Below are 54,879 nucleotides of genomic sequence, written 5' to 3' on the forward strand. Positions count from 1 at the left end.
CAAAGGCCATGCCTTTTGGGAATATGGAGAAGCTTAGCGTATTGTTTAAGCCGTTGTAAGGCAAGAATTCATACAGATTCGGCGTTTGCGGAGGCCTGACATGTATTTGCAGGCTTGCCTGCGTTACGGAACTATTCGAAATATCCATTATGTGGCCAGGATCAGCTATGACGGAAAAGTTGTATGTGCCGTTTGCACCATAAATGTAGCTCTGGTTTATGTATGCGTGCTGATGCGGAGGTATGGACACGTTGTAATACTTTATGCCTTGCGCGTCCATGTAGAACCCGACCTGCATGCCCTTTACGTAAGTGCTTCCAGTGTTATTTATGAGTATTTGGAATGTGGTAAAATTGAATGGGTATGTCGCGTTTGGATTATAGTTCAGCGGCAGCATTGAAACTTTTATTTCGTATGCGCCGTTTGGCGGAATTATGAGCAATATAGCTATGAAAACCGCTATGGTCACGACTATTGCTATGGCACCGTATACCAGCACATTTTTGTTGATTGGCATAACCAGATCACTGTGGCCTTTTTGTTTAAGTTTTTTAGCTTTTTATCCGTTTCCGTTTATTTTACCTTTTCCTTATCTCCTTTATTACCGTTATGACCTTGTCCTTTATCGGGTCTATTTCCTTGGAGAAATACTCGTTTATCCATGCCTCAGGGTCATATTTGCCTGCAACGCCCTGCAACGACATGTAATACCTGCTTTTCGCATGCGCTATTATGCTTGCGTTTTGGAGCTGCAGTAGATGGTATCTCAGGGTCTTTTCATTTATTGGAGCCCATGTCTTGCTTATGTATTCCGACAGCTCCGCAACTGTGGGGTCTTTGCGCTCCTGGAACTGGAAGTACAGCATGGCATCAAGCACATAGACTGCGCTTAGCCTGCTTTCACCAGGATTTATTACTCCCAGTGCCAGCGCAAGCCAGCGTACCATTGCACGGCGTGTTTCCACAACTTCGCCAGTTATCGAGAGGTTCCTTAGTATTATCTCCCTTTCTATAAGCTTCGATTCGTTAAGCTGTGCCATTTTATCTCATTGCAGTTTTATTAATTAAAGCTATAAATTACTTAACATTTGAATTATGTAAGGTGTTTTATATGGGCGACATGCAGTTGGAAGCAAGTTTCGAGCCTGAATCGTTAAAGGCGTTTTCAAAGAACGAAGTCACGATGGAGGTAAGCGTAGAGAACACGGAAGATTCTAATTTGTACTGGGGCGAATGCGAGATTTCCACAAAACCGCCTTTGTCGCTTGCACACGACATGCAGCTTGATACTGGGCGCATGCGCATTGGCATACTAAGGCCGAACTCAAAAATCAAAAAGCCAGTCAAGCTGTACACACTGCCGAACAATTTTCCTGAAGAATACCCGATAAAGATAATCGTGTACCTGTACGACGTTGACGGCGCCATACACAAGAGGCTTGAGCTTAACAAGTCTATAAGCTGCATACAGGCAGGCAAGGAAGACGCAAAGGCCCATGTTTAAGCGATTATTTCGAAAGACGAGTATTGCCTTGTTTCTTTTATCTTTCTCGTTTCGATGTTTTTTACTTCCATTCCGCCAGGCACGCTAATGCTTATCGCATTTTTGAACATCTCAAACTTTTCCGGAGTGCATGCAGCAACAACTTCAACGCTGCCGTCTGGCATGTTCCTCGCATAACCTTTCACGGACATCTCTGATGCGATTCCTTTTATAAAAGCCCTATAGCCAACCCCCTGCACGAACCCGTGGATTTTCAGCAGATAATGCATGGATATATTTGGGCATCACTATTTAAAATTTGTAAGGCATAACAAATTATGCATAAAAGCCTTAAAGCGCAGAGTGCCATTGAATTTATAACGACGTATGGCACTGTGCTGCTGATAATAGCAATAGTAATATCTGTGCTTTTTCTATTCATTTCTCTCCCGAAATCGCTGCTGCCTACGGAATGCAATTTCTACAACACGTTTGGCTGCTACGACTCGCTGTATGGGGATAACAGCTCTGGCACAATTCTTCTCGTTGTTGCAAATTTCCAGGAGCCAGGCATAGTCAATATAAGCAATTTCAGTGCAAACATAAACAGCGTAAGCAGCACATCCGGCTATTGCGCGCCGCGGGTTGCACTGCAGGGGCAGAAGGTTTACTGCCTGGCGTACTTTGCCGGAAAGAAGTTGGCACCAGGGGCAGTATATTCAGGCACGTTCAGCATGTTTGCGGATTACTGCGCAGTTGCGCCTAGCGAGATATCTACAGCTTATTGCCCTCCGCCCAACGCGACTAGCCATGCCAGCTTCGGCGGCTATATCAGGACCAACGGCGTAAACGAGGAAATAGGCGGAATTTATGCAGTGCCTGTCAACATAAACGTAAGCAATTTCAACTTCTTCGATTATATATTGATGAATTTCATAGAGCCTGGATACCAGGTCAGGATAGATTTTAATCCGGAAAACGTATCGTATAAGCCCCATGAGGTGCCAAACCTGGGAAACATTAGGTTCTTTTACAAGAACGAAGAGCTTTATGACTGGTGCGAAAATTGCAACGAAAGCATGACCAGCAACGCAATATTCTGGGTTAAGCTGCCGCCTGGCACATTTAATACGCTGAACTGCTTCTTTGGCACGTGCCCGTCAAATGTGACCATTTTCATGTATTTCACGCCCTTGAGCACGCAGTTCACTGGTGTGCATTCAGGGCTTGCGCCGCAGCTGACGCCAGTGTACGGGCAATATGACAACGGAGAAGCGGTCTTCAATTATTACACCGATTTTGCAGGCACTGGCGTGCCTGCCAACTGGGTTGATGAACTAGGGGACAATTACACGATAGACAACGGGGCGTTCTTTTCAGGAACCACACTGCTTCAGAAGGTTAACGATTTCCCATTGGACCTGTATAACCTTACAGAGGCACGCATAACCCTTTTTAGTGCAGGCGCAGGTGGCATAATAAGCGGCATTAACGGAACCGGGAAGGACAATGACAGATGCGGCTTCGGGCCTTACAACGACACATGGATTTACGTAGGCCATGGCACTGGGCAGCTGTGCTATGGCGAAACCTTCGGCCTTGAAACCGGCAATTCCACTATAGCTTATTTTGGCACTCCTTCCGGAGTAAGCAGCGCTGTGCCAAGCACAGGCACTTTTACAATAGGCCTTGGCAATAGCTTTTCGTCAGCTTATTACTTCTACAACAGCTCACTGCAGACTGACGGCAGCCTGCCTGGGGGCATCTTCGGCTATTTTGGCATAGAAAACAAGAATGCCGATTTCAAGGTTAGCTGGGTAAGGTCCATTACAATGCTAAGCGGAGGCGCAATGCCAACCATAACATTCGGGCCGATACAAAAAGAGCCATACACTTGATTGCCCTCAGACCATTTTTGATGCAATCTCCTGGGCGGCTATGTCTATCGGGTTTATTATGTGGCTTACACCAACGCTCTTGAGATGCTTTTCCATGTCTGGCGTTTCGGCTATCACTGATATGGGCTTGCTAGGCGCAAGGTTCTTGGCTATTATCGCTGCGTAAAGGGAGCGCGCGCTGTCGCTTGTGTCAACGACTATGTACTTTGACTTGTCAAGCTCGAACTGCTTCATGTCGTCTTCGAGCGTTTCGTCGGCTATGAACGCCTTGTATCCGTAGCTTTTTATCCTGTCAAGCGTTACCTTGTCCGAAACTATCACTATGAACCTTGATGCCTTCTTCTGCAGCATTTTGGCCAATGCGGCATTCGTCGATCCATAGCCTATGAGGATTATATGGTTCTTTAACGCCCTGCGCTCAAGCGCAGACACTCTTCCAGTCATATTTTCTATTCTCGAATTCACAAAACCACTTGATATTATGGTTACGGCGCTAAGAAACACGCTTAGGCCCACCAGTATCAGTATTATGACAAACGCCCTTGCTATGGGCGCAACTGGCACTATGTCGCCATATCCGACGGTCCCTAGCGTAACCACTGTAAAGTATAATGCAGTTAGAAGCGAATGTATTGGCACGTTGAAGTCTCCCCTGCTGCCCAGCTCGTAAGTTATTATTGTCCCTGAAAACAGCACTGCAAGGATTATTAGTCCGTAAACTAAAACCTGCGCTTCTATTTTCATTTTATGCCAGCCCCACGCAAATCTTTTTATAACAAAAGCTTAATTTATTTATGTGACTTGGCTTAAATATCTTTTTGCTGGGATCGCAGCAGCGCTCATAATCGCAATAATTGCAGCGTTTGTTGTCGCATCGCAAAGCAGCGGCCATGGGGAAAAGGCTGCAAGCCCTGTTCCAGTACTGCTTTATACTGTTGGATTCCCTGAAGAGTTTGGCTCGGTCTATGTGGGCAGTGCTGATCTTAGCGCCAAGTACTTAAATCACAGCGCGTACGGGCCTAAGCTTAGCTTCGAACCGCTGCACGATAGTATTTCTTTTGTTGCAAATATTAACAAGAGTGAAACGCCATACGAGCTGGAATATAATTTTTCTAGCGTGAATTTTTCAGTAAGAGGCGAGCCAGTATCGGCCAGGCCAAGCTCTTTTTACTTTAATTACTCTTTGCCTAGGCATGCGCAATACAACGCAATCGCGATAAAATTGGCTTTCTTGCCGCTTGAAATTTACGGTAAGAACACAAGCTTTTACCTAGTGCCTGCTACTTATTTCAGGCAGTATATGGGAAACGTATCTGACGCATACATAAGCATGCAGAATGCAAGTTTTATTCCGCTGCAGAACTATTCGAAATTTTTAAGGGCTAATCTCAGCCTTGCAGATAACGGCTCTGCAATGCGCATAAGCATAAGCAACAATGGCAGCGCGCCGTTCAACTTGAAATATGTGCTTATATCCGGGCCGTTCTTAATGCAAGGCAATGCTGCTGCACTACCTGCTGCAAACTACTCCAAGTCCCAGGAAAGCTTCCTTTATTTGATAGATGGAATAAGCAGGCTCGGAATAAACATGAGCTCCAACACCACTTTGTCTTATATACAGACCAATGGTTCCAGGATTGGCAGATTAGAAGACTATGTGAAAAGCGCACCTTATATGCAGGATAATATTTCAGCAATGTTCAACGCCACGCTTAATGTGTCTAGGCTTGCATACCTTGAGCAGATAATGGAAAACAGCGGCTATTACTATGCAATGCATGCGCTGAACGACTTTGACCCGTATAATTATACCGTAAGGGTTTATGCATCAGGGCTGAATGCCTGGTTTGATTCCTACCATGGCATTCTGGCTTTATACGCAGCTAAAAACACGACTTTGCAGACGCCAATATCAGAAAGCGAGCTTGAAGGCCAGGCATTCGCCATTCAGCCTTCAGGGAGCAGGGACCTTACAGTAGCGCTTGGAAATTTAAGCGGCATAGGAAAGCTGAAAGCCCTGCAAGGCAGCTATTATTCGACGCTTGTTTTCGGGTCTGGCGGGCAGTATGCAATAGAGACTAACGCAAGCGCATAATCAACTTCGCAGCAATGGGTTTTTGCCTTGGTGCAGTATTTTGCTTGCTGAATACCTTATTTCCTTGTATTTGCTGTTTTTTGAAAGCCACTGTATTGCCTCCATATCATGCCAGTGGTAGAGCCCAGTGGCCTGCGTGACAATATCCTGCTCTTCGAATATGCGTATTAGGGTTCCGTGTCTTGGCTCCGAAGTCACGGCGCCCATATATATCACTATGCTGTATTTTCTCTTATAGCCAGAGCCAAAAAGCATATCGTCCAGCACAGCGTCGACTTCCGGCGTTTTCGTGTCTATGTTCCTGTTGAGCAGCGCAAGGGCTACCGCATACGGATTGTCCCAGTTGGCAATGGCATGCAGTATGAAATCCTTGTTATTCGCAACTAGTGCCATGTACTCGATTATCTCGCTATAATTGGAGTACTGTATGCTCACGGACTGCAGTTCACGTTCATCTTCAGAATACAGCCTTGGCAGCACCCTTTGGAATTGCTCGTAGGTTGCAACATTTTTTCGCATCATGAAGATGCTTGACCTGTCATCTGTGTTGTGCTGGTCTATCCTCTGGTATATTATCTGCTCGAATGGGTGTTCCGAACGCATGCCCCGCCCGTATAGGTTTTGCGCTTTGTAGTCGTACCTTACTTTTGACTCTGCCATGCGGTAAAATGAGCGCGACACGTCTTCGAAGACCTGCTCTTTTGTGTATGGCTTTGGATCGATGCGTGAAAAATCCTTAAACACTTCGTTGAACATACTATACCAATACGCAAATCAATTATTTATTATTAGCTTTCCGGCTTTTTGACAATTAAGTTGACAGCATTTGACTGGCGGCAGGCTGCAAAACCTTCAATCAGCAAGGCACCTAAAGCATTTTTGAATGCTTGCAAAAAGCGGCAAAGCCATAATTGCAGTTCCTGCGGCTATCCAATCATAGGCAATTTGGGAAAATGCTGTGGAAACTGGCACAGGCCTGTGCCTGCGCGTATTGCCGCATGGCAAAGAGGCATTATTTGTACAAAAGTAATAAATAATTGAAATAGTCCTTCTTAAAGCTAAAAGTTAGAATAGCTTGGGTGAAAAAAGATGCCAGTAGAATTGAAGAACAGGGAAACTGCAAGGAAGGAAACGAAAAACACAATATCTGACAGGAGCGAGATAGAAAACGCACAAAGACTCGCAGACAGAATCATATACCTTAAAAATCATAATATCAAAAAATATGAGGATGGCGCAAGCGAAGCGGTGCTCGACAACGTTAAGATTTGGCTCAGTTGGATAGCTAAGGTGAACAAAGGCAGCCTGCATGAGCTTGAAATGCTTAAAGCTGCTGCGAGCTCTTCAAACTTCCTAAACATGAAAGAAGAACACGTCAGGGATTACGGAGTGCTGGACCACATTATAAGGCTCGAAGAAAGGAAGATTGACCTGCGTGACCCAGCAGCGAACTTTATGGTTGCAATACGCGACCAGGACGATCTCATCAGAACGCTTGCACTGATGAAAGAGGAGTACAAAGGCACAACGATAGGCAAGCTCGCTGCACATGCGATTGATGTGGAGACAAAGATAAAGAACACCATATCAAACAAGCTAGACGACCTGATGGAGCACTCCATGAGGTGAGCCTGTGCAATGCGTATTCTGTACGCTTGCGGCTGAGCATGAAAAACACCTGTTCGACGGACGACATTGTTATGCCGTCCTGGACATAAATCCTGCTTCGAGAGGGCATATGCTTGTCATAACGGACGAGCATTATGAGACCCTGCTTGAAGTTCCGGATGACGTTGTAGCTGAGCTTTTTATAGTGGCAAAGGCCCTTGGGGCCAAAGCTGTCGAAAGGCTTGGCGCGTCAGGCCTGAACATAGGCACCAACATAGGCAGGATTGCCGGCCAGGAGATAATGCATACGCACGTCCATATAATACCAAGATATACAAATTCGTGGCCGCATGGAAGGAAGCGCCTTTCCGATGCAGAAGGGGGCGAGCTTTTTAATCTTTTGAAAATTGATAGCATTTAAATGGCTTTCTGGAAGCTTGGAAATGTTTAAATAGGCTGAAAGCCGTATAATAGAGTGGTGATACAATGGCCAAAAAAACTTTTGCGTGCAAGGACATAGGGATGCAGTGCGGATTCACAGCTGAAGCGCAGAACGAGAAGGATCTGATGCAGAAGATTGCAAAGCATGCCAAAGAAGCACATGGCATGAACAAGATTGACGATGCAACCATGAAGAAGGTGCAGGCTGCTATAAAGACTGTTTAAAGCTGTTTCTCTGTTTTTAATTTTTCTTGTTTTTATATTTTTCTGATTGATATAGTATTGTTTTAGGTTTAGAGGTGTCAATTTGGCCAAAATGCCCAAGCAACTGCAGGACCATATGGAAAAGCAAGGCTACCATTTTGTAGGGCAGCATTCTGCAGTGAAGATATGCGAATACACCGCTAACGGCCTTCGCGGGGAAACGCTGTGCTACAAATACGCTTTTTACGGGATAAAGAGCTGGCAGTGCATACAGGGCACCCCTGCAATAGGCTGCGACATAGGCTGCAGGTTCTGCTGGAGGCTTATCCCTGAGGAGGAGGGTTTCAAGTGGAACGAGCTCAATGCAGTGAGCGAATGGGACGACCCGGAATTCATAGTGGAGAACATGATAAAGGAGCAGCGCAGGATTGTAAGCGGTTTCAAGTCCATAGCAAACAACGATTTGAGGATGAAAAGGTGGAATGAGGCAAACGACCCAAAGCACGTTGCAATAAGCCTTACAGGCGAGCCGACGTTCTATCCAAAGCTCAGCGCCCTTCTTAGGGCCTTCCACAAGCGCGGCATAAGCACGTTCTTGGTCAGCAATGGCACGCTGCCCGAAGCGATTGCAAGGCTTGACCCGCTCCCTACACAGCTCTACATATCTCTGCAGGCCCCTGACGAAGAAAGCTACATTTATGTGACTAGGCCAAAGATAGCGAATACGTGGGAGAGGTTCCTGAAATCCCTTGAAATGCTCTCAAAGCTTAATACGCGCACTGTGCTAAGGATGACGCTCATAAAAGGGCTCAACATGACAAATCCTGAAGGCTATGCAAAGCTCATATCGCTTGCAAGGGCCAATTACGTAGAGGTAAAGGGCTTTTCATACGTTGGAGGGGCCAGATCGCCTGAAAGGGGCCTGAGCCTGGCAAGCATGCCAAAGCATGATGAGATAAAGGCGTTTGCAGGCGAGCTTGCTAAGCTGACAGGCTATATGTACACAGCGGAGCACGCTCCAAGCAGAGTAGTGCTTCTGTCAAGGGATGAGCCCTCCGCAAAGAGCAGGATAATAGATTTCAGCAAAATACACTGATTGCTTGCTCAGCTCTTTTTTGCAGTATTCTCCTGGCCCTGCAGGTATATCTCGGTTGACAGCTTGAACCTGGATACCGAATGTGCAACAACTTTGCCGTTGCCGTTGAATTTTGCAAGGAAAAGGCCTACGCCCCCGAACATCGCGGTCTTTATGTTGTCCACGAACGTTATTTTGTATTTTAAGGAGGCGTCAAAGCCCGCTATGTGCCCAGGGTCTATTTCAAGGGGGTCTGCGTCAGATACGTTGTATTCTATCACATCACCAGCGACGTGCAGGAATACCATGCCAGGGCCGACAAACCTTTGCAATATCAGGCCAGCTCCGCCAAAGAATGCCGAGCCGACGTTTACGAGCTCTATGCTGAACTTGACGCTCTCTTCGCAGGCTATGAACGCGTAATGCTCGGCTATGAACTGCTCCCCGTCCCCGAGGTTCACAGCGTATATCTTCCCGGGTATTATGCCTGCCATATTGATTATGCCGCCGAAATCGCCTGCGCGGAATTCTGTAAGAAAGCCTGACGCGCCCGTAAATTTGCGCTCTATGGCGCCGACGACGCCCCCTGCTAGCCTCGGGGTCATCTTTATGTCGGAAGACTTGCTTATTAGCTTTCCCGAATCCGAGTAGACTGCCTCGTTCTTGTCAAGCTTTATGTTTATCGACTGCATGCTGTTTCCGATTATTTTATACTCCATTTCATTCACCCTTTTTGCACTCCTATAGCATTGCCTGCGTAGAATATATGCCTTTCAGAGCCGCAGCTTGTGCACTTGACTACAATAAAATCTGATGTGCTTGAAAGCCTGATGCTTGAGCTTACGCCAGGGACCATTGGCAGCAGGCATCTTTTGCAGAATTCCTTTTTCCTTTCCTTTATGCGTATGTTGTAATGCCTGGTTATGCGCATTGCGATTGATACGTACCTGCGCGAGAGATTTTCGTTGCCTCCAAGCAATGCGGCTTTTGCGTACGACAAAAGGAGCGCTATGCGCTCGATAGCTACGCTGGATATGACTTCCTTGCTTTTTTGGCTTTTTCTCATTGGATCATTATTTTACGTTAAGCTCCCTAAGCACAGAATGTATGCTGGTCTCCAGGTCGGCTGCTGCTTTTATCGATACGATGTTCCTATCGATTTCGAAATCTGCATTTGACGGCTCCCCGTGAAACAGCGATACAAGCCTGAGCGTTTCGGCATTCTTGTCCACTGCAAGCTTTCTCCCCTTTACCACGTTGGCCCTTGCAACGACCTTGATGCCATTGCCTATGGCCCATATCTGCTTCGCATTTTTGTCAAAAAGCAGCAGCATATCTAACAGCGGCCTGAATTCGTAGAGCTTGTATTCGTCTATGCCATCGCCATTTACGATTATTATGCCATCGTATTCCGAAGAATCAGCAGTGGATGCATGCAAATCCGGCTTTACTACTGCGCCGTGCTTTCCTACGCACTCGCCTTTTGCATAGCTAGTTAAAGCATATTCTATGCCCCACTTGTCAAAAAATAGCTTTAGCATCGAAAGCGTTTCGTCCTGGAAGTCTTTTGGGGGTATGAATATAAGCATGCGCATTGCAATCATAACAATATCTATCAAAAACTTTATATTGCTTGCCACTGCCGCATTGCATTCAGCGGTTCAGCGGTTTTCAGAAAGAGCGGGATACCCTTGCAAGCCTGTGGCCCTTTGCCTTCAATTCTATTTCGTAGAATACGCCGAACGCCATCTTGTGCACTGTGAAGTTCCTGTCAAGCAGCGACTTGTTTAGCATGGAAAGCATTATTGCAGCTTCCTGCAATGGCGCTGGCTCGGAGAAGAGGTGCGCAAACGGATTCAGCACCAATTGGCCCACTTTTACTTCTGCTGCTATTTTCTGTATCTCTGCAGTGGCCTTGTCTATGACGTCCTCCTTCCTCAGCTCGTCGCCCTTGTCGAAGCTTATGAACAGGAGCAGCGATTCCCCGACGCTTAAAGGCTCGCCCTGCTCTATGACGCTTGACCTGCCATGCTCCTTTGGCACTGCATTGAAATAATCAACGTGCCAGCACAGGAATCGCATTATTTCATCTTTTCTATTGCTGAAAGTGCTGCCTCCTTAACCATTTCCTTTGAATGGTCCAATGAAGTGGTGCCTGCTTCGGCAGATATGTTTACTCCGTAATAGCCGTTGTTTATGTCTGCTATGCCTATTGAAAGGTTGCGCACTGCGGCCTTGCCCTTGCCTGCATGGGAAGCGAATTCCTTCATGAAGGCCTTCTTGAAAGACGCAAAGTCCTTAGCAATGGGCAGCTCTACGCGTTGCTTGAATGCAACATATTCGCTGCGGTTGTGGTTGAGTATGGCTGCTTGGAGCAGTATGCTGTTTGGTATGTATACCTTTGAACCGTCTTCCGAAAGCAGGTATGAATAAACTACGCCTATCTTTTCTACAACCCCGGTAAATCCAGGTATTATCAGCTCGTGCGGGAACGTTGGGGGCATGTTTGAGTACTGCCATGTTGTTATTGTAACTCGCTCGCCGAGCCTGAAGGGCCTTGCAGCTATGATCTCCAGCCCGGCAAGTATGTTTCCAAGGGTGTTTTGCGCGGCAAGCCCCACCACTATGCCTAGGAAGCCTGCGCCGATCAGCAGGCCAGTTACATTTATCTTAAATGCGTAAAGAACACTTATCGCTATTACCGAATACGCAACTACCCTGAACAGATCTGCAATCATGTTGCCCTCTTCGGCTATGAAATGCTTTCCCGCTATCCTGATGCCGTGCGCTACTATCTCTATTACTATTATGCCGAATATTACAATTAGCGCTATGTGCATGTATTGCAGGTATTGCGGCGGCACTACGTGCAAAGCGTCTACAGCCTCTGAGAGCAATACCCCTATTATTATGGCTATTATGCCTATTGCAAGGTTTCGCTTAAATCCGCCCAAAAGAAACATCGCTTAGCTTTCCATGTACGGAGCCAGGTAGTAAGCAACGCTGGCATCGCCTATCTTGTACTCGACCTTTATCGGCTCGTCCGATTTTATTGACATCTTTATTGAGGAGTTAGACGGGCATGCGCTCACTATGCGCTCCAAATATTCAAGGTTGAACGTCGCAGAAGAGGGCTTGCTCACTTCTATCTTCCTTATTGCGTCGGTAGAATTCAGGTGCTCTTCTTCGAGCTCGCCGGCATCGCCCTTTGCAGAGACTATGAATGAGTCCTTCTCTGCCTTGAAGCCTATGTACGTGGAAAGCAGGTTTGCGTCCTTGAGGATGTCCTTGAAGGAGTCGCTTTTGACTTCTACCTGCGATTCGAATTCCACCTTTGGCTCTTTCTCCACATCCTTCTTTACATCGATCATCGGCAGCTTATAGCGCCTGCGGCTGTGCTCGCCTATGAACTCTATCGAAAACTTGTTGTTTGAATCCTTCATTTCAAGCTGCTCCCCGCTCCTGGCGCTTGCCAGTATCTTGCTCAGGTTGTCAAGGTTGAGGCCTATGCTTGCTGCTTTTTCTATATCGTATTTCGAAAAGGCCTTGTTTGGCATTGAGAAGGAAACCATGCTTATCCCGCTTGGATCCATGGCCTTCAATGATATGCCATCTTTTGATATGTTGAATGTACCCTCGTCTATCAAGCTGACTATCGAATCAACGCAATTTTTCCAATATCTTGCATCGTCTATTTTTATCTCAAACATGGCATCACCAAGCACTGAAAAGCACAGAAAAATCAAAGCAAATACTCTCTTAAATGGCATACAAAAATATTTAAGAGTTCCTTTATCGGAAGTTGCCATTGTTTTGGCCATGCGCTGTGCTGCGCACGCATGCTGTTTACACCATTAAAAGCACAGAAACAGAAACGTATTTAAACATATCAGCCCCATTCTGCATGGTGATAACAATGGGAGGAAACACTGAGCATCCATAGTTCCATTTTGATGTGAAATATGAATATTTGGTGATAACAATGGGAGGTCCAGGATCAAGCGGAGACTGAATTGATTTGTATATTAAAAATAATTTCTAATTTTACCTAATTTTATTCCTTTGTGTGATAATGCAAGGGCTTGCCTAGAATATTGCTTCGCTTCCAGATGTCTTGGAAGTATATGCAACAGAGGGCCCGATAGGCTTCATGGTAAAGGCGCGTTTTGACGGAGAGAAAGAGCCTGAGGAAGTCGCTAATTACATAAAGAAGAACGTTTCAAAGGATTACGGCACTCTTGTGAGTTACATAAACTTCAAAAGGTGCAGCAAATGAAGATAGCGCATTGGTACTACAAGCACTTCAACAACGAAAAGCTCATTGAAGAGCTTTCAAAGCCTGTTGAAGGCGAATACGTGGTATTGAAAGAGGGCAACATGCTAACGCGGGTAAAAAAGGACGACCTCCCGGCTTATATAATGAACCTGAAAGAGATGAGCGAATACTACAGGCAAAGGTACGAGAAGTGCGTAAATGAATATGGGCACCTATGCAAATTCGAAGCAAAAGAGCGCAAATAGCTCATTGTGATCCTTGCCTGTTTCATTGCGCATGCGAATAGGTAATGCGCCTTCAGGGCAAATCTTTATTATTTGCTCTGCAATATTATTGCTGGTGCATGATGCTGTTCGGCGCTGATATCCTTGATTGCAAAATGAACATGCGCAGGCGTGCCAGGACTTGTTGCCGAAGGCCGGTGCAACTTATTTAGGTATTAGCATGAGACCCTTTGTTAAGGTTGCAGGCCTTACGAAACGCTTCGGCAAGGGCATTGCCCTTGAAAAGCTGAGCTTGGACGTGAAAGCTGGCATAACTGTGGTCCTTGGGCCTAACGGAGCAGGAAAGAGCACGCTGCTCAGGTGCATGGCAGGCCTTTACAAGCCTGATTCCGGAAGCGTAGAAGTCCTTGGAAAAGACCCTTATTACGACAGTGCAGTCAGGGGCCGCATAGCTTTTATGCCTGACAACTACGGGCTCTATGATTTCCTTAGCGTAAGGGACAACATAAGGTTCTTCGCAAGGCTTTACGGAATAAGCTATGGAGATGCGGACAAAAGGCTGAAGGAAACGCTAAGCATGCTTGACGCCAGCGAATATTTCAACTACAAGGTGGGAGCCCTTAGCCGAGGGACCAAGCAGAAGATACTCCTTTGCAAAGCAGTGCTCAACGATCCGGAAGTCATACTGCTGGACGAGCCAACTGCTTTCCTTGATGCAAGCAGCTCTGACAAGGTAAGGAGTTATCTTTCCGGGCAGGCAAAGGCAGGCAAGGCCATAGTGTTCGTTACGCAGAGGATAGACGAGGCGACGAGGTTTGGCTCAAGGATATTCATGATACGCAACGGCAGGAAGGTTGTCGATACCGGCATTGACAAACTGTTCTCTTACATATTGAAAAACAGCAGCATAAACGTGCGCTTCGCAAGACCAATAGATAGCAAGCTTGTTGAGCGCAGCGGCCTGGCCGGTTCCTGCGTATTGAAAAGCCCGATAATGGCCAATATAAGGATAAAAGGCTACAGAGACATAAGCACTGCAATAAGCAGGCTTATCGAGGCTGGCGCTTTCATTGCAAGCGTTGACTACGCAGAGCCGTTGCTTGAGGACCTTTACACAGGTGGTTCGAATAATGAATAAGGCATTGGTCATAGCAATAAAGGACATGAAGGAGGTGTTCAGCAGCCCTTCGATATACGGGCCGATGCTTGGAGTGCCTATATTCTTCTCGATAGCTCTGCCGTTCCTTACGGTTTATGTGGCGCTTCACGCTGCCCCAAGCATAGCAGCAAAAATCGCGATAACACCAATTGTTGCAAGCGCCGCAAGCATAAAGAGCCTTTCATTCATGTACTTTTTTGCAATAAATGTCCTGGGACCCATATTCCTTACCATACCGATATTTACTGCTTCTGTCATAGCAGCTGACAGCTTTGCCGGCGAGAAGGAGCGCAAAACCTCAGAGAACCTTCTGGCTTCACCCATAAGCAATGGCGAGCTGCTCCTGGGCAAGGTTTCCGCCTCGTTCATACCAACTATATTGCTTACTTTGGCGGTTTTTGGCATATACGGAGGCACGGTCAACATGCTTTCAATGAGCGAATTCGGGGAGTACATACTGCCAACGCCTACGTGGCTCATGATGCTTGCAAGCGCGCCCTTCCTTGCGCTTGCTGCGATAGCGATAGTGGTTTTCGTATCCGCGCACGTAAAAGGCATAAAGGAATCCCAGCAGATAAGCACGCTGCTTGTGCTCCCTATATTGCTTATACCGTTCATATCCATACTCGGCATAGCAAACCTTGACGTCGCGTTCTTCGCCTATGTCATAATTGCATTGGCTGTGGTGGACGCCCTTATATTATACATAAGCGTTAGGAGCTTTAGGAAGGAAAAGATACTTTATTAGCGGTTATAATGGACGTCAAATGCGGAATCTGCGGAAAGCCATTCGAATGCATGGGTATAGGATTCAGGCGCTGCTGGTGTGCAGGCGTGAAGCTTGACAAACACGCATTGAAGCTTTTGAAAAGGAGCGCCAAGGGCTGCGTCTGCAGGAGCTGCCTCGAAAGGCTTACATTAAAGACTGATGACAAAGCTATAAATATATGAAAAAAGAAATGCAGGCTCTATAGTGATAATTTATGGTTATGCGCAAAGAGACCCTTGCGAAAGCGATATTTGCTGCCTATGATTACAAAGATTTGGGGCTAAGCAAAAACGACGCAGATGCGCTTGCAGACTATTTGGTATGCTTTTTCGGCTATAACGATTACGTGGTGGATAATGTTTTGTTCCCTTACGACAGGACGGTATTTTACGAACTGGAAGACAAGGATATCCTAAAATCCATACAGACTTTTGAACTGATCAGATCAAGGAACAAATTTAACAATAATGAATGGCGGTTGAACTATTGGACGTATAATATTGATAGTATAGAAAAATGCTTAAAAATCTGCAAGGAGGAGCGAAGCCCTGAGAAAATTTATAACGAGCTGTTTGATTCGGAAGCTTTCAAGGCTTCAAGGGTTGCAGAAAATGAAACTGCAGCTTATGGCTCGCTGCTTCGCTTAGAAAATAGGGAAAGGACTGAAAAGCACGCTCGTGCAAAGCCGATGCGCACTGGCACGCAGTCTTAGCACTAGTATTTCCGCCTGGACAGCAGAAGAGGCATTATGATGGACATTGCTATTGTGCCTGCCACTACTATAGTATAAAGGTCGCTGCTTATTATCCCTGCCTGGAACGCTACAGATGCTATTATTATGCCTACTGCACCGCGGCTTCCGAGGATTCCTACAGCATCCCTTGCCTTGAGCTTTGACATCCTTCTTTTGGCAACATATGCGTTGAGCGCACCTCCGACCACTATGCTTATTGCAACCATTATTAGCAGTATCTGCAGGTATTTGTCTGTAGGTACAGACACCTCTATGCCAGCAATGCTGAAGAATACAGGTATGAAAAAGCTGTCGTTGAGGCGCCTGAACGTATTCTGCAATATCCTTGTTGTGCGGCTTCCGAACGTTGTCTTGTGTATCAGCATTCCGGCAAAAAGCGCTCCGAGAACATAAGTTATGCCTATGAACTGCAGTATTGCAGAGATCAGCAGGCTTGCAAGTATCACTATCGCAAATATCAGGTCCTCGGCCTTCCTGTCAAGCAACTTTTTGAAGAACTCCCTGGCTTTTTCACCCCTCAGCTTTAACTCCCTGTCAAAATACAGGAATATCGCTATGAATACGGCAAGGCCTATGAGGGTGAGCACTATGTGGGATAGCCTTACCATTGCAGCAAGTATGACAAATGCGAGTATGTCAGTAAATATGACCCCGGAAAGGAGCCTTATCCCGTCTTCAGTGTGTATCAGGGAATACCTGTATACCAGCACGGATATTATGGATATGGAAGGGACGCCTATCCCGATTGCGGTTATTATAGAAGGCGCATAGCTTATGTGGAAAAAGTAAATGGCTATTGCAGACATTACTGCTATGGGGACTACAAAAGACGAAAGCGTGAAATAGATAGCGCTCCTGAAGTGCCCTGTTAATGTTTCTGTAGTTATTTGTATGCCTATGAAAAGCAGCACGAAGAATATCGCAACTTCTGCTATGCTTGACAATACCGAAGACGGGCTTATCAGGTTTAGGACTGCGGGGCCGAGTATCACCCCGGCTATTATCTGGCCAACTATGTCAGTGACTCCGAAGCGCTCGCAAAGCTTGCCAAGAAGTATGGACAGCGCAAGCAGCGCCAAAAGCGATATCAGTATCTCCATTGATTATTGTTCTTGATGAAAGCCTTATAAAACTTATAAGAAGGCGTGTGCCTGCAGGCTAAACACTATCCATAGCCTTCAATGTTGTTCCTGGATTCAAAACGCTCCTTGAATGCAGTTACAACTTCGTCGGTCAGGGTTGCAAACATTTCCTTCTCCGATTTTGGAATCCGTATATGCGGCATGTTCCTTAGAAACTGCGCCATTTCGCTTTGGTCGTTTTGCTCGTCGGCTTTTCTGCGCAGCATTTCCATCGTTGATACTTTTGCGATTGCAGACTCGTATTGCATTTTAAATATTTCTTCGCCGCGCACATTTGCATCCTTCAGGCTTGACAGCACCCATTCCATTGACTGTGTGGGGGTCCTTGGATAATTGTATATATAATCTGCCATCGAAAATCCGAGTATGGTAAAAAAGGATTTGATTGAAATGCTTTTGTCTGCATTCTTTGAGATTTCTATTGCATCTTTCGACGTGCCTGCTTCAAAATAAGGAATGACGCTAAGAAGGCTGGAAAACTTTTCTATGTTGCTGTCGGCTATGTCCTTAAATGCGGACTTTATCTCGTTCGGCCCGATGCCAAGTGATGATATTTCAAATAGTGCTTTGGAGCTATTTTTTGAGTTTGCCAGCATGGACAGTATTTGAAATGCTTCGTAATCGCCTTTTGAAACCTGCTTCACAAGATCAAAAACGGCTTGCTTAGTTTCCATGTAAGCATTTTTCAGCAATGATATATTTATGCTTTGCATGGCTTATCTTATAAAGTTTATTAAGCGTTTAGATTAACATATTTAAATCTTGCCTTTTATAAAATAGCAGTGCAGATAGATGGATGGGAACAAAATTGTTGCTGCAGTCCTGATACTGATACCTTTCATTGCTTATCTTGCTCTTCCCTTATATAATGTTCAATACCCAGAGGCATTAGGGCTTCCGTTCTTTTACTGGTACCAGATAATATGGCTGCCTATATCCGGTTTGCTGTTCTACATAGCAGCTGTGCTTATAGACAAGAACCATGGCAAGGCAGGCAGGAGAAAAAAGTGATAACAAATGCTTAGCGCTATTGGCATTGGAGTTTTCATTGCGTTGTTCATAGTGTTCATCGCAATAGGCATTCTTGGCAAGCGCTTCAGGAAAGGCGACCTTACAAAGATTGAAGAATGGTCGCTTGGAGGAAGGAACATGGGGACTGCTTTGGTGTGGTTCCTTGTAGGCGCCGACCTTTTCACAGCTTATACGTTTATTGCTGTGCCTTCAAGCATGTTTGCAAAAGGCTCCATATTCTATTTTGCAGTGCCATACGTTTCAATAACCTTTGCTATAGCTATGCTTACAATGCCGAGGCTGTGGAGATATTCTAAAAAAAGGGGTTATATAACTGCTGCAGACTTCGTGAAAGACAAGTTCAACAGCAGGACCCTTGCAGTAATAATAGCGATTACTGGCATTGTTGCTGAACTGCCTTACATTGCGCTGCAGGTTGTCGGCATACAGGCTGTGCTTACTTCCATGCTGCTGGGAATAAGCAACGTGGCTTTGATAAGCAGTGCTGCGATAGTCATTGCATTCATAGCCCTCGCAGGCTTTACATTCATAGCTGGCCTCAGGGGTGTGACGCTTACTGCCATATTCAAGGATGCGCTCATATTCATAACGGTCATAGCCGTAATACTTGCAGTCACTTTCTCAATAGGCGGCTTTGGAAAGGCTTTTAACGGGCTTTCCGCAAATTACGTGACGCTGCCAAAGGCGTTTTCCAGCGATTACATAAGTTTGTTCCTGATGAGCGCATTTGCTCTATATCTTTACCCGCATGCCATAAACGGCAGCCTGAGCGCCAAGGACGACAAGAAGCTAAGAAGGAGCCAGTCCCTGCTGCCGATTTACGCGCTAGGGCTTGCATTCATAGTGCTTTTCGGAATCCTCGTATATGCAGTGCCAGGGGCAATGGCAGTGCTTAAGACAATACCTGCATCTTCAAGAGGCGTTCTGGTAGTGCCTACGCTAATAGCGTCAACAATGCCAGCATGGTTTACCGGCTTCGCATTCCTTGGCATTTTCATAGGCGGGTTGGTGCCTGCGGCGCTGATGGCCATTGCCGTAGCAAACCTGCTTACGAGGAACATAATCAAGGAGTTCAAGCCAAAGCTGGCAGGCAAGATAGAAACAACAACGACAAAGTGGATAGCCGTGATCTTCGAGTTCATAGCCCTTGGATTCGTGTTTGTTGTTCCTGCTACTTATTCGATACAGCTTCAGCTTCTCGGTGGCATAATAATACTCCAGACGCTGCCTGCAGTATTCATAGCGCTATTCACGAATAAGCTAAACAAGTATGCAGTAGGTCTGGGCTGGGCTGCAGGAATAATTTCTGGCATATACCTTGTAGAGTTGGTAAATAATTTTGGGCTCCTGTCAAACTCTTCAATAAAGGCAGGCCCCTTCGGCCTTTTATTTATAGGAGCTATAGCGCTTGCAATAAACTTGGTAATAGTAGCGATAGGCAGCGCTGCTTCGCCGGGAAAGGCCTCCAAGGAGTTTATTGCAGCCACTAAAGGATTATAGTAATTGCTTGTGTGAAATTTGCGCAGGTATGGGTTTTATGGAATCTAAAAGAATTGCCAAACCAAAGCCATTTTCGGTTTATCCCGGTGCATTGGCTGGATGGGTGCTTGATGCTTTTGACCTGAGCATGATGTTCCTTCTCGTCCCGGTGTTAGCAGGCATATTTTTCCCGGCAAATTTTGGATTAGCAATAATAGGCACCTGGAGCATTTACACCACCACATTCATATTTAGGCCTGTTGGCGGAGCCATATTCGGAAGGGTGGGTGACAGGATAGGAAGGAAGCGCGCTATGGTGATTACGCTTGCAGGCCTTGGAGCCATAATATTCCTTACCGGATTCCTGCCGACTTATGCTGCCATAGGCATAGCAGCGCCTTTGCTGCTTTTTCTATTTAGAATAATAACAGGCATATTTGCAGGAGGTGAGTATGGAAACAGCGCTACAATAATGATGGAGACTGTAAAAAACAATAAAAGGGGCTTGTGGGGAGCGGCCATACAAAGCGGCTATCCCATAGGTTATACGCTTGCTGCAATAGTTTTCTTGCTGCTTCATTATGCTTTCCCAGGCACTGCATTTGCGGTCACCGGATGGCGCTGGATGTTCTGGATAGGCATAATACCGGTCATAATAGGCTTGATATTGAGGTACTACATGCCTGAATCTGCAATGTGGTCCGAACTTAGCCAAAAGAGGAAAGTCGCAAGGGCGCCGTTGTCTGCCTTGTTCAAGAACAGCAAAACTACAATGGGAGTTGTAACCGGCATACTGGCCATGACTGGAATTGCCTGGGTGTACGGGCTTACATTGGGCTTTTACCCGACAATTCTTTCAGTAGGCAACTTCATGACATTCCCATCCTACATATACGTAGTCATAATAGCAATATTGCTTTCGCTCATCGGCTATTTCGCGGCAGGCTACTTCAGTGATTTTATAGGGAGAAGGAACGTAATGATAATATACTCCATAATAGGCATAATACTGGCAGTACCTCTGACGTACCTTATAATTACACATTCCCTTGGCTTTTACGGAGCCCTGCTGTTCGCCAGCGCACTTGCATTCATAACAACAGGCGTGTATGGGGTAATGCCTTCGTTCCTGGCTGAGAAATTCCCAACGCAAGTCAGAAGCTCAGGAACCGGAATTGGCTTCAACGGCGGCTTCATACTTGGAAATTGGAGCACTGTGTTCCTGCTTCTCATAGTGGGGTTCGCTGCTGCAAGCTTCTTTGAGTGGTGGGGCGTGTTCGTCGTAATAGGCGAGCTTTTCATATTGGCTTCGGCATTGCTCTCAAAAGAAACGAAAGGAACAGACCTGAAGTCGATAAGCTGAACGATATGGCTCTAAAGCAAGAGGCGGTTTCAATGCCCTTTCGGCTCTGGCTTTTGTTTCTATGCTCTTAGCCTTTGACATTAGCGCCCTACTTGTTTAGCAATATTATGGGGCATTGGGTGCCTGCCAGTTTTTTGCCAACGTCAGTAATGGAATATTTCACGCGTATAGGATGCGAATCGATTACTGCCCTTGTCAGCATCTTTTCTGACTCGAGGGATTTGAGCACCGACGAAAGCGTTCTTGGCGTAAGCCCTGATTTGGACAATATCTCATTGAAGAACAGGCCTTCTTTTTCTGCGTTGAGTATAAAGATCACAGTTATCTGCCAGTTTGATTTTACTATCTTCTCGAGCGATCCGCTTTGCAGCTCATGCAAATCCAGCATGCGCTGCAGCTGGCAAAAATTTCTTGAATTGGCGCTTTTGTGCGCTTTGATAGTGCTTGCCATATGTGTCATCATATTTAGTATACTATTTGTAACTTAGCCTATTAATAATTTGTTTTACGGTTTACATATTCCGCATTCTGCTAAGCAATTAGGTATCTGGATATTAAGATTATTAATGGTTGCATTCTACATATTTTAAGTGATTAAATGTCAGTATTTGTAGATTCGTTGGCTGTGATGCTGCTTGCGCTGGGCTCCAGCGCTGCGCTTCTGGCAATGTATTTTCTTTATGCAGTTAGGCAAAAGAAAACGATAAGCAATCTTGCCGTGCCGATAATTGGCTTTGGTCTGTTTGATGCAGCAAGCGGCTTCCTTATGTCATTCACATGGCCCCTTCCACCAGCATACAACATGCTTTTCGGAGATCCGCTGCTGATTCTGGGCATGCTTATGGTAATGGGCGGCTACATGCTTTATAGGAACATGAACCTGAAAGTGCTTTCCATATTTGGGTTCTTCCTAGGCATATACATTTTAATAGAGGCTGTTGCCATATCCAACCTAAAGCTGGAAACAGGCGCAGACCTGATAAGCTCTATGGGGCTTTATCTGTCTTCAGGGCTTGCAGCGATACTGTCTCCGTTGATATATCTGGACCCAAAGAGCAATAACGGAAAATGGGCCTACTATCTGTTGGCAGTACTACTTATATTGGCAACGTTTGCCGCATTGTTCATAGGTTATGCTGCAATATATGGGCATCTTGCCTCGCCCCCATAACAGTTTTTTATTTTGCTGCCGCGTATTTTCGCGGCATAATTTTAATTTCTTTATTTCGGTGCTAAAGGCAACTATCTATAAATCTTAATCAGGTGGCAAAACGCACAACATGTCAAACAGGGATTTGGCCATACTTACTATAATGTCAATAATAGGGCTTATTGCTTCTGGGGTAGTGATATACGAGCTCTATGTCCTACACCATCCGCCGCCATTTTGCGTACTGAATACTACGCTGGTGTCTACACCATTCAACTGCATGAAAGTCCTTACAAGCAGTTATGCAAATGTCTTCGGGGTTTCTCTGGATTTCGTCGCTTCGCTTTGGTTTATCATAAACATTACCCTTGTTTTCATGCTTTTGTACTTCGCTAAGCCAATGGCTAAGCGCGTTTTCTATGCTCTTTTCGTATGGCGCTTCTTAGGCCTGGCAATAGTTCCATATCTGATCTACTTGGAATTCTTCGTAGTGCACTCTATATGCCTGTACTGCACAATAATGCACGGTGCCATAATCATCGATTTCATAATAGTATCATATTTCCTTTTTTCCAAGCATTCAAGGATACGTGCCGCGCTATTCCAAAGTGCGCCAAAAATTAGCCTGCACCAATAGTAGTTATGCAGGTTTATTTTTCAGGAATTTGTTTATTAGTTTAACGTCGTTCTTATCCTTTTCCCTGCCAAAAACTTTCTTCCAAGCGAGCGCCTCTTCAAGCCTTACCACTGGAATTCCTTCAATAATGTCTGCTTCCTTTATGAGTCTAGCCGGATTCGGATTGTATACGCCGTAATCCCAGTTCTCTCCAACTTCAAAGCAACCCTTTTTGAGCATCTCTCTGCCATTGGGAAATACCTCTACTTCCCACCCCTGACTCTTTAGCCTCTGGTAAACTTCATGCGTGACTAGCACGTCTATGTCTTGCGATTCCCTAATTCCATGGGCTGCAAGCGGCACTGAACCGAAAAGAGCGTATTCTCCGATATGAAAACCAAGTGCCTTGGTCCTTTTTGCTATTTCTTCGAATTTCATGAAAGCAACGCTAAAAACCTAAGCATGGGGCTGCCGAGATTTGAACTCGGATATCCAGCGCCCGAGGCTGGAAGTCTGCCAGGTTAGCGTACAGCCCCGTGATTTTTATAATTTGCAGGCAGATGGTCTTATCTTTGCTTGCTTTTAATCTTTTCCAAGACGTAGCCTGCCTGCTTAATGCGCAGTAAAGATTATAATGCCTTTTCAGTTAGTTTCCTGATCGCCAGCAAAATCTTCGTACAATTCCCTTCTATACTCCGGGTCTGCATCAGACATGGAGAAATAATCAAAAATATCTAGTGCATATTTGCCCCTGAATTTGGCAATTTGTATAAAGCTGCTGTAAAGCATATTTATGGTGTATTCGTATGTTGCGTCGCCAAGATCTGCCGTATAGTCGTCAAAGCTGCGTACAATTGCACTGAAAAGCCTGCTTTTTATTTTGTTTATTTCGCTTTCTTCTGCCTTGGCTTCCCTGGCACTGTCTATGGCATCTAGTGCTTCGGTGTATTCTCTTTTGTATTCGTTGAGCTGCATCGTTATTTGCTTCATTTCCGGTTCTGCGCCTTCAAGCTCCAATGACCGCTTGAGCAGCGCATCAGGATCGAGCCTATGCGCTAATTCCGAAGAAAGAGCGTCGCTTTTTGTGAAGATTGCGACGTTGCGAAGCATTTCCTTGAAATCTTTAAATGCGTTTTCGAATGCAGCGTATAAAATAGGGATTTCGGAATCATCTTCGTCGTAGTATTTTGATTGGGATTCTTGCGCATAGTCGCTTTTGCGCGGCTGCGCATAGTCGCTTGCATCCTGGCCGTCAAACCTAAGGAGCTGTGTGCTTTTGCCATGCAAATTTGGCTTATGAATCGTTTTCCCCATAGCAATATTATTTAATTATGAAAAGCTTATATTTATTGTGCAATACGTGGTCTATCATGGCAACGCAGCAGGAAATAGATATTGCCTATAAATACCCGTTTTCAGAGGAAGCTAAAAGGCTTATTGCAGAGAAAGGGCAGAAACAGATAGAATATAGGTATGTAGAGCTTGGAAAGAGCAGGCTGCAGGCAGATATCGAAGGCAAAGTGGGATACTTCAGCATAGCCATAGACAACGTAAAGCTTGGGTACGTTATAAGCTATATTTACGCCAGGATGCTTGCCAGCGCAATCGGGCTGCCGCAGGTAGTTGACAGCTTTGCGGAAGGGGAGGCTGCAAGGTCGGCTAAAGCAGCCGGCTATGAAAGCGCGTTAGGCATTGAAAGGCTTGCTTCTGGGCTGGGCATGCACATAAATGCAAGCGGCGAGAGCGAGTTTACTGTAAGCGTGTTTGATTATCTCAAAAAGATGCCTGATGGCAATGAGTACAAGCTCGTGAACAGCAGGCTTGAGGGCGGTTTCATAGTCCTTTCAAGAACCGAGGCCGTAGGGTTGCTCAGGGGCGCGATGAAATTAAGGATTCTAGAAGGGATGCCGATACCCAAGGATACACTGCCAAAAGACATCATTGAAGCGGCAAAGGGCATAAGTTTGGCAAAAAAGCGCCAGTATGCCAGGCCGAGCGCTGGCACTTCGTGGATAGAAAAGCTTCTTGCTACGCCCATACCTGATGTGAGGCACAGGGTGGTGAATCTCATACTGGCGCCGTACTTCGTAAATGTAAAGGGCTTGGACGTAGAGGAAGCGGAAAAGTTGATAATCGATTATATAGAGCAGTGCAAGAAGCTTGACCCGAATACAAATATAAGCGACACATATATCGCTTACCAGTGCAATTATTCGAAGAAGAAGGGGACAAAGCCATTATCGTTCTCAAAGGCAAAGGAGCTGCTTGGAGGAATGGTTGACTTCAGCTCTGAATGACAGTGCAATGAAGTGATTTAATGGAATTCAAGGTGCTGTGCGATATATGTGGCAAACGTTTTGCCAAGCACGTATGCAAGCTTTGCGGAAGGCGCGTATGCGATGAGCATTTCGACAGCAAGCTCGGCATATGCACTGCTTGCAAAGCAGGCAGGAAGTAGCAGCTTGGCTAACGCTTCATGATTGCAAAAAGCGTAAGGGTGTTAAGTGGGGGTGCCGGTGGGGGAATAATTAGCACCAGCTTAACACCGAAATTATTATGCCATGATAGGTTTAAATAGTTTTTTAGATTGGCTGCAAGGCATTTTGCAGCCCTTTGACTTTTGCAACAGGGTTACAGCCTCTTGTGCATGTACAGCCGAGCGCTAACAATGAACAGTAGTAAGTTGAATATGAGGAACAGCACAAATGCAAACGACGTGCCAAACGATGACAATGGAGTATAGCCGAAGCCGAAGAGGTATGAAAATCCGTTTGAGCCGGCAAATTTGCTTCCCGGAAGGCCAAGCGAAGCATCGGCAAGCTGGGCTATGAACATGAGGATGCCGAACGCGCCCAAAAGCAGGCCGAAAAGCCTTTTTTTTGAAAGCAGGTATGCTGAATACACTGCTGCCATTACAATTAGGTAGGCAAGAAGTATAAGCCAATGGAACATTCCATACTCCCTAAGGAGAGTATCGAACAAAAGCAGGTATAAGCCTGAAGCGTACACTACTACAAAAGACAATGCCATGCCTTTGCTGAACAAAAGCTATCACTTCTTGGCCCTACGCAAAGCGTATGCAGCGCCGATTATGATTATTATGACTATTATGGCTATTACTATGTATATTCCTGTATTGCTGTATGCAGTTTTTGGCGGAGGAGTGGTTGTAGGTGTTGTTGTGACAGCAGTCGGGGCTGTAGTTGGTGCAGATGTCACTGCGCTAGGTATTTTAAGCAGGAATACCCACATAACTGGCTTGTAGAATTGGGTATTGACTATCTCATTTGATGTTGCGTTGTACTTCCAGACATTTGCAAAGGAATAATTGCCTCCAACGTAGCTTGTCCCTACCTGCTTGCCGCCCAGGAATGTCCATGAAGTCCATGTTGAATTGTATTGTGCGGTTGTGACAAGCGGCCTTGGCGAGCCTGTAGAGTTTACGAATTCTATGGTTGGGGTTATAAGACCGTTTACCAAGTACGCAAACCCGTATGCTGGCACATAGCCAGTAAGCGAGGATGGCGTAGATACGTTTTTAATCGAGTATATTGCAAGGGTGAAATTATATGTAGAGAGCGTCTTGTTTGCCTCCTTGACGTATGTGCCTGCGGGTATTGCTACAGTTATGTACTTGCCATCTGAAGCTTTCAGCGAAAGTGATGCTCCTTTAGAGGCGTTTATTGTTGAGCTTGTTGAATTGTAAAGCGCGAATGTGGGCACAGAAGGCTGCGGCTGTATTGATGTGGTTGTGCTTGCTGAAGGCGACTTCACATATACAGTTAATACTGCATCGCTCACAGAGGGGTCGTCTCCAGTTGCATTGAACAGCACCACATACCTTCCAGGCTTTGCTGATGCTGCTGCGGATATTGCGGCTGTGCCGCTGAACGGAGGATCGCCATATGCACTGCTGAATGATACGCTCAGCCCTGCAGCAGATACATTTGGCTTGTTAGCCACATTTATGCTTGTGCCCCAATAATTGCCGCTGGCAAGCGTTACGTTGTAACTTACCGACGCTGACGACCCAGGAACCAGCGTTATGTTTGCGCTTGACAGCACAATCTTTGAAGTGCCATACCCTGTTCCGGCTGCAAATGAAGTTCCCATCGCTATAGAAACAAACGCTAGAAGAAGAAACAAGCTTATGCGACCCTTAGACATAGAACCACCACTTAATGCCAAACAGCAATATGCTTTCCCGTCCGCAGACAGTACACACATATCGTGAGCAGGCTTAGCTTCCGAGTTCGGGATGGGATCGGGCGTTTCCCTGCTCCTATTACCGTTTGACATTTTATTTTGGGCTTTAAGGTTTAAAAGCGTTGCGCTTGCGCTTATGGATCGCCCAAACAAGACGCTTTGGCTCCTGCGCGAATGCCCGCGCTACTTGTCCCTTTTGTAAAGCTTCTGCATTGCGGATATTATTATATCGGTATACTCATTTCTCGGTATCGTATCTGAATATTGGTCTACGAGCTCTTGGGCTTTTGCGCCGTATTTCTCTGCAACGCTTTTTGCATAGCCGATGCCGTCATATCTCTCTATTATTGATTTTAGGTACTCGATCTCTTCAGGCGTTTTGTCCTGGCGCTTCTTTCTGTATATTGCGTCTATCTTGCGCCTTTCCTCAGGAGTTGCACTCTTATAAGAATGCAACATTATCAGAGTGAGCTTTCCTTCATAAAGGTCGCCGAAGTTTTTCTTGCCGAATTTCTTCTCATCAGCAGTCATATCGAGTATGTCGTCGGTTATCTGAAACGCGATTCCTGCGTTCTCGCCTACCTTTTTAAGCAGGTCCAGTGTCTTCTCGTCCTGGCCCGCGGCTATGGCACCAAGCTGCATCGGGCCGTATACTGTGTAGTAGCACGTCTTGCTGTCAACTATCCTGAAATAAAGGCTTTCGTCTGCTTTGCTCAGGTCCTTTGTATCCTGTATGAAAGTGTTTTCTACATATTGGCCTTCTACAGTATATGACATCATGTCGTAAAATTTTTCGTACAGCCTGTTGCCCTTTTCCGTGCCTACCTGCAGTATGTAATCTTTAAGCATTCGCCACATAGCTATCTGGCCGGTGTCGCTGGCATCTATCGCATGCACGATACCGTATTTCTTATGAAGGGCAGGCTGCCCGCGCCTGAGCTCAGAGTCATCTTCTATGTCGTCCTGTATAAGTATCCAGTCTTCCGAAAGCTGCTGTGCTGCAGCTGGAAGAAGCACGTCTTCAGGATCCGCCCCATACAGCTGGGCTGTTAGCATCACAAGGCCAGGCCTCCTGTAGCTGCCTTGGCGGTCTATATAGTCCCTTGTTATCTTGTAATGCTCGGTAGGTTCCTTTATTGGTATGTATTCGCATATCTTTTCGTATACCTGCTTTCTGTGCTGCTCTATATAATCCAAAAAATCCATAGGTATCGTAGTTTTTAATATAGTTAAAGATAAAAGGGTTATTGTAAGCATGACATAAAGACGAAGTGATTATTCTGTCAATAAGGGACGACATAAAGATCATAGAGTGCCATGAAGTCTACAGGCCTATGGAAGATTCAGATCTTTTGGCAAATGCTGTAGAAAAGTTTGCATCTGGCAAAACGCTTGACATGGGCACAGGCACTGGCATACAGGGCATAATAGCTGCGAAGAAGGGCTGTGAAGTGACTTTCGCTGACATAAGCTCGCATGCAATAAGGTGTGCCAGGCAGAATGCTGCGCTGAACGGCGTTTCAGGCAAATTCGTAGTAAGCGATCTGTTCAGGAATGTGCACGGCAGGTTCGATACTGTTATATTCAACCCTCCATATTTGGAATCGGCCAAACTAGGCTACAAATCAAACGATCCAATAAAGGCAGCAACGGACGGTGGGATAAAGGGAAGGGAACTGATAGACCGCTTTATAAGGGATTCTGTAAAGCATATTTCCAAAAACGGGGCCGTAATTATGGTGGAAAGTTCTGTGAACGGTTATGAAGCCGATGCCGAGCGGCTGAAGGCGAAGATTGTAGGCAAGAAGCACATGTTTTACGAGGATATGGTTGTATTATACTATAGGAGGTGAGGCAATTGGAGATAGAATCTTGCAAAATAGAGAAGGATGATTCCTGGCAGTGCGTGATAGGGCATGCAGGATTCATAAAGACAGTCGATGACCTGTATCAGGCGATGGCTTCGGCTGCTCCAGGTATAAAGTTTGGGATAGGCTTTGATGAAGCCAGCGGAGACTGCCTGGTAAGGTTTGAAGGGAACGACGATGAGCTTACCGATGCTGCGAAACAAGCAGCATACAAGATAGGGGCAGGGCACACATTTGTCATATTTTTCACAGGTGCATTTCCAATAAATGTAGTTGGGGCGCTGAGAAACGTCCCAGAGGTTGCAGAGGTATACTGCGCCACGGCAAATCCTGTAGAAGTGCTTACAGCAAAGGGCAGCATTGGAAAAGCAGTTATAGGCGTTGTAGACGGTTACGCGCCGAAAGGCTTCGAAGACGAGGAGCACGTAAAGAGCAGGCGCGAGCTTCTGAAAAAGTTTGGCTATGTGCCGTGATGCCTGCGGCTTTTCGGAACGCCTTTATGGGCATTGATTAAGCTATACAGCCCTGCGATTATCAGGCATAAGAATATGAATATTATGATGAAGTAGACAATTTTTGAGTAGATACCGACTGCGAAGTTGGGGTGAACCGCCTGCGGCGCAGATGTTGTGGCTTGCTGTGCAGTTGTTGAATTGCTAGGCTGTGTCGCAACGTAGTTCGATACACTCAGAACCGAATTGTTTATCGTAGGGCCGCTGGAATAGCCATAGAGTTTTGTACCGTATAGTTTCACTACTGAATCGTATAATGCAAAGTCGGTGCTTGAAGCATTGGAAGCGATAATATTGCTCCCGTATATTGTTATATTTTTAGAGTTTGCAGCGTATACAGCGCTGCCGTAGATATTGCAATTTTCTATTTCCGTGGAGCTTGAATTTGATATTGAAACAGAGAACTTCGATGGGCCTATGGAGCCGTTGGAGCAGTTGAAGCTGATACTGCCAGCATCTATATCTAGGCTGCGTATGCAGGGTTGCGGCGAAGTGCCTGCATTTTGCCCTGAAGAAAGCACATAGTTCCCAGAGGATAATATAGTCAATTGTTCTTGGCACGATGTAGAATTTATGCTATAAATAGTGCTTGCATTGGCTGCAGCCCCTATTTGAACAGATTGGTATGCCTGTGGCATGATGTACGCTGCCTGCGTAACCAAAAGCAGAAAAAGCAATGGTATGAGAGAATATGTTATGACACTGCGCACAGTCATTTGCACACCGCTTATTGGTATTCGTATGATTTGTTTTTAAGCCTTATGCTTTTCCAGTCAAAAGCAGCATGGGAATAGGCTGCAGCATATGGCGCATGCGATATCTATGCCGTATATTTATAAGCACTTCAAGCCAATACTTATTATGGAATATACAACGCTTGGAAAAACAACTGTTAGGATTTCGGCAATAGGCATAGGAACATGGAAAATACCCAACGGCTCAGAGCAAGCTGTACGCGTGCTCAGGCACGCATTCGAGAATGGAATAAATTTCGTAGATACTGCAGAGATGTACGCAAACGAGGAAACAGTCGGTAAAGCGATAGAAGGACAGGACGGCATATTTATGGCAACTAAGGTCTCACCTGCACATTTCCACTATGACGATGTAATAGAAGCCTGCAAGCGAAGCATAAGCAGGCTAGGGGTGAAAAGCATAGGCTTATACCAATTGCATTGGCCCAATAACCGCATACCAATAGCAGAGACAATGAAAGCAATGGAATGGCTTAGAGACGAAAATCTGATAGATAACATAGGGGTGAGCAACTTTTCAGTAGACGAGATGGTCGCTGCACAAGAAGCGCTGGACCATAGCAAAATCGTTTCGAACCAGGTAGAATACAGTTTTATGGTCCGCGATGCTGAAAACGGGCTGCTCGATTTCTGCAACAAAGAATCCATAACGCTGATAGCCTACAGCCCGCTTGGGAGGGGCGCAATAAGGAAAGGCACGAAAGAGTATGAAACGCTCTCGGAAATAGGAAACAAGTATGGAAAATCTGCGGCGCAGGTGGCTCTGAACTACCTGATTAGCGGTGGTGCCGTTGTGCCAATACCCAAATCGTTGCAGATAGATCATCTTGATGAAAACTTGGGTGCAGTGGGATGGAGGCTGTCAAAACAGGATTACGAAAAGCTAAGGATTGCAGATGGCGCACAAAAAAAGCCGCTTGCTGGGCGCATGCTTAAAGCATTTCTGAAAAACACCACGGCTTGGTCTGTATTGATGGAAAAGGTGGAAAAGCGCAGGAAAAAATGACTTCAGCCCTGCGAATAAACTGATCCAAGCGTTTTTACGTATGGAGTCGTCTGCCCAACTACTGTATCGTATTCTATTGTTAAGTTGCCGTCCAAGGCCTTGCTTCCAACATATATGCTGATGTTTGCCAACTGCAAAGATTGCAGTGTCCCTACGTAATATGACGGATCGGAAGAGCTGAATGATGTCCCATTCGGAACGTAGAAGACCCTTGCATTAAGCATTTTGGCGGTTATGGCTTGCCCTATGCCTGCGCGAAACACGCCGTTAGAATAGCTGGTCTGGGTGCAGAGAAATCCAGAATTTTGTATGCATGTGGGTGAAACGCTGTATAATGTTGGGGTTGCTGCATAAAGCAGCGCAAAATCTATTACAAATATTATTATGGCAAGCACTACTCCTGAAACAAGGATGCCGCCGAATGCGCGCCATCCGCTGATTCCCTGCTGCCTCGCCAGCGATATTATAAGGATTATGAATTCCCAGACTGCCAAAGCCATTATGACGATTAGGCCAATTACCGGTATGAAGCTTAGCCAAAAGAATAATGCTATTGGCAATGCAGAGTACATTATTGCAGTTAGCGTGCGCGAGATGTCCTTCTTCCATATTTTAAACAGGATTTTTGCAAAAAATTGGTATACTGCTGCGTTTATGACGATGCCTATGGGAATGAATATTAAGACATATGCGAGCCCATAAACTGCTGCCATTAATGCAAGGACCGGAGCTGCAAGATGCAGCAGTGCAATGCCCTTGGAAAGCGTTGCCAGGCCGCTAAACGCCAGCGAGCCAAAGGCATATCCCAATAATCCGCCGACTATGGCAGCGAGTATTGCGGGAAGTATGCTTGCCTTGTAATAGAATATTAGGGCGTCGCCAACGCCGTATGTATCGCTTACGCTCCCAGGGTGCATTATTATGTAAAATGCCGACTTTGTGTAATCGAGAAAAGATTTTGGGGCCTTTGTGCCTCTAGTGGATTTCGATGCATTCATTCGTATCACTTTCACGCATTGCGCCAATATGCGTTTGGAGCGCATAGCATAGTATGTGGTACCGCCAACACGTTGATAATCTGTTGGTGATAAAATATAAAAGGCTATTGCTGATAGACATGCCAAATGCAGTGAACATGCGCGGTGCGCAGCTTCATCGGGTTTACTGCTTTAGCGATTCGTATATTTCTGCTGCGCCGCGCAGGAGTATATACGCGGTCAGCAGGCCTATCAAGACGTAACCTATCCATATTGGATATGAGACTACGTATACCAGTACCAGGTATGCAAACGTTACAAACTTTGTTATCTGTATCCCGGCCCTGCTCGCGTTTGACGCATATAGGGCCCTTGCAATCCTCGAATGCATTTTCGATGAGGTGCCTTTTGCACCGAGCAGTGCATCCGCAAAAGAGTGCCTTATTATTATTATAAACAAGACGAACAGGGGCACTATGTGAAGAAACGCGAATGTGACCCATAGCGCGTATTCTGTTACGCGGTCTCCAGCTATGTCAATCCTGGGTCCGTAGGGGGCTATGCTTGATGCATGCTGCTTTATTTCGTGCACCCTTTCCCATTCCTTCTTGCTGCCAGTAGCTGCACGTATATACGTGATGAAGCCGACACGGCCTGAGCTAGCCTCCCTTACTGCAAAATAGCCGTCTATAGCATCTGAAAGAAGCGCTACTGCCAGCAGCAGTATTATCGCTATTGCGTTGAATTTTATTATGACAAGGTATGCAACCAGTATTATCATTGCAGTCCTTATGTATGTAACCATATCCGCGCTCCTGATTTTCACTTCTGCACCTTTTCGTATTTTATGCATTAATCTTTCATTTGAAAAGTGTTATATAGGTTCATTTCAGCGTTGATGCATAATTTTTAATGTGGCTGTGCTGAGTGGGAGCCTTTCAAAACGCCTGTGATTATTGCTGCAAAAATCTTAGTGCTTGTATGGTCATCCGATAATCTTTTCTATGGTGCCTATGCCTGCGAAGCCCTTGCCTGAGTAGATCAGGAACCTGCTAAGGCCCTTGAAGTCGGTGAATTCCTCCGCTGCGACCTTTTCAGAAAGCTTCAGGATGCACTCCATTGCGTTGAGTGCTCTTGCAGTTTTTGATTCTATGGGCTTGCCAGTTGCAGTATTTATGAATTTATCAGTTTGCAGGCTTGCCTTTACCGAAATCCCGTTTAGCCTGAGCTCCAGGCTCTTGCCGAAATTTTTCACAAAAAACACCTTAGCGCTTATTATGGAGGCTGATCTTGTGCGCTTTGTGGAGCTGAGTATGCATCCCCTAGGAAGGGCAATGCGCGGTTCTGCGTAGAGGACTATGCTTTCTCCGGCTTTGGCAAGGCTTGCATCGCGCCCCTTGACTACCAGCCTTTTTACAGTTACGCTTTTGCCTGCAGGGACAACATTCAGCTTTGCACCTGGGCCTACGCTGCCGCTTAGCATCTTTCCAGCATAGGCTTCAATGCTGTCCTTGCCCATCGGCCCCTGTATCAGTATTCTTGCCGGAGCTTTCCTTGCGCCCTCATTGTTTTTGAAAAGCAGCTGCAATAGCGGCATGCCTTTATACCATGGCATGCTGCTAGACGGCTTAGTTATGTTTTCCATATTGTAAGCTGATATCGGGACGTAGTGCACATTTGCGTTCCTTATGCCTATGCTGGCGAAATAGTCTTCCAGCCCTGATCTTATATTTTCAAATGTGCGCTCAGAGTACTTTGCCATGTCCATTTTGTTTACTGCGACTATGAAGGAGCTTATGCCAAGCATGTTCGCAAGGAAGACATGCCTTTTTGTCTGCGATTTTATGCCCTCTTTTGGCGCTGCGGAAACCACAAGTATTGCAGTATCGGCATAAGATGCCCCGCTTATCATATTCTTTATGAGCTCCTCGTGGCCTGGCACGTCTATAAGCTCGAAAGCTCTGCCCATGTATTCGAACTGCGCCCTTGTTGTATCTATAGTCAGCCCGCCCTCGCGCTCTTCAGCGAATGAGTCAAGCATGTATGCTGGTTCAAACTTGCGCTTTAGCCTTGCGCTTGCGGTTTTTGCTTCTTCAACCCTTTCAGGGCTCGCAGAGCCAGTGGCTATGAGTATGGAGCCGATGAGCGTTGATTTGCCGTGGTCCTTGTGGCCAAGTATGGTTATGTGCCTCATTGACATCAATACACCTCACATGTAGCCGAGGGCGCGGAGCTTCTCCATTATATAGGCTGTCTCTTTGTCCTGCTGCCTGCCGCTGCGCTCCTCGACTTTTGTGTTGCGCAGCTCGCTTATTATTTTGTCTATAGTATCAGCATTTGAGTCTACGGGCACTGTGCAGTGCGTGCAGCCGAGGCTCCTGTACCTTTTGCCATTTTTTGCAAAATACAGCGGGTTGACAGGTATCGCTTCCTTTTTTATATAATTCCAGACGTCTATTTCGTTCCAGTCAAGCAATGGGTGTATCCTGACATGGCCCTCCTTGCCTGCCTTTGATGAATAATTGTCCCAGAGTTCCGCAGGCTGGTTCTTATAGTCCCATTTGAAATCCTTGTTTCTGGGTGACATGTAGCGCTCTTTGGCCCTGATGCCGTGCTCGTCCCTGCGTATAGACACTATTAGCGCATCGAAGCCGTATTCCTTCATCACTTCCTTTAAAGCGGTGGTTTTGTTTGCGCCGCAGCAGGCATATCCAGATATCTCTGGCTTTATCTTGCTCTCCTTGACTATTAGATCCAGATTCCATTCCTTTGCAAGCCTGTCCCTAAACTCGTATGTCTCTGGGAAATCTATCCCGTTGTCTATGTGTATTACTGGAAACGGTATCTTTCCTAGAAAGGCCTTCCTTGCTATGGCGAGCATTGTTGTGCTGTCTTTTCCCATGCTCCATAAGGCAGCGACATTGCCGAATTTCTGCTGCGCTTCCCTCAATATAAAAATGCTTTTTTCTTCCAAGTCTTCAACATTTTGCTCTATCATTTTAAGACCCCGCTTATTTACTATTTACTGCCAGTTATTTATTATGCTTGCCCCTGCCGCGCTTTCAGCTTATGTAGCCGAGGGCGCGGAGCTTCTCTGTTATAGATGCGTCTTCGCTGCTCTTCTTTTTCCTGCCGTTCATTTCTGCAACCGTTTCTCTCAGTATGTATGTTGCATAGTCAGATACCGATGAAAAACCTGTGGTTTCTATGCTTTTCTTTATGCTTTCGAATAACGGTGTTGGTATGGTTATAGTTGTGTACTTGCGCCTTGGGGCGACTTTTTGCTTTGCCATTGCATCACTTGCCTTTGCATTTTGCTGCTTGTTTTATATTTTAATGTTATAACATTAATATATAAATAGGTTCCCATTCATCGCAGCTTAGAGAATTTATAAGAATTTGCACATTGTTGTAATTAAGGATTTGCTTGGCGGAAATCAACAGCGGCGCGAACCAAAGCAGCAGCTTCGACATAAACCAGAAGCTTGATGAGCTTCCTGTTGAGTTTAAGCTTAGGGCCATAGACAGGCTGCGAGTCGCAAGGCTGAGGCACAGGCACAATACTGTTTCGCGCATCATGCTGATGCTTGCCCTGCTGGGCCCTGGGATACTGGTAATGGTTGCGGACAACGATGCCGGAGGGGTAATAACGTATGCCCAGACGGGCTCGATATTCGGAATAGGCTTTTTCATACCTTTGCTGGTTCTTTTAATACCTACTACCTACTTAGTGCAGGAAATGACAATACGGTTGGCTGCCGTTACAAGAAGAGGGCATGCTGAAATGATTTGGCGCAGGTATGGCAGCTTCTGGGGGGCTTTTTCGCTTGCGGACCTCTTGATAGCAAATGCATTGACGCTCGTAACCGAATTCATAGGCATAACATTTGGCATGAGCGTATTTGGAGTAAACCCAGTGGCCGCTACGCTAATCGGAGTTGCCTTCATATCTGTAATAACCATGGGGCTTAGGTACCACAAATGGGAAAGGGCAAGCCTTGTTATAGCGTTTTTCAACTTGATATTCATACCATTGGTTATCTTCGCCCATCCCGACTGGTCACTGGTAGCAAGCTCTTTCCTAAACTGGCACATCAACGGCGGCATAAGCTCCTTTTTCATATACGTGCTGCTGGCGAATATAGGCACTACAATAGCGCCATGGATGCTGTTTTTCCAGCAGAGTTCAGAAGTAGATAAAGGCACAGTGCCAGAGGACATAAAGGCGGCAAAGCGCGATACCTTCATAGGTGCTTGCATAATGGGCATTGTTGCAATAGCAATAATCATATTCACTGGTAGCTTGGTATTCGCGCCTTCGAACGTACACAGCACTTCGAGCTATGATATAGCTTATATATTGAGCACAGTTTCAAAAAAAATAGGCATGCTGCCAACTAAGCTTTTTGCCCTGGGGCTTATAGATGCAGGGCTCATTGCCGCAATAGCCCTTACGGCAAGCACATCATGGGCTGTGGGCGAAGCCTTCAGGTGGCCTAAGAGCATGAATCTTCCGTTCTTGAAAGGGAGGAAATTTTATGCGCCTGGCATTGTTAGCATGCTTGTCGCAGCTGCGATCGTGCTTATACCAAACGTGCCTTTGGGCCTGCTCAACATAACAGTCCAGGTAATTGCCTCGATATTCATGCCTGCGGCTTTGCTCTTCCTGCTGCTCTTGGTGAATGACAAAGAGGTCATGGGAAAGCGTGTAAACAGCAAGATTGAAAATGCAGCGATAGTAACAATAATGATAGTGCTGGTCAGCATGAGCGCTTTGTACGGAGTTTCGGTTGTGCTTCCAGGATTGCTTTAGGCGATGCTATGACACTTAATCCAAAGGATTATGATTTTATAAAGGACGAAAAGGACTGGGACAATTTTCTAAAAAGGGAAAAGATAAAGGATTATTCAAAGATCCCTGTAAGCAGGGCAAAGATGTCGGGGTGGGTGAAGATTGCATTCATTTTCATAAGGATATACATTATCGCAATGCTAATTGTAATAGTTTTGGGGTTCCTTCACATAATATAGCTGCGAGCTAAACACAATGATGTTACCTTTTTGAAAGTTGTCAGCGTAGAATTTTGCGCAGCTGCTTTCAGCAAACACAACAACCAGGTCAAAATCTTCTGAACGCCTTTTTAGCATTGAGGCGGTATCCGCATAGCTCTTTTTCCCTGTTTCGTACTCTATTGCGGTTTTAAGCCCATAGATGTATGCAACAATGTCCGGCCCTGTGCTGTTGTCCAGTATGTAGCACATGACTCCGTTTGACGAAAGCCATTCGTAGATGAGCTTGACGTTGACTTCGTGGCTTATGCTAACGCTTTTGGAATGCTTCATCAACCACATGTCATTGCCGTCTTCCAAGATGTCTACGCTCGGGTCACTGCGCATAGGATTTACATCTTTCGCTGTAAAGCCTGGCAATTCCGATAGCCTGACTGGCTTTATTGGGGCTTGGTACTGCTGCTTCTCAGCGCTGAATGTAGCATTAAGGTGCTGTGACAGCTCCCTGTAGCTTTTTGATTTTACTAAGACAGGGGCTTTTAGCCCATCAAGCCTGGCCATGCATTCGTTAGTCCCTATTTGGCCTAGCTTCTCCATTACTGCGCTTGCTGCATCGTTCTGCCCGCGAAGCAGCACAGAAGATGCATACCTTAGTTCTCCGGGCTCTTCGGACCTGAACGTGATAAATGTGGCCGAATTTTCTATCACGTCTTTCGGAAGGCTTGAGGCGCTATGCGTTGCTATTATTAGACCAAGCCCATACTTTCTGCCTTCACGTATAATGCGCTTTATTATGCTGGAATTGCTTGCATAATCCCCTATTATAAATTCTACCTCGTCCATTACGACATAGCTCTTAAGCTTGTGCGAGATTCCATTAAGCCTCATAGCATAGTATAGCCTTGAAAGGGCTTCGTATGTAAATATGTACCTTGACTCCTGGCTTTTGAGCTCCGATACCTTGAAGCTGCGTATGCCGCTGCCTATTGAATAGCTGGAGTTTTTATAATTCTGTGAGAAGAGCCTGCTGTCTAACGATTCTATGCGGTTCAGGATATGGTATAGCCTGTGCTTTTCAGACTGGCTTTTCGAATTTTTTATAAAAATATTAATTTCTCTGGCAAGGTCATTTGGGCCTGGCAGCCTTTCTACAGATGTCTGCTGCAGCGACATTGCCCCTGCTTTCCTGTACATGTAGCCCATGCATCTTGCAAGTTCATTTGCCTGTATGTAGCCTAAGGAGTATACGCTTTGCAGCAAAGAGACCAGCTCGCTTATTCTTTCTTTTATGCTAAGGCCGTCAGGTGCAAATATGTTTATGGCTGATGTCTGGTCGGCGTTTGGCTTTATTGAATTGACTACGTCTGAATGCTCGCTGTTCGAATCGAAAAGCAGTATGCCAACTCCCATGCGCTTTATGTCGATTATCATTGACTTTATTAATGTGCTCTTGCCTAGACCGCTTGAGCCTGCTATTGTTATATGCGGGTTATGCAGCCAGTCTGGGTATACCCTGACCTCGCCTTTCGCTTGCTTCCACACATAAGAGATGCTTGGAGTCATTTGCGATAGTCCGTGCGTCATGGCGAATTTGTTTACCTTTTTTAAGGAGCATACTGCATCGCCTATTGATATGTAGCTTTGCCGCGTGTCATGGCCATTCTTATTCTTATCAGATTTGAAAATATAATCTAGGATCATTTTTACCACGCTTTTAAAATATAAGAAAGAGAGCAGTTGGCTTATAGTTATAAATCTTAGCGAATAAAATATCAGAATGTGCCAGGGTGGCAGAATCTGGTAACGCGCCGGTCTTGAGTTTTCAAAACGTCAAGAGCTGATATAGTGATGTTTGGCGCGACAGGCAAACCGGTGCCCTCACGGGCTTTAGGGTTCAAATCCCTACCCTGGCGCATAATTCTTTATACTGCCTTAAAAGTGCACCTGCCTTATACGTAAAAGCTTACGCTTCGTCTACAAGCTGGTCTATAGTGCGGCGTGCCTTAAAGTCGTCTTCTTGCGCATTGTCCTTGCTGTAAACAAGGCAGATGCCAATATCGCTATATGCTCTCATCAATATCTTCGGTTTTAGATAAAGACCTTTCTCTTTTATTGAATCTATTATGCGCACTGCAAATGCTGATATCTCTGAGAAATCATTTTTATCGAATTTTACCTCCTTGAAATAGCTTGTCTTGCTACCGAAGCGTATGGTAAAATACGTGCTGTTGCGCCAATCATGCCCTATTTTTACTTCTGGCAATGATGGTACTGCATCATAACTGATATGCGAAATGAGCATTTCTCTAAGAACGCGCTCTATGGCCTCGTCGTTTATGGAAAGGCTTTTCAGGTACCTGCTTGACATTACGCTGATTGCGGACTTTCCGGATTCATGCTCTCCGCGCAACAGATCTGCAATAGAGGCATCTGCTGCTAGCTTTCCCATGGGCTTTAATGATAACGCAAGGTAGTCTATCGCCTTTTCGGCCCTATAGTATATCTCGTCGAAATATTTCACCAGAGCGTTTGAATCTGCACTAAGCTCGATGAGCTTTTCCTTGAAATCGCCGTTTAGCAGTTTTTTGTAATCAGTTTTTACTGATTTTGACAACATATAGCTTAATGCATTGCTGACGTCGCGGAAATCTGCATTTAAATCATTAAGAAGCATGGAAAAATTGGCTTTTACAGGGCCGTTGCCCTCATTCGCATCGGAGAACCAGTCTTTTATCTTTTGTATCTCCTTGTCTGAGCTTTCAGCTAACAAATTTGCATTCACTGCTGCTGTGTGCGCTTTGTTGTAAGCGTTCCTTAAACGTTTTGATTCCCGAAGCGCCGAAGTTAAAAGTATGGAGCTGTCTCTTTCCAAAAATAGGTATTGCTGCATGTCAAAAAGCTTTTCGATGCGCTCGTTGAGCTCTGTCATTTCAGCAGTAGATGTACTGCTGATACTCTGTAGGCTTTGTGCATTACGGCTTTTCATATAAAAGAGCATAGAATAGCTTATATTTAGATTTTTCGTAATTTTAAGAATATTAGCAGCGGTTTAGACCGTTAATGGATGGGGATTTGCATGGAAAAAGGAATAGTTTTTGCCGGACTCGGATGGGTCGCCTCGGGAATCACTGCTGTTGCAGTTTTCTTTATAATTAATGGGCAGGGCAGGCCTGATTATGGCATGCTTATAATAGGAACCTTACTTTTTGCCGTAGGTATTGGGATAATAGGGGAACGCAAAAAAATAGGAAGCATAAGGCAAAGGCTGATTGCCAAGAAACAGTCATTTACGGATTAGTTGCACTGGTTCTTTGCTGGCATTTTCTAGATACTGGCCTATCTCCGTTATCTGTTTTTCAAGCTCCTCCTTTTTTCTGTTCGATGGATACAGAAATGTGCTTCGTATTGTTAATATGCCCGTACCCTCTCCGAATATTTTCTCGATGTCTTCGCCTTTTTCAAATTCGCACTTGGGCGTTGCAGCAGTATTCGCACCGTTGAGCTTCTCTTCGTACATCCTCGTGAGGAACTGTAGCTTTTCTTCGTCTATTGAAATCTTGTATTCGATTTTCTGGTATCCATTTTTATCCCTTCCAGAAACAAAGCCTAGCTGGAGTTTTTTTATGGATTCCTCAAATATACTGACTCCCATTTTACATTCCTTTTTGCTATGAAATTAATAGAGGATTATTTGCCTTTCCATATATTTATATTTTTCCGTGCAGGCTGACAACTTGGCAATTAAAAAGAAAAAGGGGTCTTTACGACCCAAAGAGCCAATCCGTACTATGCCATTTTCTATGCTTACGCCAAGGCGGTATGCTGAATTCTTTCCCGTATCCATGCTTGATTTCTTTGACACTGCAGCGGCCTCTATTATCTGCTTGTCCGCCTCTAGGAGCCTACTTGCCAAATTAAAAGACTCCTCAGTGCCGTTTCCGATCCCCATGGATTTGTAGCTGCATTCCACTAGGCGAAGCAATGCCCTCCTCACTCTTTCCTCATGAAGAAACCCTTCATGAAATCTCTTTTTCAGGAGCTTACGCTCGCTTTTGTCGTTCAGATCCATTCAAAACCCCTTAAGACGCGCCTGCTATGTACAGCTTTACCCCAGAATCAGATTTGCCATATTTATATAGTGCATGGCTTGCGCGATGTCCTAAAGGTATATGCCTATGCGAACATATTTATACTTTACTAAAAATCTTGTATAAAAGTATTTATTATTGTATTTTTAGTAAAATTTAAATACTTTTATATGCATAATAATAGTGCCAAGGCAACTTGGCAACCCCAGAGGACGCGCCTGCACTATGTGCAGGCGTTGTCTAATTAGTCTACTGCCCTTTCCTGCATTTCAATTGTGCTTTCATCTGCATTTATCTCTACTTTTATGCCAAGCGGTATGGTTGTTATATACTTTCCATGGCAGCAAGCGTATTCTATAAATGACGGCTTTTTAGGTATCTTGCTGTTTAATGTATCCTGTATTGTGCTGTGCATGTTCGCGTTTATGTAGTCTTCTATAAATAGGTTCTTGAATAAGTACGAAGTTGGCCCTGACGTTTGTACTATCTGCTGCACTGCATTGTTTGGGAATTCCCCAAAAACAAAGCCGTTGGCTTTTTGCAATATTCCTTTCAGCACAAGGGACGAGAGTATATTGTCCAGCATCCATGGCTCCATATTGACGTCTTCAAAAAACAATATTTTGTTTTCAGTACTTGGTATGTAATCGGTCCCTACAAGCAGGGAAAACATCGTAAGATTGCCGCCCATGAGCCTGCCTGAGGCGGTGCCTGGAGTTATGACTTTGCTCCAGCCGCTTTCAATTGGGTTTTTGAGCGAGAGCGTCTTGCCTTCGCTAACCATGCCCATAAGTGTTGACCAGTTGTGCCGCTTTGCGACCTCGTCTTCCTCAGCCAGATCAAATAGCATTGGCCCTTGGAATGTTGGCAGATGCGCCTTCTTCATAAATGCAAGCTGAAGCAGGGTTATGTCGCTATACCCTATGAAGACTTTTGGGTGGTCCATTATGACATCGTAATCTATCGCATTTAGTATGTCTATTGCGCCTGCGCCGCCCTGCAGCACCATTATTCCGTCAACCTTGTCGCTTTTGAATGCGTTTTCTATTTCAGTGGTTCTTGTATTGTCTCCTGCAGTAAGGTACCTTGTCGGAGACTCTCTTATTATGCTGTATGACAGGCTTACCCTGAAGCCATTCTGCTCTATAAATTTTATGGCGTTGGGCAATCCGGTTGTGGATGTTGCTGCGCTTGAAGGTGCAATTATCTTTATTGTGCCACCGCGTCTAAGCCTCGGGGGTTTGAGTATATCTTCATGCATAATTAATATTAAATCCGAAAGGATTTATAGCTTGGTTTTATACAAACCGTTTTGCCTCTTAAAATCGAATGCCGCCAAAAATGCCGCAGCAACTTTTTAATCTGGCCTGGGTAGTACGATGATATTGTGGTCTTGCAGTGCAAGCGATTCGCATTTATGCAAAATCCCATTTGACTTCGCCGTTGCTATGATAACGGTTTTGCTGTCGTGCTGAATTTGGCCCAGGTCTTCTGCGGATTCAAGCGCCTTTAGCCTTTTTACCCCAAGCCAATCAGACAGAATGCGTGCCCATAAAAGCGAATCGGTGGTATAAGCAATTGTGCCTTGTGCTTGCTCCCCGAACCTATTGGCGTCCATAGCAGCGGCTTTGTGCATTTTCCAAAAGCCTGAATTTTTGGTTGTGCTGTCGAAATGCTCCTTTATTATATCAGTGAGCACAGGGTTGCTGTTTTTGAATGTCGCTTTTGCCTCATTTTCCTCATAATCAAATACCACCCATGCCTCTTTTGGCAATTCCTCCAAGAACACATCTGGCTCAAATGATGAATGCACTTTTTTTATCAATGCGCACGTGACTACTTTCGCGCCTTTTGCATGCTTTTTTACCTCTTCTGCCACTTTAGACATGGTTTTGCCGCTGTCAACAAGTTCATCCACTATGAGGATGTAGGAGCTTTGTTTCGGCAACTTTTTCGGGACGCCGTATAATTCCACATTTGCCTTTGCGTTTCCGCTGTCATCGTAATAGCTAGCCCTTATTCCGAGCATCTTGGCCGACTTTAATTTTCTACCCAGCAATTCGGTAATCGCCATCCCACCACGCTCTATGTATATTATGGTTGACGGGCTGCCATATTTTTCTATTATTGTGTCGGCAAGCCTAGCTGCTGACTGTTCCAGTTTTTCATACGTATAAAATTCGATTTTATTCTTGCTTTTTATGAAGCTGAAAAATTCAAGCCATTCCTTTGCGCTTATTAGTGGCTCGCTGAGAACTCCCTTATTCATCATGCTCTTTGATATCCTTGCTGATTGGGGCATTTCAAGCGATGACAGTTCCAAGATCGAATCGTCCATGAATAGCTTTTCAGGTGTACCGTCGAATATTATCCTGCCTTTGCGCATCACCATTACGTGCCTGCAGTATTCCGCAACTATGCGCATGTCGTGCGTGATGAGTATTATTGTTGTGCCGGATGCATTCAATTCTGCTAGTATGTCCATGATTTCCTTGGACATTTTGTAGTCTTGCCCGGTTGTTGGCTCATCTACTATGAGTATGTCTGGGTGCATGGCTATGCTGCTGGCTACAGCAAGCCTCCGCTTTTGACCTCTCCCCAAAAACAATGGATCCTCATCTATTTTGTCGTACAGGCCTACCCTTTTTAATACTTCTTCCGTCCTGCGCTCTGCCTCTGGACCCGTCACGCCTATGTTCTTAAGCCCGTACAGTATTTCTTCCCTGACGCTGCGCGTGAATATCTGGTGGTCTGGATTCTGGAATACATACCCCACATGGTTGGGCATGCTGCGCCTTGCCTTGTTGCTGTGCACGCTTATTCCTGCAACATCAAGCGTTCCAGAACTGTGCTTCAGTATTCCTGCAATTATTTTTGATATTGTTGATTTTCCCGAACCATTCTGCCCGATTAGTGCAACCATTTCGCCTGCATTTATTTCCATGTTGAGATTTGAAATGGCAACGGTGCCGTCTTCATATGCGAACCCGAGATTTGCGGCTTTTATAATTGGCTTCTCCTGCTTCGGCATCTTCCTATCCACATGAAATCCTGCACTACTCGTTCCAAAAGCGTATTTTGGTTTTTCATTAATTGAAAAATACTCTGACAGCTCCGAAACTTCTGGGGTATAAATGTTATACGAAGCCGTCAGCTGCTTGTTCGAATATATATTTTCCGGAATATCCACTGCGACTATCTCGCCGTTTGACATTATGGCCATCCTGTCGGCGAACTTCAACATCACTTCCGGATTATGCTCGACAAGTATTACGGTTATATCGAGCCTTTTCTTAAGCGAAGCGATGGTATTTATTACTTCGAGTTTGCCTGCCGGATCTAGGTCTGATGTTGGCTCGTCCAGTATTAACAGCTTTGGCTGCATGGCCAGGAAGCTTGCTATAATCAGCCTCTGCTTCTGTCCGCCGGACAGCTCTGAGGGATGGACGCTTGCCGCATTCGGATACAGTTCCGAAAGCCCTACAAGCGAAAGCGCCTCTTTCATCCTGTCTTTTATCTCGTTTTCTTCAAGGCCCATGAATTGAAGCCCCATTGATATCTCGTTGGCAACGCTCATGCTCAAAAATTGGCTTTCTGGATCCTGCATTACTATTCCGATTGTGGGCACCATTGGGCCTTTGCCGAATATCTTGTATTCGTCGCCTGTTTTTTTGACTTCGGTTACTTTCTCGCCAAATACCTCGACGCTCCCTGTGATATTCTCTTCGACGTTTGACCTGAGCCGCATTTGATGCGGTATGAGCCCTGCAATCGTATAGCACAGGGTGGTTTTGCCTGCACCGCTTGAGCCTGCTATTCCGAAGAATTCGCCTGCCTCTATCTCCAAGTTGATGTTCTTTAGTGCATAGTCGCCCTTTATGCCTGTGAAATTGGGGTATCTCCAGCTCAAATTGCTTATCTTTACAGCTTGCATTGCAGCCACTTTTTTGTATGTAATTGCCTATGCGTATGCCATGTATAGCGGTGCCAACGCTATTGCAATGCCTACGCCAAGCATTATGTAATCCCTTGCGATCAGGCGCTTCTGCTCCACTAACAATGAAAGGTGCTTTGAAGTTGAGAAGCCCCTTGCTTCAAGGGCGTTGCCCACGTCTACGGATCTTTTTATTATAAGCGTTGTTACAGGGATTGACAGCATTGCGAATTCCTTTGCCTTTTTCAGCAGGTTGGAATTTGTCGCAGATGCGCCTCTGGCGAATTGTGCCTGCCGCACTAGCGCCAGGTCTTCAGCCATTATGTTGAAGCTCCTTGAAATCAGCGAGACAAAGAATACTGCCTTGAACGGCACCTTAAGCCTGTTCAAAGTGGCTATTATGTCTGAGTCCCTTATGCTCATTAACGTCAATAGCGTGAGCAGCACCATTGCCGCATATCCTGTAATCTTTCCTATCCCAACATACAAAGAGAGGGTAGTAACCTTTAGTGTCATTCCCAGTAGAGAGACCGATAATAGTACGGTAGTGCCGATTTGGTTGAATACAATCCACCACAGGAACATTACAAAAAGCGCTATTATTATGACCCCTAGGTAGCTTTTTACAAGGAACTTTATCGTGTGCGTCTCTGCCAAGAATGCCAATGCAAAGGCAAGAACCACAATGTTGTACGCCAGGAATGGCACCTGCCTGTCTATCGATACCACTACTCCGATAGATACTAGGATGAGCAGCAGCAGCTTTATTAGCGGGTTCAGGTTTACGTATATGGAATCGGCTTTTGCTGAAAACAGTATGGTTTTTATGTACTTCTTTCCAGACCTGTTGCTGCCCTCTTCGTTCATGATACCCAACCCGTATTTATCAGGCCAAAGCGCTCTACTACAGGAGTGACGTACTTTGCCAGAAACGGCGCTATCAGCAGCACTATCGCGTCTCCCAGTATCCATAGGCCGGCACCAAGCAGATATGCGCCAGCAGGCACAAATCCAAGCGCGACAAGCACCCAGACGCCCCATAATCCGCCGATTATGTTGGTTATACCCATTACCCATATCGCAAACCATGCTGCGGATTTTTTGCTGCGAAGTATGTCCCTGCCAAGAGGGTCAACGCCATGCTTGTTTAGATAGCCCCTGTAAAGAAGGAATATGAGCAACGCAGGCACGAGATCGCCTATGCTGAATGCCAGGGCAGGGATTATAGGCAAGCCAGTAAGCAGGCCGGAGCCAACAACCGAGCCTATCCAGGCGCCTGCTATCCCCCAGATGCCCCACCAAAGCGTAAATACGACGAAAAACGGGTATGCCCAGTATAGGAAACCTATACCTGGACCGACCACAGGGGTTGCTGCTGCTCCAAGCCAAGAAAGAAGGATTACCACAGCGATTTGTATGGCAAAAAGCGCATATTGCGTTGTAGTAAGCTTCGGTCCTTTCCATTTTAGTGTGTACTGGGAATAGTTCACACTAGGGTTTGAATTTACCATAGACACCCACCAACCAGTTCATAGCAGATATGGGAGCTTCATTTTAAATATTTTGCGCTTGTGTCGCATCTTGCAAAAGCTGCAGCGCTTTGGCTATCTGCCGTATATCTTTGCTGCTTCCTCAAGAACCTTTGCTGAAAACAATTCTTTCCAGTCTTCGCCGCTTTCGATTTTTGCTTCGCATCCCGCAGCTTGCGGATGACCGCCGCCGCCAAGCGCGACTGCAAGCTTTGAGCAGTCGATCGCTTTGCCTGACCTCAGACTCACTTTTCCCGAGTCAGTATTTACAAATATTGCAATGTCTGCCTTTAGCTCGTCTGCTATTATAGTACATGCCTGCGTGCTGCCAAGATGCTTGCTATAGCCTATGCCTAATATCAAGTTGCCAACACTGTGCTTTTCAAGGCTTTCCTCAAGCGCTTTTATATTGAGCTCTGAATCCTTCAGATAGCTGGCGTATGCCTCCTTTGTTATGCTGTTCTTGTAGTTGCCCTTTGCAAATTCCGAAACCAAATCCCTGAGCTTTGCGGTGTTGCCTTGATTGTAGTTTATGTATGTTATTGCTCCGGTTATTTCAAAAAGCAGGGGGTCAAGCTGTTCGTTTCTTATGTTGAAGTCTGCATAATGGGCAATGTTCGCCAGATACGTGCCATACTCCTTGTCTGCTTCGTTTTCAAATAGCTCTTTATACACAAGCTCTGTTGCGCAATAGTTCTTATTCTCTCCTGCAACCAGGTATATGCATTCTGAGCCTATCTCACTAACTGCACTGTCGCTCCATGGATGGTGGTCTATCCAAGCGACTTTGTTCCCTTCGCCTTTTAACCAATGCATAAGCCCCTTTAATACGTCTATGGCGCTGTCATTTACGCTCATATCGGTAAAAATTATGAAAGAGTTGTGCAGCTTTGCTGTCTTAAGCTCGCTGATCATCTTGTCAATGTCCTGCCGCATATAATTGCCAAAGAATATCCTTTCTTTCGGCACGCCTGCGTAATGCATGAACATTGCAGCGCTGCCCATGCCGTCAAAATCGGCAATATGCGTTACATTGTATATGGAAGCCTTATTGCTTTTTATAAGCTCACGAAAGTCTGCTCTGCTCATCATGCTATCGCATCTTAGAATGTAATTGGAGTATAGCCTTCGTCTATGCTTTTTGTTATGTATTCGCCTGCCTTTACAAGACTTACCTTCTTCCCGAGCTTGTCCTCAACTTTGGCGCCCTGGGCAACGAATATGCATGCCGACGGCTTTTCACTTCCAAAGGAGTCTTCTATGAGCTTTGACAGTTCTTCGTCATTGGCTATAGCCACCTCGCTCTGGCCGAAGAAGAGTATTCTTACGTCGTGTCCTGCCTGCTTTTGCCTTGCGCTGAAGTTTATCCCAAGGCTTATCTTGTCCTTCTCCTTGCTCGATATTATTGACAGTATTTTAGTCATCTTTATCACCACCATCCGGGAGCTTTTCTATTATCTCGCTCATTTCCGCGTAATGCTTCTTTATTATTGGCTCCGCCCTTGGCCCTAGCATCTTTTCGGTATTTATTTTGCACAGATTCATTGCTTCTTTTAAGCCTTCTTTTGTAGGATTCTTTATATCAACGTTGCACTTCCTGAAAGCATCTCCCACGAAGAGCTTCACCCTTGCCCTGAGCTCCTTTTTGGGAATTTCCTGCCCCAGTGCCTTGTTTATTTCCACGTTTGCTGTCTCGAAGCAGTTTATGAGGCGTTCTACTGCAACTTCCGGCTTTATCCCGTTGACGCGCACTTTAGCCATTCGGACCACTGAAATATATTACATTATTGTAGCTAAATTATTTACCTTCGAATTCTTTTATAAGACGTAAATACTTGCGAATCAAAGCATTTTTAGATTTTAAAGCTTATTTGTCTGCTTGCGTGATTTAATGGAAAATGAATTGGTTATATGCTGCATGGATAGAAGGTTGAACAATTTCCTTGAGAATGAGTACGGCAGTGCAATCGTTATTAGGAATGCGGGCGCGAATGCTGCACCGATTATGCAAATGGCAAAGCGCATCGTCGAGGATAATGATATAGGTGCAATAACGCTCATAACACATGACGACTGCGGTGCGATGGGCAAGGTATACTCTGTGCTTAAAAATGGCGGTTCTGCTACTGAAGACCTGAAAGAAGCATTGATAAATCAGTTTAATGGCGTTAATTTTAGCACTAGGGAGGAGCTCGAAGAAAAGAATACCGAATTGCAGCTCAATGCGCTAAAGAAGGAGTTTAAGGATATAAAAGTGGTGGCAAAGCCGGTAAAGATGTCTAACATAAAGGTGCCAGAAGACACAAAAGAGCACAAGCTTTTAGTGTTCAGCCCTGGAAAGCCGGATTACAGCAGGGCTTTCAAAAGCCTTGGCTTCGAGCCGTGGCAGTGTTACGTAGTGCAGGGCTCCGTGGGCAACACGCTGCCGGATATGGAGTTGGCAGTCACAGACCTGCATGCGAAGGATGTCTCTTTTATTGTTGGGAATAAGGATAATCCAAGGGATGTAAAACGTGACTTGGATATGGCTTCGCTAAGACTTTCAGGCATTGGCGCAGAAGTAAAAAGATGCGACATAAGGTCTGTAAAGAAAAACTTTGCATGAATGGAAGGATAGTGATTTGCGCTTTGCGCTTGCTGTTTTCTGGGCTGCATGCTCCAGGCTGCAGCGCATTGCCCTGGATGCTTTTTAAGTCCAGTACAGAAAGCTAATAATTGTTTGCGCGTATGTAATTTCGTGAGCGCATGATAAAGGATATAAAAAAGCTTTATTCTGAGTATTGGAAGCACGAGCAGATAAGGCTTAAGCAGGACCCTTATCATTCCATAGAATTTAGCACAACTTACATGTTCCTGGAAAAGTACCTCCCAAAAAGCGGCATTGTGCTTGATGCTGGCGGAGGGACCGGCATTTATGCAATAGGGCTGGCAATGAAAGGCTATGATGTGACTTTGCTGGACATATCGCGCCACAATATAGCAGTAGCAAAGAAGGACATAAAGCGTGAAGGCGTTAAGGAAAAAGTAAAGGCGATGGTCGGCGATATAACAGACCTTTCAGAATTCAAGGATTCCGCTTTTGATGCAGTCTTATGCCTTGGCGGGCCTTTGTCTTTGGTCTATGGCAAATACAAAAGGCGGAAAGCGATATCAGAACTTGTAAGGGTGGCGAAGCCTAGCGCGCCGATATTCATATCAGTAATGAACAGGTATGGCTCCATGTCGCTAGCTCCAAGCAAGTGGCCTGACGAAGTGGCGACAAGCAATTTCGAAAGCGTAGCGACAAAAGGTGAGGATAGGATGTGGATTGGTAAATACTATTGCCATTTCTTTTCGCCGGAAGAATTTGTCAGTGAATTTGAACGCTCTTCGAAGGGAGCCAAGATAATAAATCTTGCAGGCCTTGAAGGGCTGGCAACTCCATCAATAAATGCAATTAATGAGCTTGCAAAGAACAAAAAGGCTTGGAAGAACTGGCTGGACATGCATTATAGGTTATGCACAAAGCCGGAGGTCGTGGGAATAAGCGCACACATGCTCCTAGTTGCAAGGAAAGCATAACGCACTGCTGTGACGATAAAATTGCATCTAGCACGACATTCCGAGATGATTGCGGTTAAGCTGTGCGCCATGCAGTGGGCCTGGAGAGATTTGAACTCTCGACCTACGGCTTATAAGACCGCCGCTCTGACCAGGCTGAGCTACAAGCCCATTGCTGCAGAAAGTTTATGGTGAAAAGCATATTTATTACTTTTGAAAAGCCTGCCTGCAGGCTCATCATGGTATTGTAAGGTTGTTATGCACGTAGCTTGGCTTTTGCGGTACTGCAGGGGTGCCGCCAGTATAGTTTACTATCTCAAGTATCCTCAGTGGGTATGTGCCGTTGACTAGGTTTATCCCAGGCGTAGAAGTGGCGTTTGGATAGACCTGGACAAACCCTGGCAGGGTGCCAAACATAAAGCCCCTATAGAAGTTAGAGTTGTAGAATTCAGTAGGAGCGTCGGTTATGTTGTCATTGGGCGCATTTGGTGTGTACGCAACAAAGTATTCAACAAAAGGTACTCCTCCCAGCGAAACCTCTCCCAGGTCGTACGATAGGGGTATCAAGGCGTTTATTTGCGTGCCGTTGCTGTAGTAAAGCTGCAGGTCGCCATTCTTTGTAGGTACTGTGCTTGCGCATACTGTGCTGTTCGATATCGAAGCGCCGGTAAGCAGGTACGTTTTTATGTACTGCACTGTGCTGTTTGACATAGAGCAGTAGTAATTAATGCTCTGCGAAATGCCTGTTTGGTTCGGAGGAAGCAAAGCCGCAAGGGGAAGAAGCGCGTACTGCGGGTCGTGCGCCAGCTCACATGGCGAATAGCCGAGCGCATACGGGACTGGAGGGCTTAGCGAAGCGCCCTCTGCTATTGCAAATGCCCTTGAAGTGGCATTTATATGCACGCATGCCAGGAAGTCAAGCGCCTGCCATTTTTGTATCAGGCCCTGGTCAAAAACGACATAACGGGTTTGGTTTGTATCCATCATGTTCCTAAGGTTGGCTGCACTGTAGTTCTCTTTCGGGCCCAAGACATAGTTTGCCGCTACGGCGTAATCCTCGGTTGGCTCTGCATTGTCACCGCGTATAACTGCATTGCTATGGCCGAACCAGTTTATCCAGTCGCCATAGTCCCACCATGCCAAAACCCTGGGTGCATTTGGGCCGACATTTGTGCGCATCCATGCGGTAGCAGAGAGCCAATAGCTTGGCACCACATTGCAGAACAGGTCATACCCTATGCTTGAAACCCTGGCTAAAGTATTGCATGCTGTTGCTGGGCTTGCAGAGTATATGCCATTCGACTCTAGCGCCGATACGACGCTGCTTATTTCGCCCAGCATCAGGCTGCCCGTGAGAAGAGTGCCTGCTATGAATACGATGAAGAATATTGCGAAGGCGTACCAAAGGCCCTTCCTGTGCTCGTCGAGCTTGTGCATGAATATGAGAAGCAAAAGATATATCATGGCGAATACAGGGGATATGAAAAACAGCCCTACGCCTATGGCAAGCATTGTGTAGAGCTTTGCGTTGTGCATCGGGTGCGGGTCGAACAGGTCCTTGTAGTTCGTGCGTGTGAATATCTCGTATACAAAGCCGCCGGCTATGCCGAACACTATTGCCAGTATTATGCCTACGAACGAACCTGCTATGATTAGTATGGTGCCTATTGCCACCAGGATGCTTATTATTATTGCCTCTGCGTGCTTTAGCTTGAAGCCGTTATTGAATATGTATATGGCTTCTCCAAGCATTATGCAGAACAGCAGTATGTAAGCCACGCCGAAGTGGGGAAGGTATTTTACTTCTGAAAAGCCTGCAAACATTAACGGCGTAGCTATGGCCATGTACAGTATTGAGGTCTCGCTTTTCTTGTAGAATATGCTTAGGGCTATGAGCACCAAGGCGGCAATGCTTATGATCCATATCAGGATTGGCACGCCGGCTATTGAAGCGCCTATGAACCCGAAGCCTTCCGCCCCGAAGTTGTACAGTGCGCCTGTAGGTATGAACTCCTCGACAGTCATGAACAATGCAGTTGATGGGGTAGTGAACCTTTTGCTGAGGTTGACGTACGCTGTTATCGGCTTCCCTATCGGCGTAAATGCTATGGCCAAAAGCGCTATCACCAGCACAATGACTATCCATTCGAAGTACGCTTTCTGATCCAGCTCTTTAAACAATATCCCGAAGCGTTTCAGGATCCCTGGCAGGAAGTCCATGACTGCGACCGCTATGAGCGCAAGCAGAGGAGCGCTTACTGTTATAGGTATGCCCAATATGCTAGGGATCCTGCCTGAAAGGGTCGCGTGGTATGGGTGGTATGCAATCAGGAACAACGATATGACAAAAAGCACTATTATGTTCATTTGATAGAAATACTTGCTGTTTTTCCTGTGGAGTATGTTTACGATTCCCTGTATCAATATGTATATGGCAAGCACGCCTGCGTCTACAGTATAATAGTGCGCGCCTAGGAACGTGGTAACAAAAGCTATGCCTGCCAGTATCGCAAGCCTTTTGCTTTTCATGTCTTTTATTGCAAGCAGGTATGCAGCAAAGAAGAAGAATAGGGTGAATATGCCCCATGGCTCGAGCAGCTGCTCCCCTGAGACGAAGGTAGTAAACAGCACAGGCATGGTTGCTGTTAGGGTAGCGCCTATCAGCGCTATTTTGTTGCCATATTCATAGTAAAGCAGCACGAATATTGCGAATACAAGCAGTGCAGCGCTTATTGGAGGGTACACGCCCCCTATATAGCTCATTAGCGTTGTAGAGAAAGTCGCATGGTGCGGGCCCAGTGTGTTTGCCAAGTCGTACCAGTAAGCTTCCAGATAAGGCACGATTGGCTGGATGCGCATGTTTGTGCCTGCTGCAACTACAGGCCATGCGCTAGGAGACAGGTACACCTGATATCCTAAGGTAAGTATTGATTCAGCGGCGAGCATGTCGAAATACGGGTCGAATTCGAAGAATTTCGGCGTTATGCCTACGCTCATCATCCTTGTGCCGAACACAATGATCATCAGCAGTGCGAGCACAACGTATGTCCAGTTTATGCTTGTGTGCTTGACTACCTTGGCTTCCGGCTCCGTCGAGAGTTTTTTCAGCAGTATTGCCTCTTCCTGCTCATGGTCCTGCATCAGCCTTTCATGCTCGTCGTGCTGCAGCCTTGCTATGCGCTCCTTGTCCTCTTCGCTAAGGTTTATTGCATTAAGCTCCCGCGAATGCCTGTCTTCGAGCAGTTTCTCTTCCTGCACGTGCTTTTCTATGATGGCCCTTGCGGAATCGTATGCCTTAAGTTCTGACCTTATGCCTTCAAGCGTGCGCTTGGCCTGGACTTTCATGTCTTCGACAAGCTTTTCTTCAGTGGCTGCCTCGGTTCTCCTGGACGCGGAAGGCTTGACGTAGCTTCCAAGCTTTGATGGTGTGAATACGCCCTGCCAGACGCAAAGCACTATGCCGATTAGCGAAAGCACTGCGGCATTGGTCTCAAAAAGCGCAAGAGAGAACGCGAAAAAGTGTATATAATTCATAAAATAAGACTCAATCCATACTGCAGTCGGGGTAGCGACAAGGCCGAATATGAAGCCTATGACTGACTTCTCGAACAGGCCAAACTTTGTCCTGTTGAGCAGCGCAAGGGCGAATAGCTCCCCAGGTATGAATAGGGTCAAAAATGCTATAATGCCTATTAATATTATATCCATTTACAAACCTTGACGGCTTTTTACACTGCGAGCTGGCAATTAGCTGTTGAGTATGGACTTTGGTATCTCTATGGCTTTTATCTCGCGGTCTGGGAATACCGTGCCTGGAGGCACAATTCTGACCTTGACGCCGATGGCGCCATATTTTGGATATGCGGTGGCCCGCCCTTCCAGCACAAGGTTGGTTATGTCTCCGGCTTTAGGTATGTAACCTACGCTCTTCCTTATGACTTTTGCCCTGGCGCCCTTCGCAGCGAGCTTGCCGCTTATTATTATCTCAGCGCCTAGTGCACCGTTTTCCATTATGCTCTTAAGCGTGAACTGTATTATCTTTCTTGGGTTTATAGAGCGCTCCAGCTTGAATGTTATGTCTTTTGCTACAAGCAGCGGCTCTAGCATTTTGTTTTGGATCTCGACAACGCTTATTTGCGGGTTGTTGATGCTGAATTTGTTCTTTATTGTTTCCGTAAGCTCGTTTATGTTCTTGCCTACGCGCCCTATTACCCTTCCCGGATTCAGTACGTAAACCGTTATTCTCGTGAGCACTGGCGTTTTCTGTATTTCTACGCGTGAAAAGCCAGCCCTGCTTAGCTCAGAGCTCAAGTATTTCGATATGTTCATCTTGATTATTGAATCGTCTATGAATTTCATTTCTATGCCCACAGTATCACGCGTTTTTTGCTTCTATGGCAGCTTCCTGCTGCTGTTTTTTGCTTTCTTTCTCTTTGACAGGTTTGCCCTTAGGATTTTCTTCTTTAATGCTTTTAGTCTTTGCAGAATCTTTCGCTTTCTTGGCATTTTTAGACATGCGTTCCTGCATGGCTTTGTTTCTTTCAATAATGCGCATTGCCTTTGTGCCAAGTTTTATGTCTTCCGGCAGCGCAATGCCTATTTCAAGCTTTGCAAACTCCAGATCACTGTGCCTCAGCGTTCCGTAGCCATAACTGTCGCTGTGGTAAAGCATGCCTTTTGATGGGG

General features: G+C 45.7%; 66 protein-coding genes, 3 tRNA genes and 1 rRNA gene (2 of these 70 only partly in view). 28 read left to right on the top strand and 42 right to left on the bottom strand.

The window, feature by feature from the left end:
• Nucleotides 1-517 carry the start of a hypothetical protein gene (locus M1125_03030; protein MCL5404785.1) on the bottom strand. Its footprint begins 1,193 nt before the window's first position, so the window shows 517 of its 1,710 coding nt (coding positions 1-517); the start codon lies at nt 515-517; its stop codon lies beyond the left edge, outside the window.
• A 61-nt stretch (nt 518-578) separates the two neighbouring features.
• Nucleotides 579-1,040, bottom strand: a complete 462-nt coding sequence (locus M1125_03035; protein ID MCL5404786.1) for a hypothetical protein — start codon at nt 1,038-1,040, stop codon at nt 579-581.
• Between the two features lie 71 nt (nt 1,041-1,111).
• Between M1125_03035 and M1125_03040 the strand changes: the two genes are divergently transcribed.
• On the top strand, nt 1,112-1,504 hold the full coding sequence (locus M1125_03040; protein MCL5404787.1) for a hypothetical protein: 393 nt from the start codon (nt 1,112-1,114) through the stop codon (nt 1,502-1,504).
• Here M1125_03040 and M1125_03045 read toward each other — a convergent pair.
• Nucleotides 1,501-1,773, bottom strand: a complete 273-nt coding sequence (locus M1125_03045) for an acylphosphatase (GenBank protein MCL5404788.1) — start codon at nt 1,771-1,773, stop codon at nt 1,501-1,503. The two genes, M1125_03040 and M1125_03045, sit on opposite strands and share 4 nt — an antisense overlap.
• A gap of 48 nt (nt 1,774-1,821) precedes the next feature.
• Between M1125_03045 and M1125_03050 the strand changes: the two genes are divergently transcribed.
• Nucleotides 1,822-3,381 carry a hypothetical protein gene (locus tag M1125_03050; protein ID MCL5404789.1) on the top strand — a complete coding sequence of 520 codons (1,560 nt, stop codon included), beginning with the start codon at nt 1,822-1,824 and terminating at the stop codon, nt 3,379-3,381.
• 6 nt (nt 3,382-3,387) lie between these two features.
• Here the strand turns inward: M1125_03050 and M1125_03055 are convergent, their stop codons facing one another.
• Nucleotides 3,388-4,125: an NAD-binding protein gene (locus M1125_03055; protein ID MCL5404790.1), complete on the bottom strand. Its 738-nt coding sequence runs from the start codon at nt 4,123-4,125 to the stop codon at nt 3,388-3,390.
• 52 nt (nt 4,126-4,177) lie between these two features.
• Here M1125_03055 and M1125_03060 point away from each other — a divergent pair, with 52 nt between their 5' ends.
• Nucleotides 4,178-5,476 (top strand): hypothetical protein, encoded by a 1,299-nt coding sequence (locus M1125_03060; GenBank protein ID MCL5404791.1) that lies wholly within the window; start codon nt 4,178-4,180, stop codon nt 5,474-5,476.
• Here M1125_03060 and M1125_03065 read toward each other — a convergent pair whose 3' ends face one another.
• Entirely contained in the window at nt 5,477-6,232 is a 756-nt protein-coding gene (locus M1125_03065) for a hypothetical protein (protein ID MCL5404792.1), read from the bottom strand.
• A gap of 333 nt (nt 6,233-6,565) precedes the next feature.
• Here M1125_03065 and M1125_03070 point away from each other — a divergent pair, with 333 nt between their 5' ends.
• The 4 genes from M1125_03070 to twy1 all read left to right on the top strand — a co-directional run bounded on the left by M1125_03070 (nt 6,566) and on the right by twy1 (nt 8,825).
• Nucleotides 6,566-7,105 (top strand): hypothetical protein, encoded by a 540-nt coding sequence (locus M1125_03070; protein ID MCL5404793.1) that lies wholly within the window; start codon nt 6,566-6,568, stop codon nt 7,103-7,105.
• Nucleotides 7,106-7,109: 4 nt separating this feature from the next.
• Entirely contained in the window at nt 7,110-7,505 is a 396-nt protein-coding gene (locus M1125_03075) for an HIT domain-containing protein (GenBank protein ID MCL5404794.1), read from the top strand.
• 65 nt (nt 7,506-7,570) lie between these two features.
• A complete protein-coding gene (locus tag M1125_03080) occupies nt 7,571-7,750 on the top strand; it encodes a DUF1059 domain-containing protein (GenBank protein ID MCL5404795.1) in 180 nt (59 codons plus the stop codon).
• Nucleotides 7,751-7,841: 91 nt separating this feature from the next.
• A complete protein-coding gene (gene twy1, locus M1125_03085; GenBank protein ID MCL5404796.1) occupies nt 7,842-8,825 on the top strand; it encodes a 4-demethylwyosine synthase TYW1 in 984 nt (327 codons plus the stop codon).
• A gap of 8 nt (nt 8,826-8,833) precedes the next feature.
• Here twy1 and M1125_03090 read toward each other — a convergent pair whose 3' ends face one another.
• From M1125_03090 to pcn, 6 genes are read right to left on the bottom strand one after another with little or no spacing between them, the layout of a single operon-like run.
• Complete coding sequence (locus tag M1125_03090) at nt 8,834-9,523, bottom strand: TIGR00266 family protein (GenBank protein MCL5404797.1); 690 nt, start codon at nt 9,521-9,523, stop codon at nt 8,834-8,836.
• Between the two features lie 5 nt (nt 9,524-9,528).
• Complete coding sequence (locus M1125_03095) at nt 9,529-9,870, bottom strand: ribonuclease P Rpr2/Rpp21/SNM1 subunit (GenBank protein ID MCL5404798.1); 342 nt, start codon at nt 9,868-9,870, stop codon at nt 9,529-9,531.
• A gap of 7 nt (nt 9,871-9,877) precedes the next feature.
• Entirely contained in the window at nt 9,878-10,444 is a 567-nt protein-coding gene (locus M1125_03100) for a DJ-1/PfpI family protein (GenBank protein MCL5404799.1), read from the bottom strand.
• A 31-nt stretch (nt 10,445-10,475) separates the two neighbouring features.
• Complete coding sequence (locus M1125_03105; protein MCL5404800.1) at nt 10,476-10,886, bottom strand: hypothetical protein; 411 nt, start codon at nt 10,884-10,886, stop codon at nt 10,476-10,478.
• Nucleotides 10,886-11,758, bottom strand: coding sequence for a mechanosensitive ion channel family protein (locus M1125_03110; protein ID MCL5404801.1), 873 nt, complete (start codon nt 11,756-11,758; stop codon nt 10,886-10,888). The genes M1125_03105 and M1125_03110 overlap by 1 nt, the downstream gene beginning before the upstream one ends.
• A gap of 12 nt (nt 11,759-11,770) precedes the next feature.
• Nucleotides 11,771-12,514 (bottom strand): proliferating cell nuclear antigen (pcna), encoded by a 744-nt coding sequence (gene pcn / locus M1125_03115; GenBank protein MCL5404802.1) that lies wholly within the window; start codon nt 12,512-12,514, stop codon nt 11,771-11,773.
• 404 nt (nt 12,515-12,918) lie between these two features.
• On the opposite strand from pcn, the gene M1125_03120 reads away from it, so the two are divergent.
• The 6 genes from M1125_03120 to M1125_03145 all read left to right on the top strand — a co-directional run bounded on the left by M1125_03120 (nt 12,919) and on the right by M1125_03145 (nt 15,944).
• Nucleotides 12,919-13,080, top strand: a complete 162-nt coding sequence (locus M1125_03120; protein ID MCL5404803.1) for a hypothetical protein — start codon at nt 12,919-12,921, stop codon at nt 13,078-13,080.
• The gene (locus M1125_03125) at nt 13,077-13,325 is read left to right on the top strand and encodes a hypothetical protein (protein ID MCL5404804.1); all 249 of its coding nucleotides are present in this window, start codon (nt 13,077-13,079) and stop codon (nt 13,323-13,325) included. Before M1125_03120 ends, M1125_03125 begins: the two co-directional genes overlap by 4 nt.
• Before the next feature lie 199 nt (nt 13,326-13,524).
• Nucleotides 13,525-14,442: an ABC transporter ATP-binding protein gene (locus tag M1125_03130; protein MCL5404805.1), complete on the top strand. Its 918-nt coding sequence runs from the start codon at nt 13,525-13,527 to the stop codon at nt 14,440-14,442.
• Nucleotides 14,435-15,211, top strand: coding sequence for an ABC transporter permease subunit (locus tag M1125_03135; protein ID MCL5404806.1), 777 nt, complete (start codon nt 14,435-14,437; stop codon nt 15,209-15,211). The genes M1125_03130 and M1125_03135 overlap by 8 nt, the downstream gene beginning before the upstream one ends.
• An 8-nt stretch (nt 15,212-15,219) precedes the next feature.
• The gene (locus M1125_03140; protein ID MCL5404807.1) at nt 15,220-15,414 is read left to right on the top strand and encodes a cysteine-rich CWC family protein; all 195 of its coding nucleotides are present in this window, start codon (nt 15,220-15,222) and stop codon (nt 15,412-15,414) included.
• A 32-nt stretch (nt 15,415-15,446) separates the two neighbouring features.
• On the top strand, nt 15,447-15,944 hold the full coding sequence (locus M1125_03145) for a hypothetical protein (protein ID MCL5404808.1): 498 nt from the start codon (nt 15,447-15,449) through the stop codon (nt 15,942-15,944).
• A 2-nt stretch (nt 15,945-15,946) separates the two neighbouring features.
• Here the strand turns inward: M1125_03145 and M1125_03150 are convergent, their stop codons facing one another.
• Together M1125_03150 and M1125_03155 are read right to left on the bottom strand one after the other, a co-directional pair.
• Complete coding sequence (locus M1125_03150) at nt 15,947-17,086, bottom strand: cation:proton antiporter (GenBank protein MCL5404809.1); 1,140 nt, start codon at nt 17,084-17,086, stop codon at nt 15,947-15,949.
• Between the two features lie 65 nt (nt 17,087-17,151).
• Complete coding sequence (locus M1125_03155; GenBank protein MCL5404810.1) at nt 17,152-17,802, bottom strand: hypothetical protein; 651 nt, start codon at nt 17,800-17,802, stop codon at nt 17,152-17,154.
• Nucleotides 17,803-17,920: 118 nt separating this feature from the next.
• Between M1125_03155 and M1125_03160 the strand changes: the two genes are divergently transcribed.
• The 3 genes from M1125_03160 to M1125_03170 are packed head-to-tail and all read left to right on the top strand — an operon-like array spanning nt 17,921 to nt 21,002.
• Nucleotides 17,921-18,139, top strand: a complete 219-nt coding sequence (locus tag M1125_03160; protein ID MCL5404811.1) for a DUF3311 domain-containing protein — start codon at nt 17,921-17,923, stop codon at nt 18,137-18,139.
• Nucleotides 18,140-18,145: 6 nt separating this feature from the next.
• A complete protein-coding gene (locus M1125_03165; GenBank protein ID MCL5404812.1) occupies nt 18,146-19,660 on the top strand; it encodes a sodium:solute symporter in 1,515 nt (504 codons plus the stop codon).
• 37 nt (nt 19,661-19,697) lie between these two features.
• Nucleotides 19,698-21,002: an MFS transporter gene (locus M1125_03170; GenBank protein MCL5404813.1), complete on the top strand. Its 1,305-nt coding sequence runs from the start codon at nt 19,698-19,700 to the stop codon at nt 21,000-21,002.
• Between the two features lie 88 nt (nt 21,003-21,090).
• Here M1125_03170 and M1125_03175 read toward each other — a convergent pair whose 3' ends face one another.
• Nucleotides 21,091-21,453 carry a winged helix-turn-helix transcriptional regulator gene (locus tag M1125_03175; protein MCL5404814.1) on the bottom strand — a complete coding sequence of 121 codons (363 nt, stop codon included), beginning with the start codon at nt 21,451-21,453 and terminating at the stop codon, nt 21,091-21,093.
• 147 nt (nt 21,454-21,600) lie between these two features.
• Between M1125_03175 and M1125_03180 the strand changes: the two genes are divergently transcribed.
• A complete protein-coding gene (locus tag M1125_03180) occupies nt 21,601-22,173 on the top strand; it encodes a DUF981 family protein (GenBank protein ID MCL5404815.1) in 573 nt (190 codons plus the stop codon).
• Nucleotides 22,174-22,282: 109 nt separating this feature from the next.
• The gene (locus M1125_03185; protein MCL5404816.1) at nt 22,283-22,789 is read left to right on the top strand and encodes a vitamin K epoxide reductase family protein; all 507 of its coding nucleotides are present in this window, start codon (nt 22,283-22,285) and stop codon (nt 22,787-22,789) included.
• 3 nt (nt 22,790-22,792) lie between these two features.
• Here M1125_03185 and M1125_03190 read toward each other — a convergent pair whose 3' ends face one another.
• The 3 genes from M1125_03190 to M1125_03200 form a co-directional block, all read right to left on the bottom strand.
• On the bottom strand, nt 22,793-23,206 hold the full coding sequence (locus M1125_03190; GenBank protein MCL5404817.1) for a hypothetical protein: 414 nt from the start codon (nt 23,204-23,206) through the stop codon (nt 22,793-22,795).
• Between the two features lie 25 nt (nt 23,207-23,231).
• Nucleotides 23,232-23,304 (bottom strand) — tRNA-Pro (locus tag M1125_03195).
• A gap of 106 nt (nt 23,305-23,410) precedes the next feature.
• Nucleotides 23,411-24,082: a hypothetical protein gene (locus M1125_03200; protein ID MCL5404818.1), complete on the bottom strand. Its 672-nt coding sequence runs from the start codon at nt 24,080-24,082 to the stop codon at nt 23,411-23,413.
• Nucleotides 24,083-24,138: 56 nt separating this feature from the next.
• Between M1125_03200 and priX the strand changes: the two genes are divergently transcribed.
• Nucleotides 24,139-25,065, top strand: coding sequence for a DNA primase noncatalytic subunit PriX (priX, locus tag M1125_03205; GenBank protein MCL5404819.1), 927 nt, complete (start codon nt 24,139-24,141; stop codon nt 25,063-25,065).
• Nucleotides 25,066-25,399: 334 nt separating this feature from the next.
• Here priX and M1125_03210 read toward each other — a convergent pair whose 3' ends face one another.
• From M1125_03210 to M1125_03225, 4 genes are all read right to left on the bottom strand, one after another.
• Nucleotides 25,400-25,813: a hypothetical protein gene (locus M1125_03210; protein ID MCL5404820.1), complete on the bottom strand. Its 414-nt coding sequence runs from the start codon at nt 25,811-25,813 to the stop codon at nt 25,400-25,402.
• Between the two features lie 6 nt (nt 25,814-25,819).
• Nucleotides 25,820-26,935: a hypothetical protein gene (locus M1125_03215; protein ID MCL5404821.1), complete on the bottom strand. Its 1,116-nt coding sequence runs from the start codon at nt 26,933-26,935 to the stop codon at nt 25,820-25,822.
• Nucleotides 26,936-26,951: 16 nt separating this feature from the next.
• Nucleotides 26,952-27,064 (bottom strand): 5S ribosomal RNA (gene rrf, locus M1125_03220).
• A gap of 93 nt (nt 27,065-27,157) precedes the next feature.
• Complete coding sequence (locus M1125_03225) at nt 27,158-28,180, bottom strand: polyprenyl synthetase family protein (protein MCL5404822.1); 1,023 nt, start codon at nt 28,178-28,180, stop codon at nt 27,158-27,160.
• Between the two features lie 65 nt (nt 28,181-28,245).
• Between M1125_03225 and M1125_03230 the strand changes: the two genes are divergently transcribed.
• Together M1125_03230 and M1125_03235 are read left to right on the top strand one after the other, a co-directional pair.
• Nucleotides 28,246-28,827: a methyltransferase gene (locus M1125_03230; GenBank protein MCL5404823.1), complete on the top strand. Its 582-nt coding sequence runs from the start codon at nt 28,246-28,248 to the stop codon at nt 28,825-28,827.
• A gap of 5 nt (nt 28,828-28,832) precedes the next feature.
• Nucleotides 28,833-29,315 carry an adenosine-specific kinase gene (locus M1125_03235; protein MCL5404824.1) on the top strand — a complete coding sequence of 161 codons (483 nt, stop codon included), beginning with the start codon at nt 28,833-28,835 and terminating at the stop codon, nt 29,313-29,315.
• Here the strand turns inward: M1125_03235 and M1125_03240 are convergent.
• Nucleotides 29,303-30,070: a hypothetical protein gene (locus M1125_03240; protein ID MCL5404825.1), complete on the bottom strand. Its 768-nt coding sequence runs from the start codon at nt 30,068-30,070 to the stop codon at nt 29,303-29,305. The two genes, M1125_03235 and M1125_03240, sit on opposite strands and share 13 nt — an antisense overlap.
• A 145-nt stretch (nt 30,071-30,215) precedes the next feature.
• Between M1125_03240 and M1125_03245 the strand changes: the two genes are divergently transcribed.
• Nucleotides 30,216-31,115: an aldo/keto reductase gene (locus tag M1125_03245; GenBank protein MCL5404826.1), complete on the top strand. Its 900-nt coding sequence runs from the start codon at nt 30,216-30,218 to the stop codon at nt 31,113-31,115.
• Between the two features lie 2 nt (nt 31,116-31,117).
• On the opposite strand, the gene M1125_03250 is transcribed toward M1125_03245, so the two are convergent.
• The 5 genes from M1125_03250 to M1125_03270 form a co-directional block, all read right to left on the bottom strand.
• Nucleotides 31,118-32,113 carry a hypothetical protein gene (locus M1125_03250; protein ID MCL5404827.1) on the bottom strand — a complete coding sequence of 332 codons (996 nt, stop codon included), beginning with the start codon at nt 32,111-32,113 and terminating at the stop codon, nt 31,118-31,120.
• A gap of 163 nt (nt 32,114-32,276) precedes the next feature.
• Nucleotides 32,277-32,918, bottom strand: a complete 642-nt coding sequence (locus tag M1125_03255; protein MCL5404828.1) for a hypothetical protein — start codon at nt 32,916-32,918, stop codon at nt 32,277-32,279.
• 159 nt (nt 32,919-33,077) lie between these two features.
• Entirely contained in the window at nt 33,078-34,292 is a 1,215-nt protein-coding gene (locus tag M1125_03260) for a GTP-binding protein (GenBank protein ID MCL5404829.1), read from the bottom strand.
• 9 nt (nt 34,293-34,301) lie between these two features.
• A complete protein-coding gene (gene cysD / locus M1125_03265; protein ID MCL5404830.1) occupies nt 34,302-35,090 on the bottom strand; it encodes a sulfate adenylyltransferase subunit CysD in 789 nt (262 codons plus the stop codon).
• 64 nt (nt 35,091-35,154) lie between these two features.
• Nucleotides 35,155-35,385, bottom strand: a complete 231-nt coding sequence (locus tag M1125_03270; GenBank protein ID MCL5404831.1) for a CopG family transcriptional regulator — start codon at nt 35,383-35,385, stop codon at nt 35,155-35,157.
• 143 nt (nt 35,386-35,528) lie between these two features.
• Between M1125_03270 and M1125_03275 the strand changes: the two genes are divergently transcribed.
• Both M1125_03275 and M1125_03280 read left to right on the top strand, forming a co-directional pair.
• The gene (locus M1125_03275; GenBank protein MCL5404832.1) at nt 35,529-36,905 is read left to right on the top strand and encodes a divalent metal cation transporter; all 1,377 of its coding nucleotides are present in this window, start codon (nt 35,529-35,531) and stop codon (nt 36,903-36,905) included.
• An 8-nt stretch (nt 36,906-36,913) separates the two neighbouring features.
• Nucleotides 36,914-37,123 (top strand): hypothetical protein, encoded by a 210-nt coding sequence (locus M1125_03280; protein MCL5404833.1) that lies wholly within the window; start codon nt 36,914-36,916, stop codon nt 37,121-37,123.
• Here the strand turns inward: M1125_03280 and M1125_03285 are convergent.
• The gene (locus M1125_03285; protein MCL5404834.1) at nt 37,085-38,803 is read right to left on the bottom strand and encodes an ATP-binding protein; all 1,719 of its coding nucleotides are present in this window, start codon (nt 38,801-38,803) and stop codon (nt 37,085-37,087) included. The two genes, M1125_03280 and M1125_03285, sit on opposite strands and share 39 nt — an antisense overlap.
• A gap of 80 nt (nt 38,804-38,883) precedes the next feature.
• On the opposite strand from M1125_03285, the gene M1125_03290 reads away from it, so the two are divergent.
• Nucleotides 38,884-39,015 (top strand) — tRNA-Ser (locus M1125_03290).
• A 50-nt stretch (nt 39,016-39,065) separates the two neighbouring features.
• Here the strand turns inward: M1125_03290 and M1125_03295 are convergent.
• Nucleotides 39,066-40,031, bottom strand: coding sequence for a hypothetical protein (locus M1125_03295; protein ID MCL5404835.1), 966 nt, complete (start codon nt 40,029-40,031; stop codon nt 39,066-39,068).
• A gap of 147 nt (nt 40,032-40,178) precedes the next feature.
• On the opposite strand from M1125_03295, the gene M1125_03300 reads away from it, so the two are divergent.
• A complete protein-coding gene (locus tag M1125_03300; GenBank protein ID MCL5404836.1) occupies nt 40,179-40,400 on the top strand; it encodes a hypothetical protein in 222 nt (73 codons plus the stop codon).
• On the opposite strand, the gene M1125_03305 is transcribed toward M1125_03300, so the two are convergent.
• The 9 genes from M1125_03305 to M1125_03345 form a co-directional block, all read right to left on the bottom strand.
• Nucleotides 40,386-40,754: a hypothetical protein gene (locus tag M1125_03305; GenBank protein ID MCL5404837.1), complete on the bottom strand. Its 369-nt coding sequence runs from the start codon at nt 40,752-40,754 to the stop codon at nt 40,386-40,388. The genes M1125_03300 and M1125_03305 overlap by 15 nt on opposite strands.
• 24 nt (nt 40,755-40,778) lie before the next feature.
• Complete coding sequence (locus M1125_03310) at nt 40,779-41,171, bottom strand: hypothetical protein (GenBank protein MCL5404838.1); 393 nt, start codon at nt 41,169-41,171, stop codon at nt 40,779-40,781.
• A gap of 263 nt (nt 41,172-41,434) precedes the next feature.
• The gene (locus M1125_03315) at nt 41,435-42,451 is read right to left on the bottom strand and encodes an LD-carboxypeptidase (protein ID MCL5404839.1); all 1,017 of its coding nucleotides are present in this window, start codon (nt 42,449-42,451) and stop codon (nt 41,435-41,437) included.
• A gap of 96 nt (nt 42,452-42,547) precedes the next feature.
• Nucleotides 42,548-45,124: an energy-coupling factor transporter ATPase gene (locus M1125_03320; protein MCL5404840.1), complete on the bottom strand. Its 2,577-nt coding sequence runs from the start codon at nt 45,122-45,124 to the stop codon at nt 42,548-42,550.
• 27 nt (nt 45,125-45,151) lie between these two features.
• The gene (locus M1125_03325) at nt 45,152-45,991 is read right to left on the bottom strand and encodes an energy-coupling factor transporter transmembrane protein EcfT (GenBank protein MCL5404841.1); all 840 of its coding nucleotides are present in this window, start codon (nt 45,989-45,991) and stop codon (nt 45,152-45,154) included.
• On the bottom strand, nt 45,988-46,635 hold the full coding sequence (locus tag M1125_03330; protein MCL5404842.1) for a hypothetical protein: 648 nt from the start codon (nt 46,633-46,635) through the stop codon (nt 45,988-45,990). Before M1125_03330 ends, M1125_03325 begins: the two co-directional genes overlap by 4 nt.
• Before the next feature lie 93 nt (nt 46,636-46,728).
• Nucleotides 46,729-47,745, bottom strand: a complete 1,017-nt coding sequence (locus M1125_03335) for a DHHA1 domain-containing protein (GenBank protein MCL5404843.1) — start codon at nt 47,743-47,745, stop codon at nt 46,729-46,731.
• An 11-nt stretch (nt 47,746-47,756) separates the two neighbouring features.
• On the bottom strand, nt 47,757-48,077 hold the full coding sequence (locus M1125_03340) for a hypothetical protein (protein ID MCL5404844.1): 321 nt from the start codon (nt 48,075-48,077) through the stop codon (nt 47,757-47,759).
• Nucleotides 48,070-48,414: a hypothetical protein gene (locus M1125_03345; protein MCL5404845.1), complete on the bottom strand. Its 345-nt coding sequence runs from the start codon at nt 48,412-48,414 to the stop codon at nt 48,070-48,072. Before M1125_03345 ends, M1125_03340 begins: the two co-directional genes overlap by 8 nt.
• A 130-nt stretch (nt 48,415-48,544) precedes the next feature.
• Between M1125_03345 and M1125_03350 the strand changes: the two genes are divergently transcribed.
• On the top strand, nt 48,545-49,258 hold the full coding sequence (locus tag M1125_03350; GenBank protein ID MCL5404846.1) for a hypothetical protein: 714 nt from the start codon (nt 48,545-48,547) through the stop codon (nt 49,256-49,258).
• A gap of 140 nt (nt 49,259-49,398) precedes the next feature.
• Nucleotides 49,399-50,214: a class I SAM-dependent methyltransferase gene (locus M1125_03355; protein MCL5404847.1), complete on the top strand. Its 816-nt coding sequence runs from the start codon at nt 49,399-49,401 to the stop codon at nt 50,212-50,214.
• A gap of 75 nt (nt 50,215-50,289) precedes the next feature.
• Here the strand turns inward: M1125_03355 and M1125_03360 are convergent.
• From M1125_03360 to M1125_03375, 4 genes are all read right to left on the bottom strand, one after another.
• A tRNA-Ile gene (locus M1125_03360) sits at nt 50,290-50,364 on the bottom strand.
• A 66-nt stretch (nt 50,365-50,430) separates the two neighbouring features.
• Entirely contained in the window at nt 50,431-53,901 is a 3,471-nt protein-coding gene (locus tag M1125_03365; GenBank protein ID MCL5404848.1) for a hypothetical protein, read from the bottom strand.
• Between the two features lie 39 nt (nt 53,902-53,940).
• The gene (locus M1125_03370; GenBank protein ID MCL5404849.1) at nt 53,941-54,564 is read right to left on the bottom strand and encodes a 30S ribosomal protein S3; all 624 of its coding nucleotides are present in this window, start codon (nt 54,562-54,564) and stop codon (nt 53,941-53,943) included.
• A gap of 4 nt (nt 54,565-54,568) precedes the next feature.
• A protein-coding gene (locus tag M1125_03375; GenBank protein ID MCL5404850.1) for a hypothetical protein crosses the window boundary here: on the bottom strand, nt 54,569-54,879 show its 3' end. 367 nt of this gene lie beyond the right edge of the window; only the last 311 of its 678 coding nucleotides appear in the window; its start codon lies off the right edge, out of view; it ends in the stop codon at nt 54,569-54,571.

This window comes from Candidatus Marsarchaeota archaeon (genome assembly GCA_023485295.1).
Lineage (GTDB): Archaea > Micrarchaeota > Micrarchaeia > Micrarchaeales > Micrarchaeaceae > Micrarchaeum_A.

Coding starts and splice junctions, on each gene's coding strand:
- M1125_03035 (MCL5404786.1), bottom strand. CDS start 1,040: ATGGCACAGCTTAACGAATCGAAGCTTATAGAAAGGGAGATAATACTA.
- M1125_03040 (MCL5404787.1), top strand. CDS start 1,112: ATGGGCGACATGCAGTTGGAAGCAAGTTTCGAGCCTGAATCGTTAAAG.
- M1125_03045 (MCL5404788.1), bottom strand. CDS start 1,773: ATGCATTATCTGCTGAAAATCCACGGGTTCGTGCAGGGGGTTGGCTAT.
- M1125_03050 (MCL5404789.1), top strand. CDS start 1,822: ATGCATAAAAGCCTTAAAGCGCAGAGTGCCATTGAATTTATAACGACG.
- M1125_03055 (MCL5404790.1), bottom strand. CDS start 4,125: ATGAAAATAGAAGCGCAGGTTTTAGTTTACGGACTAATAATCCTTGCA.
- M1125_03065 (MCL5404792.1), bottom strand. CDS start 6,232: ATGTTCAACGAAGTGTTTAAGGATTTTTCACGCATCGATCCAAAGCCA.
- M1125_03070 (MCL5404793.1), top strand. CDS start 6,566: ATGCCAGTAGAATTGAAGAACAGGGAAACTGCAAGGAAGGAAACGAAA.
- M1125_03080 (MCL5404795.1), top strand. CDS start 7,571: ATGGCCAAAAAAACTTTTGCGTGCAAGGACATAGGGATGCAGTGCGGA.
- twy1 (MCL5404796.1), top strand. CDS start 7,842: ATGCCCAAGCAACTGCAGGACCATATGGAAAAGCAAGGCTACCATTTT.
- M1125_03090 (MCL5404797.1), bottom strand. CDS start 9,523: ATGGAGTATAAAATAATCGGAAACAGCATGCAGTCGATAAACATAAAG.
- M1125_03095 (MCL5404798.1), bottom strand. CDS start 9,870: ATGAGAAAAAGCCAAAAAAGCAAGGAAGTCATATCCAGCGTAGCTATC.
- M1125_03105 (MCL5404800.1), bottom strand. CDS start 10,886: ATGCGATTCCTGTGCTGGCACGTTGATTATTTCAATGCAGTGCCAAAG.
- pcn (MCL5404802.1), bottom strand. CDS start 12,514: ATGTTTGAGATAAAAATAGACGATGCAAGATATTGGAAAAATTGCGTT.
- M1125_03125 (MCL5404804.1), top strand. CDS start 13,077: ATGAAGATAGCGCATTGGTACTACAAGCACTTCAACAACGAAAAGCTC.
- M1125_03130 (MCL5404805.1), top strand. CDS start 13,525: ATGAGACCCTTTGTTAAGGTTGCAGGCCTTACGAAACGCTTCGGCAAG.
- M1125_03135 (MCL5404806.1), top strand. CDS start 14,435: ATGAATAAGGCATTGGTCATAGCAATAAAGGACATGAAGGAGGTGTTC.
- M1125_03140 (MCL5404807.1), top strand. CDS start 15,220: ATGGACGTCAAATGCGGAATCTGCGGAAAGCCATTCGAATGCATGGGT.
- M1125_03145 (MCL5404808.1), top strand. CDS start 15,447: ATGGTTATGCGCAAAGAGACCCTTGCGAAAGCGATATTTGCTGCCTAT.
- M1125_03150 (MCL5404809.1), bottom strand. CDS start 17,086: ATGGAGATACTGATATCGCTTTTGGCGCTGCTTGCGCTGTCCATACTT.
- M1125_03155 (MCL5404810.1), bottom strand. CDS start 17,802: ATGGAAACTAAGCAAGCCGTTTTTGATCTTGTGAAGCAGGTTTCAAAA.
- M1125_03160 (MCL5404811.1), top strand. CDS start 17,921: ATGGATGGGAACAAAATTGTTGCTGCAGTCCTGATACTGATACCTTTC.
- M1125_03165 (MCL5404812.1), top strand. CDS start 18,146: ATGCTTAGCGCTATTGGCATTGGAGTTTTCATTGCGTTGTTCATAGTG.
- M1125_03170 (MCL5404813.1), top strand. CDS start 19,698: ATGGAATCTAAAAGAATTGCCAAACCAAAGCCATTTTCGGTTTATCCC.
- M1125_03175 (MCL5404814.1), bottom strand. CDS start 21,453: ATGGCAAGCACTATCAAAGCGCACAAAAGCGCCAATTCAAGAAATTTT.
- M1125_03180 (MCL5404815.1), top strand. CDS start 21,601: ATGTCAGTATTTGTAGATTCGTTGGCTGTGATGCTGCTTGCGCTGGGC.
- M1125_03185 (MCL5404816.1), top strand. CDS start 22,283: ATGTCAAACAGGGATTTGGCCATACTTACTATAATGTCAATAATAGGG.
- M1125_03190 (MCL5404817.1), bottom strand. CDS start 23,206: ATGAAATTCGAAGAAATAGCAAAAAGGACCAAGGCACTTGGTTTTCAT.
- M1125_03200 (MCL5404818.1), bottom strand. CDS start 24,082: ATGGGGAAAACGATTCATAAGCCAAATTTGCATGGCAAAAGCACACAG.
- priX (MCL5404819.1), top strand. CDS start 24,139: ATGGCAACGCAGCAGGAAATAGATATTGCCTATAAATACCCGTTTTCA.
- M1125_03215 (MCL5404821.1), bottom strand. CDS start 26,935: ATGTCTAAGGGTCGCATAAGCTTGTTTCTTCTTCTAGCGTTTGTTTCT.
- M1125_03225 (MCL5404822.1), bottom strand. CDS start 28,180: ATGGATTTTTTGGATTATATAGAGCAGCACAGAAAGCAGGTATACGAA.
- M1125_03240 (MCL5404825.1), bottom strand. CDS start 30,070: ATGACTGTGCGCAGTGTCATAACATATTCTCTCATACCATTGCTTTTT.
- M1125_03245 (MCL5404826.1), top strand. CDS start 30,216: ATGGAATATACAACGCTTGGAAAAACAACTGTTAGGATTTCGGCAATA.
- M1125_03250 (MCL5404827.1), bottom strand. CDS start 32,113: ATGAATGCATCGAAATCCACTAGAGGCACAAAGGCCCCAAAATCTTTT.
- M1125_03260 (MCL5404829.1), bottom strand. CDS start 34,292: ATGTCAATGAGGCACATAACCATACTTGGCCACAAGGACCACGGCAAA.
- cysD (MCL5404830.1), bottom strand. CDS start 35,090: ATGATAGAGCAAAATGTTGAAGACTTGGAAGAAAAAAGCATTTTTATA.
- M1125_03270 (MCL5404831.1), bottom strand. CDS start 35,385: ATGGCAAAGCAAAAAGTCGCCCCAAGGCGCAAGTACACAACTATAACC.
- M1125_03280 (MCL5404833.1), top strand. CDS start 36,914: ATGACACTTAATCCAAAGGATTATGATTTTATAAAGGACGAAAAGGAC.
- M1125_03285 (MCL5404834.1), bottom strand. CDS start 38,803: ATGATCCTAGATTATATTTTCAAATCTGATAAGAATAAGAATGGCCAT.
- M1125_03295 (MCL5404835.1), bottom strand. CDS start 40,031: ATGACAGAGCTCAACGAGCGCATCGAAAAGCTTTTTGACATGCAGCAA.
- M1125_03300 (MCL5404836.1), top strand. CDS start 40,179: ATGGAAAAAGGAATAGTTTTTGCCGGACTCGGATGGGTCGCCTCGGGA.
- M1125_03305 (MCL5404837.1), bottom strand. CDS start 40,754: ATGGGAGTCAGTATATTTGAGGAATCCATAAAAAAACTCCAGCTAGGC.
- M1125_03310 (MCL5404838.1), bottom strand. CDS start 41,171: ATGGATCTGAACGACAAAAGCGAGCGTAAGCTCCTGAAAAAGAGATTT.
- M1125_03315 (MCL5404839.1), bottom strand. CDS start 42,451: ATGCATGAAGATATACTCAAACCCCCGAGGCTTAGACGCGGTGGCACA.
- M1125_03320 (MCL5404840.1), bottom strand. CDS start 45,124: ATGCAAGCTGTAAAGATAAGCAATTTGAGCTGGAGATACCCCAATTTC.
- M1125_03325 (MCL5404841.1), bottom strand. CDS start 45,991: ATGAACGAAGAGGGCAGCAACAGGTCTGGAAAGAAGTACATAAAAACC.
- M1125_03330 (MCL5404842.1), bottom strand. CDS start 46,635: ATGGTAAATTCAAACCCTAGTGTGAACTATTCCCAGTACACACTAAAA.
- M1125_03335 (MCL5404843.1), bottom strand. CDS start 47,745: ATGATGAGCAGAGCAGACTTTCGTGAGCTTATAAAAAGCAATAAGGCT.
- M1125_03340 (MCL5404844.1), bottom strand. CDS start 48,077: ATGACTAAAATACTGTCAATAATATCGAGCAAGGAGAAGGACAAGATA.
- M1125_03345 (MCL5404845.1), bottom strand. CDS start 48,414: ATGGCTAAAGTGCGCGTCAACGGGATAAAGCCGGAAGTTGCAGTAGAA.
- M1125_03350 (MCL5404846.1), top strand. CDS start 48,545: ATGGAAAATGAATTGGTTATATGCTGCATGGATAGAAGGTTGAACAAT.
- M1125_03355 (MCL5404847.1), top strand. CDS start 49,399: ATGATAAAGGATATAAAAAAGCTTTATTCTGAGTATTGGAAGCACGAG.
- M1125_03365 (MCL5404848.1), bottom strand. CDS start 53,901: ATGGATATAATATTAATAGGCATTATAGCATTTTTGACCCTATTCATA.